The sequence below is a fragment of the Actinomyces sp. oral taxon 170 str. F0386 genome, assembly GCF_000195595.1.
Lineage (GTDB): Bacteria > Actinomycetota > Actinomycetes > Actinomycetales > Actinomycetaceae > Actinomyces.
The window spans coordinates 259,694-317,364 of record NZ_GL882573.1 but is presented as its reverse complement, the minus strand read 5'-3'; the positions used below and the strand labels follow the sequence as shown (position 1 = coordinate 317,364).

The 57,671-nt window shown below is 68.9% G+C and carries 44 protein-coding genes; 24 read left to right on the top strand and 20 right to left on the bottom strand.

Annotated elements, in window-relative coordinates:
- The first annotated feature begins 144 nt into the window (after nt 1-144).
- The 6 genes from HMPREF9056_RS12860 to HMPREF9056_RS12835 all read left to right on the top strand — a co-directional run bounded on the left by HMPREF9056_RS12860 (nt 145) and on the right by HMPREF9056_RS12835 (nt 9,848).
- A complete protein-coding gene (locus HMPREF9056_RS12860) occupies nt 145-1,956 on the top strand; it encodes a glycerol-3-phosphate dehydrogenase/oxidase (protein ID WP_009747196.1) in 1,812 nt (603 codons plus the stop codon).
- Between the two features lie 171 nt (nt 1,957-2,127).
- On the top strand, nt 2,128-2,868 hold the full coding sequence (locus HMPREF9056_RS12855) for an MIP/aquaporin family protein (protein WP_009747195.1): 741 nt from the start codon (nt 2,128-2,130) through the stop codon (nt 2,866-2,868).
- Between the two features lie 65 nt (nt 2,869-2,933).
- Entirely contained in the window at nt 2,934-4,487 is a 1,554-nt protein-coding gene (gene glpK, locus HMPREF9056_RS12850) for a glycerol kinase GlpK (protein WP_009747194.1), read from the top strand.
- Nucleotides 4,488-4,938: 451 nt separating this feature from the next.
- Nucleotides 4,939-6,981, top strand: coding sequence for a cation-translocating P-type ATPase (locus HMPREF9056_RS12845; protein ID WP_009747193.1), 2,043 nt, complete (start codon nt 4,939-4,941; stop codon nt 6,979-6,981).
- 313 nt (nt 6,982-7,294) lie between these two features.
- Nucleotides 7,295-9,004, top strand: a complete 1,710-nt coding sequence (locus HMPREF9056_RS12840; RefSeq protein ID WP_009747192.1) for an L-lactate permease — start codon at nt 7,295-7,297, stop codon at nt 9,002-9,004.
- A gap of 7 nt (nt 9,005-9,011) precedes the next feature.
- Nucleotides 9,012-9,848, top strand: coding sequence for a chromosome condensation regulator (locus tag HMPREF9056_RS12835; RefSeq protein ID WP_034514561.1), 837 nt, complete (start codon nt 9,012-9,014; stop codon nt 9,846-9,848).
- 195 nt (nt 9,849-10,043) lie between these two features.
- Here the strand turns inward: HMPREF9056_RS12835 and HMPREF9056_RS12830 are convergent, their stop codons facing one another.
- Nucleotides 10,044-10,661, bottom strand: coding sequence for a TetR/AcrR family transcriptional regulator (locus HMPREF9056_RS12830; RefSeq protein ID WP_009747189.1), 618 nt, complete (start codon nt 10,659-10,661; stop codon nt 10,044-10,046).
- A 178-nt stretch (nt 10,662-10,839) separates the two neighbouring features.
- Here HMPREF9056_RS12830 and HMPREF9056_RS12825 point away from each other — a divergent pair, with 178 nt between their 5' ends.
- The 5 genes from HMPREF9056_RS12825 to HMPREF9056_RS12805 all read left to right on the top strand — a co-directional run bounded on the left by HMPREF9056_RS12825 (nt 10,840) and on the right by HMPREF9056_RS12805 (nt 16,990).
- Nucleotides 10,840-11,520 carry a GAP family protein gene (locus HMPREF9056_RS12825; RefSeq protein ID WP_009747188.1) on the top strand — a complete coding sequence of 227 codons (681 nt, stop codon included), beginning with the start codon at nt 10,840-10,842 and terminating at the stop codon, nt 11,518-11,520.
- A 544-nt stretch (nt 11,521-12,064) separates the two neighbouring features.
- Nucleotides 12,065-12,895: a (Fe-S)-binding protein gene (locus HMPREF9056_RS12820; protein WP_034514560.1), complete on the top strand. Its 831-nt coding sequence runs from the start codon at nt 12,065-12,067 to the stop codon at nt 12,893-12,895.
- Nucleotides 12,892-14,625 (top strand): LutB/LldF family L-lactate oxidation iron-sulfur protein, encoded by a 1,734-nt coding sequence (locus tag HMPREF9056_RS12815; RefSeq protein ID WP_009747186.1) that lies wholly within the window; start codon nt 12,892-12,894, stop codon nt 14,623-14,625. The genes HMPREF9056_RS12820 and HMPREF9056_RS12815 overlap by 4 nt, the downstream gene beginning before the upstream one ends.
- A complete protein-coding gene (locus HMPREF9056_RS12810; RefSeq protein WP_009747185.1) occupies nt 14,625-15,275 on the top strand; it encodes a lactate utilization protein C in 651 nt (216 codons plus the stop codon). Before HMPREF9056_RS12815 ends, HMPREF9056_RS12810 begins: the two co-directional genes overlap by 1 nt.
- A 155-nt stretch (nt 15,276-15,430) precedes the next feature.
- A complete protein-coding gene (locus HMPREF9056_RS12805) occupies nt 15,431-16,990 on the top strand; it encodes a mannitol dehydrogenase family protein (protein WP_009747184.1) in 1,560 nt (519 codons plus the stop codon).
- A gap of 25 nt (nt 16,991-17,015) precedes the next feature.
- Here HMPREF9056_RS12805 and HMPREF9056_RS12800 read toward each other — a convergent pair whose 3' ends face one another.
- Entirely contained in the window at nt 17,016-18,488 is a 1,473-nt protein-coding gene (locus tag HMPREF9056_RS12800; RefSeq protein ID WP_009747183.1) for an OmpA family protein, read from the bottom strand.
- A gap of 553 nt (nt 18,489-19,041) precedes the next feature.
- On the opposite strand from HMPREF9056_RS12800, the gene HMPREF9056_RS12795 reads away from it, so the two are divergent.
- The 4 genes from HMPREF9056_RS12795 to HMPREF9056_RS12780 all read left to right on the top strand — a co-directional run bounded on the left by HMPREF9056_RS12795 (nt 19,042) and on the right by HMPREF9056_RS12780 (nt 24,623).
- Complete coding sequence (locus HMPREF9056_RS12795; protein WP_009747182.1) at nt 19,042-20,310, top strand: alpha-hydroxy acid oxidase; 1,269 nt, start codon at nt 19,042-19,044, stop codon at nt 20,308-20,310.
- Nucleotides 20,311-20,630: 320 nt separating this feature from the next.
- Nucleotides 20,631-22,214 (top strand): peptide MFS transporter, encoded by a 1,584-nt coding sequence (locus HMPREF9056_RS12790; RefSeq protein ID WP_087942282.1) that lies wholly within the window; start codon nt 20,631-20,633, stop codon nt 22,212-22,214.
- A 187-nt stretch (nt 22,215-22,401) separates the two neighbouring features.
- Nucleotides 22,402-23,973: a peptide MFS transporter gene (locus HMPREF9056_RS12785; protein ID WP_009747179.1), complete on the top strand. Its 1,572-nt coding sequence runs from the start codon at nt 22,402-22,404 to the stop codon at nt 23,971-23,973.
- A 143-nt stretch (nt 23,974-24,116) separates the two neighbouring features.
- Nucleotides 24,117-24,623 (top strand): ClbS/DfsB family four-helix bundle protein, encoded by a 507-nt coding sequence (locus tag HMPREF9056_RS12780; protein ID WP_009747178.1) that lies wholly within the window; start codon nt 24,117-24,119, stop codon nt 24,621-24,623.
- Between the two features lie 166 nt (nt 24,624-24,789).
- Here the strand turns inward: HMPREF9056_RS12780 and HMPREF9056_RS12775 are convergent, their stop codons facing one another.
- The 5 genes from HMPREF9056_RS12775 to HMPREF9056_RS12755 all read right to left on the bottom strand — a co-directional run bounded on the left by HMPREF9056_RS12775 (nt 24,790) and on the right by HMPREF9056_RS12755 (nt 32,110).
- Nucleotides 24,790-26,160 (bottom strand): aspartate aminotransferase family protein, encoded by a 1,371-nt coding sequence (locus HMPREF9056_RS12775; protein ID WP_009747177.1) that lies wholly within the window; start codon nt 26,158-26,160, stop codon nt 24,790-24,792.
- Nucleotides 26,161-26,336: 176 nt separating this feature from the next.
- The gene (locus HMPREF9056_RS12770; RefSeq protein ID WP_009747175.1) at nt 26,337-27,914 is read right to left on the bottom strand and encodes an APC family permease; all 1,578 of its coding nucleotides are present in this window, start codon (nt 27,912-27,914) and stop codon (nt 26,337-26,339) included.
- Nucleotides 27,911-28,771 (bottom strand): universal stress protein, encoded by an 861-nt coding sequence (locus tag HMPREF9056_RS12765; RefSeq protein ID WP_009747174.1) that lies wholly within the window; start codon nt 28,769-28,771, stop codon nt 27,911-27,913. Before HMPREF9056_RS12765 ends, HMPREF9056_RS12770 begins: the two co-directional genes overlap by 4 nt.
- Before the next feature lie 30 nt (nt 28,772-28,801).
- Nucleotides 28,802-30,229: an aminobutyraldehyde dehydrogenase gene (locus tag HMPREF9056_RS12760; protein WP_009747173.1), complete on the bottom strand. Its 1,428-nt coding sequence runs from the start codon at nt 30,227-30,229 to the stop codon at nt 28,802-28,804.
- A gap of 300 nt (nt 30,230-30,529) precedes the next feature.
- A complete protein-coding gene (locus tag HMPREF9056_RS12755; RefSeq protein WP_009747172.1) occupies nt 30,530-32,110 on the bottom strand; it encodes a PucR family transcriptional regulator in 1,581 nt (526 codons plus the stop codon).
- 192 nt (nt 32,111-32,302) lie between these two features.
- On the opposite strand from HMPREF9056_RS12755, the gene gabT reads away from it, so the two are divergent.
- From gabT to HMPREF9056_RS12740, 3 genes are all read left to right on the top strand, one after another.
- Nucleotides 32,303-33,625, top strand: coding sequence for a 4-aminobutyrate--2-oxoglutarate transaminase (gene gabT / locus HMPREF9056_RS12750; RefSeq protein ID WP_009747171.1), 1,323 nt, complete (start codon nt 32,303-32,305; stop codon nt 33,623-33,625).
- Between the two features lie 80 nt (nt 33,626-33,705).
- Entirely contained in the window at nt 33,706-34,956 is a 1,251-nt protein-coding gene (locus HMPREF9056_RS12745; protein WP_009747170.1) for a Glu/Leu/Phe/Val dehydrogenase, read from the top strand.
- Nucleotides 34,957-34,995: 39 nt separating this feature from the next.
- Nucleotides 34,996-36,528, top strand: a complete 1,533-nt coding sequence (locus tag HMPREF9056_RS12740) for an NAD-dependent succinate-semialdehyde dehydrogenase (protein WP_009747169.1) — start codon at nt 34,996-34,998, stop codon at nt 36,526-36,528.
- Between the two features lie 80 nt (nt 36,529-36,608).
- Here the strand turns inward: HMPREF9056_RS12740 and fepB are convergent, their stop codons facing one another.
- From fepB to HMPREF9056_RS12720, 4 genes are read right to left on the bottom strand one after another with little or no spacing between them, the layout of a single operon-like run.
- Nucleotides 36,609-37,688: a Fe2+-enterobactin ABC transporter substrate-binding protein gene (gene fepB / locus HMPREF9056_RS12735; protein WP_009747168.1), complete on the bottom strand. Its 1,080-nt coding sequence runs from the start codon at nt 37,686-37,688 to the stop codon at nt 36,609-36,611.
- A complete protein-coding gene (locus HMPREF9056_RS12730; protein ID WP_009747167.1) occupies nt 37,685-38,629 on the bottom strand; it encodes an ABC transporter ATP-binding protein in 945 nt (314 codons plus the stop codon). Before HMPREF9056_RS12730 ends, fepB begins: the two co-directional genes overlap by 4 nt.
- On the bottom strand, nt 38,626-39,741 hold the full coding sequence (locus HMPREF9056_RS12725) for an iron chelate uptake ABC transporter family permease subunit (protein WP_034514558.1): 1,116 nt from the start codon (nt 39,739-39,741) through the stop codon (nt 38,626-38,628). The genes HMPREF9056_RS12730 and HMPREF9056_RS12725 overlap by 4 nt, the downstream gene beginning before the upstream one ends.
- Nucleotides 39,738-40,757, bottom strand: a complete 1,020-nt coding sequence (locus HMPREF9056_RS12720) for an iron ABC transporter permease (RefSeq protein ID WP_009747165.1) — start codon at nt 40,755-40,757, stop codon at nt 39,738-39,740. The genes HMPREF9056_RS12725 and HMPREF9056_RS12720 overlap by 4 nt, the downstream gene beginning before the upstream one ends.
- Before the next feature lie 222 nt (nt 40,758-40,979).
- Between HMPREF9056_RS12720 and HMPREF9056_RS12715 the strand changes: the two genes are divergently transcribed.
- From HMPREF9056_RS12715 to HMPREF9056_RS12695, 5 genes are all read left to right on the top strand, one after another.
- The gene (locus HMPREF9056_RS12715; protein WP_034514593.1) at nt 40,980-41,504 is read left to right on the top strand and encodes a PadR family transcriptional regulator; all 525 of its coding nucleotides are present in this window, start codon (nt 40,980-40,982) and stop codon (nt 41,502-41,504) included.
- Nucleotides 41,501-42,343 carry an ABC transporter ATP-binding protein gene (locus tag HMPREF9056_RS12710; RefSeq protein WP_009234797.1) on the top strand — a complete coding sequence of 281 codons (843 nt, stop codon included), beginning with the start codon at nt 41,501-41,503 and terminating at the stop codon, nt 42,341-42,343. The genes HMPREF9056_RS12715 and HMPREF9056_RS12710 overlap by 4 nt, the downstream gene beginning before the upstream one ends.
- On the top strand, nt 42,340-44,553 hold the full coding sequence (locus HMPREF9056_RS12705) for an FtsX-like permease family protein (protein ID WP_009747163.1): 2,214 nt from the start codon (nt 42,340-42,342) through the stop codon (nt 44,551-44,553). The genes HMPREF9056_RS12710 and HMPREF9056_RS12705 overlap by 4 nt, the downstream gene beginning before the upstream one ends.
- 210 nt (nt 44,554-44,763) lie before the next feature.
- Nucleotides 44,764-45,501, top strand: a complete 738-nt coding sequence (locus HMPREF9056_RS12700; protein WP_009234799.1) for a pentapeptide repeat-containing protein — start codon at nt 44,764-44,766, stop codon at nt 45,499-45,501.
- The gene (locus tag HMPREF9056_RS12695; RefSeq protein ID WP_009234800.1) at nt 45,498-46,058 is read left to right on the top strand and encodes a DivIVA domain-containing protein; all 561 of its coding nucleotides are present in this window, start codon (nt 45,498-45,500) and stop codon (nt 46,056-46,058) included. Before HMPREF9056_RS12700 ends, HMPREF9056_RS12695 begins: the two co-directional genes overlap by 4 nt.
- Here the strand turns inward: HMPREF9056_RS12695 and HMPREF9056_RS12690 are convergent.
- The 5 genes from HMPREF9056_RS12690 to panC form a co-directional block, all read right to left on the bottom strand.
- Nucleotides 46,055-46,603, bottom strand: a complete 549-nt coding sequence (locus HMPREF9056_RS12690) for an RloB family protein (RefSeq protein WP_009747162.1) — start codon at nt 46,601-46,603, stop codon at nt 46,055-46,057. The two genes, HMPREF9056_RS12695 and HMPREF9056_RS12690, sit on opposite strands and share 4 nt — an antisense overlap.
- A gap of 61 nt (nt 46,604-46,664) precedes the next feature.
- Nucleotides 46,665-47,966: an ATP/GTP-binding protein gene (locus HMPREF9056_RS12685; protein WP_009747161.1), complete on the bottom strand. Its 1,302-nt coding sequence runs from the start codon at nt 47,964-47,966 to the stop codon at nt 46,665-46,667.
- 146 nt (nt 47,967-48,112) lie between these two features.
- Nucleotides 48,113-49,783: a lysine--tRNA ligase gene (locus HMPREF9056_RS12680; protein ID WP_009747159.1), complete on the bottom strand. Its 1,671-nt coding sequence runs from the start codon at nt 49,781-49,783 to the stop codon at nt 48,113-48,115.
- Nucleotides 49,784-49,888: 105 nt separating this feature from the next.
- Nucleotides 49,889-50,344, bottom strand: a complete 456-nt coding sequence (panD, locus tag HMPREF9056_RS12675; protein WP_009747158.1) for an aspartate 1-decarboxylase — start codon at nt 50,342-50,344, stop codon at nt 49,889-49,891.
- 98 nt (nt 50,345-50,442) lie between these two features.
- Nucleotides 50,443-51,456, bottom strand: coding sequence for a pantoate--beta-alanine ligase (gene panC / locus HMPREF9056_RS12670; RefSeq protein WP_034514557.1), 1,014 nt, complete (start codon nt 51,454-51,456; stop codon nt 50,443-50,445).
- 64 nt (nt 51,457-51,520) lie between these two features.
- Here panC and HMPREF9056_RS12665 point away from each other — a divergent pair, with 64 nt between their 5' ends.
- Nucleotides 51,521-52,474, top strand: coding sequence for a Rossmann-like and DUF2520 domain-containing protein (locus HMPREF9056_RS12665; RefSeq protein ID WP_009747156.1), 954 nt, complete (start codon nt 51,521-51,523; stop codon nt 52,472-52,474).
- Here the strand turns inward: HMPREF9056_RS12665 and HMPREF9056_RS12660 are convergent.
- The 4 genes from HMPREF9056_RS12660 to folK form a co-directional block, all read right to left on the bottom strand.
- On the bottom strand, nt 52,471-54,231 hold the full coding sequence (locus HMPREF9056_RS12660; protein ID WP_009747155.1) for a PH domain-containing protein: 1,761 nt from the start codon (nt 54,229-54,231) through the stop codon (nt 52,471-52,473). The two genes, HMPREF9056_RS12665 and HMPREF9056_RS12660, sit on opposite strands and share 4 nt — an antisense overlap.
- Entirely contained in the window at nt 54,228-54,830 is a 603-nt protein-coding gene (locus HMPREF9056_RS12655) for a PH domain-containing protein (RefSeq protein WP_009747154.1), read from the bottom strand. Before HMPREF9056_RS12655 ends, HMPREF9056_RS12660 begins: the two co-directional genes overlap by 4 nt.
- Complete coding sequence (locus HMPREF9056_RS12650) at nt 54,827-55,327, bottom strand: DUF3180 family protein (protein WP_009747153.1); 501 nt, start codon at nt 55,325-55,327, stop codon at nt 54,827-54,829. Before HMPREF9056_RS12650 ends, HMPREF9056_RS12655 begins: the two co-directional genes overlap by 4 nt.
- The coding region (gene folK / locus HMPREF9056_RS14935; protein WP_172635272.1) for a 2-amino-4-hydroxy-6-hydroxymethyldihydropteridine diphosphokinase at nt 55,327-57,671 on the bottom strand (2,345 nt) is incomplete at its 5' end. The genes HMPREF9056_RS12650 and folK, both read right to left, overlap by 1 nt.

Below are 57,671 nucleotides of genomic sequence, written 5' to 3'. Positions count from 1 at the left end.
GGTAGGGCCGTGCGAGTGAGACGGAATGCATCGGTCCCCGGCACCAGGAGCCGGGACCCGACCCGTCCGGAACCCCGGTCAACGCCGACGGGACCCGCACAGACCCATCAGCCCGACCTCACGACACGTAGGAGTCCAGGAGCCATGACCTCCACCCGCATCCCCTCCTCGAAGAAGACCTCCGCCCGCAGCTCCGGTCCCGCCGGCCCCTCCTACCCCGCCCCCACCCACGACACCGCTCTCAACGCCGCCCAGCGCAAGCGCGCCCTGGAGGAGATGTCCTCATCCGAGGGCCTGGACCTCCTCGTCGTCGGCGGCGGCGTCACCGGGGCCGGTATCGCCCTGGACGCCGCGGCCCGCGGCCTGCGCACCGGCATCGTGGAGATGGGCGACTGGGCCTCGGGCACCTCCTCGTGGTCCTCCAAGCTCGTCCACGGCGGCCTGCGCTACCTCTACCAGCTCAACTTCGCCCTCGTGCACGAGGCCCTCACCGAGCGCGGCCGCCTGCTGAGCACCACCGCGCCGCACCTGGTCAAGGCCCAGCCCTTCCTGTGGCCGCTCAAGCACCACTACGAGCGCTCCTACTCCGCCGTCGGCGTGGGCATGTACGACGCCCTGGCCCTGGCCGGCGCCCGCGGGCACAAGACCGTGCCGATCCAGCGCCACCTGGGCCGCAAGGGTACCTCCGCCCTCGCCCCGTCGTTGGACACCAGCGGGCTGGCCGGCTCCATCCGCTTCTTCGACGCCCGTGTCGACGACGCCCGTCTGGTCATCGACCTGGTGCGCACCGCCGTCGGCCTGGGGGCGCTGGCCGCCAACCGCACCAAGGTCACCGGCTTCATCACCGACGAGCGCGGCCACGTCCACGGCGCCCGCGTCACCGACCTGGCCACCGGCACCGCCCACGAGATCCGCGCCAGGCGCACCATCAATGCCGCCGGCGTGTGGACCGAGGACGTCCAGGACCTGGCCACCGACGCCGGGGGCCTGAAGGTCCTGGCCTCCAAGGGCATCCACATCGTGGTGCCCAAGGAGGCCATCGACGCCGAGACCGGGGTCTTCCTGCGCACCGAGAAGTCCGTCCTGTTCATCATCCCCTGGCCCGAGTACTGGGTCATCGGCACCACCGACACCCCGTGGGACCTGGACGTCTCCAAGCCCGTGGCCACCGCCGCCGACGTCGACTACATCCTCGAGCACGCCAACTCCGTCCTGTCCCGCCCCATCACGCGAGAGGACATCATCGGCGTCTACGCGGGTCTGCGTCCCCTGCTCCAGCCCAAGCTCAAGCCGGGTGCGGAGGCCGCCTCCACGAAGGTCTCCCGCGAGCACACGGTCACCCGGGTCGCCCCGGGTCTGACCGCCATCGCCGGCGGCAAGCTGACCACCTACCGGGTCATGGCCTCCGACGCCGTCGACCACGCCCTGGGCGAGGCTCTGGCCCACGCCCATCCCTGCGTCACACAGGAGCTTCCCCTGGTGGGCGCGGCCGGTTACCACGCCCTGGCCAAGCGGGCCGGACGGATCGCCGGAGAGCGCGGCTGGACCCTGGAGCGTGTCACCCACCTGCTGGACCGCTACGGCGACGAGACGCCGGCGCTGCTGGCCTCCATCGACGACACCGACGCGGCTGATCCCGAGGCGCGCCTGGGCGAGCCGCTGGCGGAGGCCCCCACCTACCTGCGCGCCGAGGTCGCCTGGGCCGTCACCCACGAGGGCGCCGAGAGCCTCGACGACGTCCTGCTGCGCCGGGTGCGCCTGGACCTCTCTCGCCGCGACCGGGGTCTGGCCGCGGCCGACGAGATCCTGACGATCATGGCGCCCCTGCTGGGCTGGTCCGATGAGGACGTCGCGGCCCAGAAGGATGCCTACACCCAGCGCGTGGCCCAGATCGCCGCGGCCGAGGCCGAGATGACCGACGCCGCCGCGGTGGCACACGTCACCGAGCCGATCTAGGCTCCTCCTGGCCGAGCGGACCGGCATCCGGTGCCGCTCGGCCCGACGATCCCCGCGGTGCCCGCCGACTCCGGCGGAGGCGGGAACCGTGACACCCCATCACCCCTCGAGAAACCGGACCATGCCGGTGCCGTCCGAACCCGCACACCGTCGTGCAGAAAGAGAGCCGCAATGTCTGCGACCCTGACCCAGATCTTCGCCTCGGAGGCCTTCGGGACGTTCCTTCTCATCCTCCTGGGCTGCGGCGTCGTCGCCGGCGTCGCGCTGCCCACCTCCAAGGCCAAGGACGGCGGCTGGATCGTCGTCACCATGGCATGGGGGCTGGCGGTCTTCGTGGGCGTCTACGCCGCCTACAAGACCGGCGCGCACCTCAACCCAGCCGTCACCATCGGTCTGGCGGTCGCCGGACGGGACCTGGCCGAGGGGATCCCCGCCTCAGCGACTAACATCGTGGCCTACTTCGCCGCCCAGATGTTGGGCGCCATCCTGGGCGCCACCGCCGTGTGGCTGACCTATAAGAAGCAGTTCGACCAGAAGGCCGACGCCGCCGCCAAGCTCGGCGTGTTCGCCACCGGCCCGGCGGTGCGCTCCTACGGATGGAACGTCGTGACTGAGGCCGTAGGCACCTTCGTCCTGCTGGCCTGGATCATCGCCTCGGGCAAGACCCCCTCCGGGCTCGGCCCGCTGGCCGTGGCCCTGGTCATCGTCGTCATCGGACTGAGCCTGGGCGGCCCCACCGGTTACGCCATCAACCCGGCCCGTGATCTGGGCCCGCGCATCGCCCACGCCATCCTGCCCATTCCGGGTAAGGGCGGCTCGGACTGGGCCTACTCCTGGGTCCCGATCGTCGGCCCGATCATCGGCGCCGTCGCCGCGGGGCTCATCGTCCCCCACATCGCCGGACTGTTCTGATCCCGCCAGCACCGACGCAGCACTGAGAACACAGCCCCCTCACAAAGCAGTGAAAGGAAAACTCCTTGAGCCCCAACAGCACTGAGAAGAAGTACGTCCTGGCTATCGACCAGGGCACGACCTCCTCACGCGCCATCCTGTTCAACCACGACGGAGAGATCTTCGCCGTCGACCAGAAGGAGCACGAGCAGATCTTCCCGCGCGCCGGGTGGGTCGAGCACAACGCGAACGAGATCTGGGACAACGTCCGCTCCGTCGTCGGCGGGGTACTCGCCAAGGCGCAGATCAACCGCCACGAGATCGCCTCGGTGGGCATCACCAACCAGCGCGAGAGCGCCGTCGTGTGGGACAAGAACACCGGCGAGCCCGTCTACAACGTCATCGTCTGGCAGGACACCCGTACCCAGAAGATCTGCGACCGCCTGGCCGGCGACGACGGCCCGGACAAGTACAAGGACCGCGTGGGCCTGGGGCTGGCCACCTACTTCGCCGGCCCCAAGGTGGCCTGGATCCTGGAGAACGTCAAGGGGGCCCGCGAGCGCGCCGAGGCCGGCGACCTCCTCATGGGCACCATGGACACCTGGACGCTGTGGAACCTCACCGGCGGCGTCAACGGTGGCGTGCACGCCACCGACGTCACCAACGCCTCACGCACGATGCTCATGAACATCGACACGCTGGACTGGAACCCGGAGATCTGCGCGGACATGGGGATCCCCATGTCCATGCTTCCCGAGATCCGCCCCTCCTCGGGCGTGTTCGGCTACGGCCGCAAGAACGGGCTGCTGGTGGACACCCCCATCAGCGGCATCCTCGGTGACCAGCAGGCGGCCACCTTCGGGCAGGCCTGCTTCGAGAAGGGGCAGGCCAAGAATACCTACGGAACCGGCTGCTTCATGCTCATGAACACCGGCACCACCCCGGTGCGCAGCGAGAACGGGCTGCTGACCACTGTGTGCTACCAGATCGGCGACGAGCCGGCCGTCTACGCCCTGGAGGGCTCGATCGCCGTGGCCGGGTCGCTGGTGCAGTGGCTGCGCGACAACCTGGGCATCATCACCGACTCCAAGGACATCGAGGCGCTGGCCTCCAGTGTCGAGGACAACGGCGGGGCCTACTTCGTGCCGGCCTTCTCAGGACTGTTCGCCCCTCACTGGCGCCCCGACGCCCGCGGCGCCCTGGTGGGCCTGACCCGCTATGTCAACAGGGCTCACATCGCCCGGGCCGTGGAGGAGTCGACCGCCTATCAGACCCGCGAGGTCCTCGAGGCCATGAACCGGGATGCCGCTGCTTCAGGGTCCACGGGCGCAGCCCTGACCGAGCTCAAGGTCGATGGCGGTATGACCCGCGACGAGCTGCTCATGCAGTTCCAGGCCGATCAGGTGGGCGTGCCGGTCGTGCGCCCGAGAGTCGCCGAGACCACGGCGCTGGGGGCGGCCTACGCCTCCGGCATCGCGGTGGGCTTCTGGTCGGGCACCCAGGACGTCATCGACAACTGGGCCGAGGACAAGCGCTGGGAGCCGGCCATGGAGCAGGCCGAGCGCGAGCGGCTCTTCCGCAACTGGAACAAGGCCGTCCAGCGCACCCTGGACTGGGTCGACGAGGACGTGGTCGAGTAGCAAGCGACATGACCGAGTGGCGTCCAGCGGCGCTCGGTCGGTGGCGGTGATCACGGCCGTCACTGATCCGCTGCAGCACCACACGCAGCACCCCGGCGCCGCCGGCGGGTCCCGTCTCCCCCGGGCCCGCCGGTGGCGCCGTTTACCACGTCTCGGGCAGCTGATGTTCCGCGTTTCCCGGCCGATGTGTCACGGATGGAGACCTTTACCCCGCACAACCGTCTCTCCCACCTGCACGTCTCACACATCAGCCCAGGTCAGCACGGTTCGCCGGGGAGAGGCTCTCAGACCCGGGTTGAAAAGTCTCCCGTTGTGACACAGCGACGGGTCCCAGAGGCTCGCCTAGTCCTCTCATACACTGTTGACCCCCTTAACGGGTCGGTAGATTCCTGGGTGGTGCTCTCCACCTGCCCCGTGAGGCCCCGTCCCGTCCCCTGCGAGGAGTCCCTGTATGACGGCTCAGCCGCCCACCGCCCACGCACACCCGCCTGCCTCGACGCCGTCCGCCTCGACGCCGGCGCTGCCCGTCGATGAGTCCGATGAGCTCTCCGGCTCCGTGGGCCCCACCGGTGCCGGCAGCAACGAACGGATCATCGACCGGATCGAGCGGGCCGACATCGTGCGCATCGCGGTGGTGGGGCTGGCGACCCTGGGCACGTGGGCCGCGGGCGCAGCCGGGACACCCAGCTGGGTGGTGGGCGCGGTCGGAGTGCCGGCCCTGGTGGTGGGCTGCTGGCCGCTCGTCGTTGAGGCGGCGGGCGACCTGCGCGAGCGGCGCATGAGCATGGAGCTGTCGATGCTGCTGGCCATAGTGGCCGCCGCCGTCATCGGTGAGTGGGTGACGGCCCTGGCCGTGACCGTCTTCGCCCTGTGCGCCGAGGTCCTCGAGGACCTGTCGATGGACCGGGGCCGCGACGCCCTGACCAATCTCATGTCCTTCCTGCCACAGACCGCGCAGGTGGTGAGCGGCGTGGAGACTGCCGCACCCGCCGAGGCCACTGAGGTGCCTCTGGACGAGGTGCGCCCGGGGCAGGTGATCGCCCTGAGTCCCGGGGGCCGGGTACCGGTCGACGGGATCGTGCGCACCGGCCGGGCCGACGTCGATCAGTCCCGGATCACCGGAGAGGCGCTGCCCGTCCAGGTCGGACCGGGTGACCGGGTCCCGGCGGGGTCCATCACACGTGGCGCCCTGGAGCTCGAGGTCGAGCGGGTCGGTGAGGACTCCTCCTACGGGCGGATCGTGGCGGCGGTGCGCCACGCCCAGTCCTCGCGCGCACCGGTCCAGCGTCTGGCCGACCGCCTGGCGGCGCGCATCGTCTACCTCGCACTGGCGGCGGCCCTCGTCACCTTCCTGGCGACCCGGGACGCGCGCGCCACGATCTCGGTCATCATCGTGGCCGGGGCCTGCGGGGTGGCTGCGGGCACGCCTCTGGCGGTCCTGGCCGCGATCGCCCGCGCCGCCCACTGCGGGGCCTTCGTCAAGGACGGCACCCACCTGGAGCAGCTCTCCGCGGTGGACACGGTGGTGCTGGACAAGACCGGGACACTCACTGTGGGCGCACCCCGCGTCGTGGCCGTCGGCCCTACCGAGGCCGCTGCAGGAGAGGATGAGGTCCTGGCTCTGGCGGCCGCGGCGGAGTGGAACTCCGAGCACCCGATCGGCCGGGCCATCTACTCCGAGGCCGCCGTCCGAGACCTGACGGTTCCGATGCCGCAGGACGTCGTCTACTCCCCCGGAGCCGGGGTGAGCGCCCGCGTCGACGGGCGCCGGGTCACCGTGGGACGACGCAAGAGACAGGAGCACCAACCGGGCCAGGACACCTCCGGCTCCGGCTCCGACGACGCCATCGCATCCAGTATCGCCTCGGACCCCGAGGCGCCATCGGCCACCTCGGTGGTGGAGGTGCGAGCCGACGGGCAGCTCCTGGGCACCATCGCCCTGGCAGACCGGCTGCGCCAGGGGGCGGCCACCGCCGTGCGCGACCTGAGCGAGATGGGCCTGGGGGTCCTTATGCTCACCGGCGACTCGGCGGCCTCCGCGAGCCACGTGGCCGGCCTGCTCGGCCTGACCGAGGATCAGGTGCGCAACGATCTCCTGCCCACCGACAAGGAGGAGGTCGTCCGTTCGCTGCGCCAAGCGGGAAAGTGCGTGGCCATGGTGGGTGACGGCGTCAATGACGCCCCGGCCCTGAGCGCCGCCGACGTCGGCATCGCCATGGGCACCGGCACGGACGTGGCCCGCGAGGCCGGGGACGTGGTGCTCGTGGGATCCGCCCCGGCCGACCTGGTCGAGACCGTGCGGGTGGCCCGCCGGGCCCGGGGCATCATCATGGTGAACTTCGTGGGCACGGTCGTCGTCGACGCCGCCGGCATGATCGCCGCCGGGCTGGGGCTGCTGGGGCCGGTAGCGGCAGCCCTCGTGCACGTCGTCTCCGAGTCCGCCTTCATCCTCAACTCGGCCCGCCTGGTGCCCCGCCCGGCCCGCAGGCGCTGAGCCGGCCGACGCGCGCACCGGCACCACGCCCGCGCAGCCGGACGTCCCAGGCCCCACCAGTTTTAGCGCACGCAGTGGACCGCAATAACGCGCAGGGCACCGTTGAGCGGCGTCGGCCACGGTCAGCCCCCTGCCCCACTTTCGCCGGGGACGCTGTACCAAAGCGACACCCTGCCATGTCACATGGTGCACAAGTCACCGTCTCCGTGGCATGATCGTTAGGCCTTAGTACCCAGGACGCAGCATCAAGGCTGTCAGCCCAGCCCCGTTCGCGACCTGGCCGACTTTCATCAGTACTCACAGTGGAGTAGCCATGACGCCAGCCGTCCTGACAGCCCTGCCGACGCACCCGGCACCCCTCACCCCCGCCCTGGCGGGCCTGCCCACCGCCTTCACGCCATCGACCACCGCCGTGGGCGGCAACGTCTACCTCACCGCCGCGGTGGGTCTGCTGCCGCTGGTGGTGTTCTTCGTCCTCATGGGCGTGTTCAAGGTGGCCACCCACTGGTGCGCGATCATCTCCCTGGTGGTTGCGTCGATCACCGCAGTCGCCCTGTTCCACATGCCGGTGGGTATGACGGTCATGAGCGCCACCCAGGGCATGGCCCTGGGATTCGTCCCGATCGTCTACATCATCATCGCGGCCGTGTGGCTCTACAACCTCACTGACGTCTCGGGCCGCTCGAAGGACCTGCGGGCCGTGTTCAACGTGATCGGCAAGGGCGACATGCGCGCCCAGGCCCTCATCGTGGCCTTCTCCTTCTGCGGCCTGCTCGAGGGACTGGCCGGCTTCGGCGCCCCGGTGGCGATCGCCGCCGCCATGGTGGCGACCCTGGGGCTGCCCAAGCTCAAGGCGGCCGTCGTTGTCATGGTGGGCAACGCCATCAACGTGGGTTTCGGCGCCATGGCCATCCCCACAACGACAGCCGGCAAGCTCGGCGGCGAGGAACCGGTGACAGTCGCCACCGCCATGGGGCACCTGACCTGGGTGTTCTGCGCCTTCATCCCGCTCATCCTGCTGTTCATCCTCGACGGGATGCGCGGCGTCAGGCAGCTGTGGCCGCTGGCGATCGTGGCAGGGCTGGCCACCGGCGTCGGCCACTTCTTCACCCCCTCGATCTCGTACGAGCTCACCGCTGTGCTGGCCTCCCTGCTGGGCCTGGCAGCCTCCTACATCTTCCTGCTGGTGTGGACGCCCAAGACGCCAGAGGAGTTCCGCTCCCACGTGGCCGCCGACGACGCCCCCGACCGCGAGCGCGTCGTCCTGGCCCTGCTGCCCTACATCCTGGTGGTGGTCATCATCGCCGCGACCAAGCTGTGGACCCTGGGCGTCAACCTTGACAAGGTCTTCAAGGCCACCGACCTGCCCATGAAGTGGCCCGGCGTTTACGGCCAGCTCCTGACTTCCAAGGGCGAGCCCGCCAAGAGCGCCATCTACACGCTCCAGACCCTGTCCAACCCGGGCACCTGGATCTTCCTGACCGCCATCATCGTCACCTTCATCTACGCGGCGCGCTCGGTTCCCGGCAAGTTCGAGATGAGCGTGGGCAAGGGCATCGCCACCCTGGCCAAGACCTGCTACACGCTGCGTATGGCGATCCTGACGATCGCCGCCGTCATGGCTCTGGCCTACGTCATGAACTTCTCCGGGCAGACCTCCGCGATCGGTGCAGCCCTGGCGGCCACGGGCGCCGCCTACGCCTTCCTATCCCCCGCCCTGGGCTGGGTGGGCACCGCGGTGGCAGGCTCGGCGACGAGCGCCGGAGCCCTGTTCGCCAACCTGCAGGCCACCGCTGCCCAGGGGGCTGGCCTGGACCCGAAGATCCTGCTGGCCGCCAACACGATCGGTGGTGGGCTGGGCAAGATCGTCTCCCCGCAGAACCTGGCCATTGCCTCGACCGCGGTGGACGCACCCGGAACGGACGCCGATATCCTCAAGAAGGCGGCGCCCTACTCCATCGGGCTGCTGGTGGTGCTGGGGGCTCTCGTGCTCCTGGCCTCCCAGGTGGGGCTGGGTATCTAAGGCCGGTGTGACGGCTCATACTCCCCTGGCTGCTGGGCGCAGGCACACCGTCGGATGCCTTCCGGGCGGCCGAGTGGTCGCCGTCGGAGCGGATTCCGCTGGAGAGTGCCGTGTGTCACGGTGGCGGGACGTCATCGCCGTCGCGGCGGGCAGCGTCCACGTGGCCGGCAACACCGGGCGGTCCCACACACTGGGCCTGCGCGACGACGGAACGGTCCTGGCATGCGGCTGGAACGCCCAGGGCCAGTGCGATGTCCAGGACTGGCAGGACGTCGTCGCCGTCGCGGCGGGATGGAGACTCAGCGCAGGACTGCGCGACGACGGAACACTGGTGACGACCGGCCGCAACACCGAGGGGCAGCGGCAGGTCGACCGCTGGCGCGAGGTCACGGATATCAGCTGCGGCGACTGGCACACGGTGGCCGTTCGGGCCGATGGGAGCCTCTACGCGGTCGGCAACAACACCGCGGGTCAGTGCGAGGTGCACGACTGGCGTCGGATGCGTGCGGTGTCCGCGGGCTACCTCCACACCATCGGCCTGACGCAGGACGGAACCGTTCATGCGGTCGGACGTGCCGAGTTCTGGATGGGCAGCGAGCGCTGGACCGATATCACAGCTGTGGCGGCGGGCAGCCGTCACAGTGTAGGGCTCAGGGCTGATGGCACCGTCGTCGCCACCGGCAGCTCGGAAGCCGGTCAGTGCGAGGTGAGCCGATGGCGCGACATCGTAGCCATCGCGGCGGGTACGGCCCATACCGTGGGGCTCCGCCGCGACGGCACCGTCGTCGCCACCGGCAGCAACAGCCACGGACAGCTCGAGGTCGGGGCCTGGTCCCTCACCTGAGCCCACCGCCTCCGCGAGGGCGCCCCTGACTGGCGTCGAGATCGTGACCGTACGTTTCAAACGAGGACTGCGATCTCCCGCAAACCACTGCACCCAGATCCCAGTCATCCGCGGAAGACCGCAGTCCTGGAGGACAAAGTACATCCCCGACCACGACGCTCACGGCCGACGGCGCCCTCTCGGGCTCCGCAGGTCTCACAGGCCACGCAGGACCAGGCCCAGTCCCGAGCGCAGCTGGCCGATCACCTCATCGGGCTCCGTCGGCGGGGCGTTGAGCAGGTCGAGGGCCAGCCCGTTGACGAGGGCGGTCACCAGTCGGGCTCCCTCGGCGGGCGAGAGGTCCGTGCGCATGAGACCTGCCTGCCGGGTACCGGCCAGGACACCCTCGACCCAGGTCCGCATGATGACGAGCGCCTCCCAGTAGGGATCGGCCAGCCAGGGCCGGGTGGATGCGGCGGCTCCGAAGGCGACCCAGGCGGCGGCGTCCTCGCGCTGCACGGCACCGGTTGGCAGAAGCTCGGCGAGAGCCCTCACCAGGGTCTCCGGATCCGCGGGGTCGGTCTCATGGGAGACCACACGGCCGGCCTGGCGCTGGACGGAGCGGACGAGGGCGTCGGTCAGCAGGGTTCTCCGGCTCGGTGAGCGGTACTGGACTGTGCCCGGGGCGACGCCGAGCCGGGCGGCGACGCTGCGCACGCTGACCCGGTCGAAGCCCTCCTCAGCAATGATCGCGATGGTGGCGTCAGCGGTCATGCTCGCGGCCGGAGACATCGGGGTGTCGAGGACCGATTGCCGGTTCGTCTCCTGGTCCATAACGCTCTCCTCCGTCGCTCTTCACCTCAGTACCTTCACGGAGGCTCTCCGCCGTCACTACTGCAGGCTTCCCTGGCACTTTACGGCAGTTGCCTCACCAGACTGCTCCCCGTACGATCGTATAAGAATGGTCGTACGATCGTATGACCACATCCGGTCTATGAGTAGGAGGTGCCCCATGGAACATGCCGCGACACTCGCAGGACTCGCCCTGCTGGACTCCACCAGCCTGGGCACGCTGGTCATCCCGATCGCGCTCGTCGTGCGCAGCCGCCGCGTGGATCGTGGACCGATGACCGTCTACCTGACCACCGTGTGCCTGGTGTACCTCGCCCTCGGGATCGCTCTGGTGGCCGGCTTCGACCTCATCGGCGCCACCGTGACACGCCTGGCGCGGACCGACGCGGCCCAGTGGGCGACCCTCACCATCGGTGTTGCACTGGCGGGTTTCGGTATTCTCGGCCCCGACCCGGCCAAGCCCGAGCCCGGAACCGACTCCCTGGGCAGCCGCCCCACTCCGGCCTCAACCGGCCCGATGATCGTTCTGGGACTGGGAGCCTCACTGGCCGAAGCCGCCACCATGGTCCCCTACATCGCAGCGACAGGAATCATCGCCTCCTCACCCGCGCCCTGGCCGCTGCGGATCCTCACCCTGATCCTGTACTGCCTGGTCATGATCGTGCCCGCCCTCGTCCTGCTCGTTCTGGCCGATACGCTGGGGCAGCGCTTCCTGCCCAAGCTGGTCAGGATCGCTCCGCGACTGGAGTACGAGGCCAAGGTCACCCTCCTGTGGGTCGCGGCGATCCTCGGTCTCCACCTTGCCGGACGCAGCGCAGCCGCCCTGGACCTGGTGGGCTAACCGCACCGACGCCGTCGTCGAGTCACCACTCGCGGCCGCCAGTAGGGCCACTCCACGCACCTCGGACCCCAATGCAGGATGGTTAACCACACTGCCCGACACCCCGGCCATCGTGGAGTACACCCATGGGTCGACCAGTAGGACCCAACCGTCGTGGAGTGTGTCGGCTGGCATCTTTCACACACACCGGGACTTCATCCGAGCCCCACGGCGGGCCCGAGGCGACTCATCGAACCTGGGACCGAGGTCTCGGAGCAGATAACAGCAGTGACCCGTGACGCAATCCGAGTCTAGGACTTACCGCCCACACGCTATGGAGACCCACCGCCCGAACCGTCACCGCCCCGTGCAGATCTGCACCATCTCGCCGAAAACCTGCATCGAAGATCAGGACCGGCCGCCTGGAAGCCGGACCTCGTCAGATGACTGCCATCACCGGGCCGTAGCCTGAGACACAGCCGAGGCCGCAACAGGTCCTGCCCCCGTGCAAGCCTTTCGGAGCGGCCCTCGTGAAGTCTCAGCTACGACGTCGTGGAGGCATATCTTGCGAATCGCCCTTTTCGCCACCTGTCTTGCGGACACCATGTTCCCGCAGGCAGCGCAGGCAACCGTCACCATCCTGGAGCGGCTCGGCCACCAGGTCTGCTTCCCCGAGGGACAGGTCTGCTGCGGCCAGATGCACGCCAACACCGGCTACTTCAAGCAGGCCGCCAAGATCACCCGCAACCACGTGGAGACCTTCTCCCCCGTGCTCGACGGCGAGTGGGACGCCATCGTCATCCCGTCGGGCTCATGCACCGGCGCGGCCCGCCACGAGCAGGGCCTCGTGGCCGAGCACGTGGGCGACACCGCCCTGGCCAAGCGGGTCGAGCAGATCGCCTCTCATACCTATGACCTCACCGAGCTGCTCATCGACGTCCTGGGCACCGAGGACGTGGGCGCCTACTTCCCGCACACGGTCACATACCACCCCACCTGCCACTCGCTGCGGATCGCCAAGGTCGCCGACCGCCCCTACCGTCTTCTCAAGGCCGTCGAGGCGCTCACCCTCATCGACCTGCCCGATGCCGAGGTCTGCTGCGGCTTCGGCGGCACCTTCTCCATGAAGAACTCCGAGACCTCCACCGCGATGCTCGCCGACAAGATGAGCAACGTGATGTCCACGCGCGCCGAGGTCCTGTGCGCCGGTGACTACTCCTGCCTCATGCACATCGGCGGTGGCCTGTCCCGCGTCAACTCCGGGGTGCGCATCATGCACCTGGCCGAGATCCTGGCCTCCACCAAGGACGCCCCCTTCGAGGGCAACATCTCCTTCGCTCCCAAGCACGTTCAGCACACCGAGAGCTCCCAGCACGCACAGGCGGTGGCACGATGACACAGGTATTTCTGGGCATGCCCCACACGGGCGGCTGGCGCACCGACTTCGAGCAGCCCGAGGACACGCTGCGCTGGGGGCACACCTTCCCCGAGGGCGCGCACAGGACGCTGGCCAACACCCAGATGCGCCGCAACCTGGGCCACGCCACACGCACCATCCGATCCAAGCGCGCCCAGCGCGTGGCCGAGATGCCCGACTGGCAGGACCTGCGCGACGCCGCCGAGGCCGTCAAGTTCGAGGTCGCCTCGCGCTTGCCCGAGCTGCTGGAGCAGTTCGAGGCCAACGTGACGGCGCGCGGAGGGATCGTCCACTGGGCGCGCGACGCCGCCGAGGCCAACCGGATCATCACCGGCATCATCGCCTCCAAGGGCGTCGACGACGTCGTCAAGGTCAAGTCGATGGCCACCCAGGAGACGAACCTCAACGAGTATCTGGCCGACCGGGGTATCACCGCCCACGAGACGGACCTGGCCGAGATGATCGTCCAGCTCGCCGACGACATGCCCTCGCACATCGTGGTACCAGCCATCCACCGCAACCGATCGGAGGTGCGCGGCATCTTCCTGGACCGGATGGACGACGCCCCCGAGGAGCTCTCCGACGACCCGCAGGAGCTGACGGCCGCGGCGCGCTCCCATCTGCGCAACAAGTTCCTGCACGCCTCGGTGGCCGTCTCGGGCACGAACATGGGCGTGGCCGAGACCGGCACGGTCTCGATCTTCGAGTCCGAGGGCAACGGGCGCATGTGCCTGACCCTGCCGGACACGCTCATCACCCTCATGGGGATCGAGAAGCTGGTGCCCCGCTTCCAGGACGTGGAGATCTTCTCCCAGCTCCTGCCGCGCTCGGCCACCGGCGAGCGTATGAACCCCTACACCTCCATGTGGACCGGTGTCACCGAGGGCGACGGCCCCCAGGAGTTCCACCTGGTGCTCATGGACAACGGTCGCACCAAGACCCTGGCCGACCCGGTGGGCCGCCAGGCGCTGGCCTGCATCCGCTGCGGGTCGTGCATGAACATCTGCCCCGTCTACCAGCACACCGGCGGGCACGCCTACGGCTCGGTCTACCCGGGCCCGATCGGCTCGATCATCACGCCCCAGCTCACTCAGGGCCTGGCCGACGACGACCCGGTCCATACCCTGCCCTTCGCCTCCTCCCTGTGCGGGGCCTGCGGCGAGGTGTGCCCGGTCAAGATCGACATCCCCACGATCCTCGTCCACCTGCGGGCCCGCTCGGTGGACGTCAAGCGCCGCGCGGTGCCCGACGTGTGGGACGTGGCGATGAACGTCTCGGCTCCGGTGATGTCGAAGAGCTCGCTGTGGGAGGCCGCTTCACAGACGGTCAAGGCCTCAGCGCTGCTGGGCGGCAAGGACGGCAAGATCGGGGCGCTGCCCTTCCCGGCCTCCCTGTGGACCGGGGCGCGAGACCTACCGGTGGCGCCTTCGGAGACCTTCCGCCAATGGTGGAGGCGCACCCACCCCGACGGTGAGACCCCGGTGAGCGCAGCTGCCGGCTCCAGGGCCGACCGCGGCATCGGCGACGGCTTTCCTGCCGATCCGCCACCACCTCCCGGTCAGCCGGTGGCCGGCAGCGCGAGCGCCGACGGCGAGCCCACCCCGGCCGCGCTGGACGCACGTTCGGCCATCGTCAATCCCGAGCCGATCGCCCCGGGAGCGCCCGCGCCCCAGGCCCCGGCCGGCTCGACCAGTGAGGAGGAGCTGTGATGGATGCGAAGTCCGCGATCCTGGCCCGTGCCCGCGACGCGATCTCGCGGTCCCAGACCCGGCCGGTGGGGCCGATCCCCCGCAACTACATCCGCTCCGGGGAGAACCCGCCCGGTTCCAAGCCCGTGGTCGACGAGATGATCGAGAAGCTCGAGGACTACTCGGCCGAGGTCATCGTCGCCCCCGAGGACTCGGAGATCCTGGACGCCATTGACGAGCTGCTCGGCGAGGCGCGCACCGTCGTCGTTCCCGATGGGCTGCCTCAGGCCTACAAGGAGGCGGCGGCCCGCAACGGGCGTACCGTGGTGGAGGACTCCCGCAAGGAGGCCATCGCCACCCTCGACCTCAATGAGATCGACGCCGTGGTGACCTGCTCGCGTGTGGGCGTGTCGATCTCGGGGACGATCGTCCTCGACGGCGAGCCGGACCAGGGTCGCCGGGCCATCTCGCTGGTGCCGGACAAGCACGTCGTGGTCCTGGAGCGCGAGTCGATCGTGCCAACGGTGCCGCAGGCCGTCGACGTCCTGGGCGAGCACCCCACACGTCCGATGACGTGGATCGCCGGCGGCTCAGCCACCAGCGACATCGAGCTCGTGCGCGTCAACGGCGTGCACGGCCCGCGCAACCTGCGCGTCGTCGTCGCCCACTGAGGTTCGTCAAGCGCAGCCGCCGTCCGCGTCGCCCGATCGCTCCCCGATCGGGCGACGCGGATCTTTGTCCGCTCCCGCAGGGATTCCAGCGGACGGCAAGGGACAGGCGGCCCGGGCCGGTGAGGCCGTCCGGGGCATGTGCACACCGGTTTTCCATGGAGACGGAGTTGACTGGAGGGGACTGGAGGCAGCGCGGAAAGGACATCTTCTTGACCACCTCACTGACTGAGTCGCCCCTGGCTCCCGACTATGACCGTTCCGCTACAACTACTGGGATCGTCCACATCGGCGTGGGCGGCTTTCACCGCGCCCACGAGGCCGCCTACCTTGACAGGCTCATGCGCCGGCGCGCCGGGGCCGATCCCTGGGGCGACGCCCCGGAAGGCTCCTGCCTGGACTGGGGGATCTGCGGCGTCGGACTGCTGCCCGCGGACAAGCGCATGCGTGATGCGCTCCTGGAGCAGGACCACCTCTACACCCTCATCCTCAAGTACCCCGGTGGGTTGCGGGACCCGGCGGTCGTCGGCTCCATCCACGACTTTCTCTTCGCCCCCGACGACCCCGAGGCCGTTCTGGCCCTCATGAGCATGCCCACCACCCGGATCGTCTCGTTGACGATCACCGAGGGCGGCTACAACATCGATGACGTCACCGGCGAGTTCCGCACCTCCAGTCCCGGCGCCATCCACGACGCCGAGCACCCGGGCGAGCCCACCACAGCTTTCGGCTACGTCGTTGAGGCGCTGCGACGTCGTCGGTCGGCAGGAATCGTGCCGTTCACGGTCCTGAGCTGTGACAACCTGCCCGCTAACGGGGCGTCGGCACGCACCGCGGTCGTCTCGCAGGCCGCGATGAGCGACCCGGAGCTGGCCGACTGGATCGACGGCAACGTCGCCTTCCCCAGCTGCATGGTCGACCGGATCACCCCGCAGACCACGGTGGCGGACATCGACGAGCTGCGACGCGGGCTCGACATCGAGGACGCCTGGCCGGTGGTCTGCGAGCCCTTCACCCAATGGGTGATCGAGGACGACTTCCCCGCAGGCCGGCCCCCGTGGGAGGAGGTCGGAGTCCAGATGGTCGACGACATCGTCCCCTACGAGCTCATGAAGCTGCGCCTACTCAATGCCTCCCACCAGGCACTGGCGCACTGGGGGCGCCTTCTGGGGATGAAGTACGCGCACGAGGCCGCCGCGGACCCGGACATCGCCACGTGGGTGCGCGCCTACCTCGAGCGTGAGGCCCGTGCGACGCTGCGCTCGGTGCCGGGGATCGACCTGGACTGCTATGTCGACACGCTCTTCCGGCGCTTCACCAACAAGGCGATCGGGGACACGCTCTTCCGGCTGGCGCAGGACGCCTCCAGCCGGATGCCGAAGTTCGTCTTGGGCACAGTGCGCGACAACCTGACTGCCGGCGGGCCGATCCGGCTGGGGGCGGCGATGGTGGCCGCTTGGGCGCGGGGAGCGGAAGGCCTCGACGAGAACGGCGACAAGATCGTCATCGACGATCCCCTGGCCGAGGAGCTGCAGTACCTGGCCGCGACGCAGCGGGCCGGTCACGACACGGCCTTCATCTCCCATGAGGGCGTCTTCGGCGATCTGGCGACCGATGAGCGCTTCCGACGCGCCTTCGTCGAGGAGCTGGACGCCCTGCGCCGGGACGGTGCCCGCGCACGTCTGCGGGCCCTGGCCGGCCGCACCCGAGTGGCCTAGCCCCGGCCCGTCGGCAGGCTCCGGTTCAGCTGTCCTTGACTGGGATGTCGGTGAGTCGGTAGGCGTAGGAACCTTCACCCTTCTTGATGCTCTGGTGGTCAACGGTGATGGCATCGCCACCGGGATCGGGCCAGACGACGGCGACGGTCATGGCGGTACCGGCCTGAAGCTTCTCCGCGAGGTTGAAGTCGGCCAGCGGCCAGTGCGTGTCCTTCCCGCCGGGCACGTAGTCCGCCGGGAGGACCTGCATGTCCCCTGCGACCACCGCGAGGCCGTCACACGCCCTGGAGAGGGTGTACTGGACCGAGGCCGAGTCCTCATTACGGGAGTTGGAGAAGATACCCCCGGAGTCGATGTCGTGGAACCAGTCCGACGCCGAGGCGTCGCCATCAACGGCCACGACCTTCACCTCCCCCAGGAGGTAGCCGTCAGCACGGGTGACGTGGTCCAGGCTGATCGTCAGCCGGCCACTGCCGTCAGATCTTTGGACAGTGACGCCCTCCGGCCCCTTGCCGACAGGTCCTTTGGCCTCAGGCAGGGAGGAACCACCTGACGAGGCCCGGGCCGACGGCGTCGCACTGCCAGTGCCGTTCCCCAATCCGCCGCGCTTCGTGCTGCTACCAGTGCCGCCCGTGGGGGTGAGGGTGATCTCCACGCGTCGGTTGGCGGCCCGCGCCTCGTCAGTAGTGCCGGAGACGCGGGGCTCGGACTCGCCCTTACCAGCGACGGAGGGGTTCCACTTGTCCAGGCCGGTGAGCTGCTCCAGACGGGTCTTGACCGCGTTGGCACGCTTCTCGGAGAGGGCCTGGTTGTAGGCGTCATCCTGGACGTCGTCGGTATGCCCCACGATGGTCAGCGTCCCACCATCGGGGTACTGGGAGATCTGACCCGCCACAGTCTGCAGCTGAGCCTCGGCCGCCGCCGCCAGATCCGCCGAGTCCGAGGCGAACGTGACATCAGAAGCCATGACGATGGTGACGTCCTTGTCCCCGGTGCGGGCGCCCAGCGATCCGTCGACCGTGCGGGAGTTGATCTCGATGGGTGAGGCCGCAGCCTGTTCGGTGACCTGCTTGTCGTCCTTGACTGCCGTCTCCATGGCCTTGAGGTCGATACCGGTCCTGGACGCCTCGTCGCGACTGACGACATCAACGGTGACGAAACCGGTCTGAGGGACCAGGACGGTGACGGAGTCGGCGTCGACCGCACCGAAGGCGACACAGGTGGTGAGGCTCTGACCGGGTTTGACGGCGAGCTGCTCCTTGCTCATGGTGGAGATGGAGGTCCACGCGCGCCCCTTGGCCGTATCGATCAGGCGGGTGCTGGTCACGCCGTAGCGCCAGTCTCCGGCGAAGTTGATGTACCCCATGACGGTTCCGAAGGAGAAGTCACTGCCGTTCGCGTCGTCAGCGGCACGCGAGAGCACCATGGACAGGGCGGTCGTGGTGTCGTCGATCCGCACCAGCGGCGAGACCTCAACCGTCAGGCGATGACCCGACACATGACCGTCCAAGGCCTTGAAGCCCGGCTGCGTTCCTGTTGGTGACCCGGAGGCCGCAGTTCCCTCAGCCTTCTTCGACGAGCGCGAGCAGGCGGTCACCACCGGAGCACCAACGGCCGCCAGTACCGAGGCCGACACGAGCACACGACGACGCATGGCAACGCCTCCTTCACTTCCCCGGGCGCCACCCGGACATGATCGGTCCGCGATCCGACTCTACCGAGATCCAACCAGCCCGTCGGCCGGATGGGGACATTCGGCGCCGTTGGGGTGCAAGACCCTCCGCCCGGAGCCGCACACACCCGACCGTGCAGAATCTCCCCGCCAACGAGCGGACCCCGGCGCTTCGGTGGGCCAACCCCATCCTCCCGGCCACAACGACCATTTCCCACCATCGCATGGATTGCTAAGGCTTACCTTGCTTTGGTGACCTTTGTCCCATAGCATGAGGTGGTTCGTGGACCTGAGGGCTGAGCCATGGAGGCCGGCCACCTCCCACGAGCGCTCCGCACCGAGCGGAACGTCCAGAATCCGACTCACTGATGAGGTTCCTATGGTCAAGCGCCAGCTGCCCAACCCGAGCGAGATCTTCGAGCTGCTCCACTTCAAGACGCCCGAGCTGAACCCCAAGCGCCGACGCCTCGACGCCGCACTGACCACCTGGGACCTGCGCAAGATCGCCAAGCGCCGCACCCCGGCCGCGGCCTTCGACTACACCGACGGCGCCGCCGAGGGAGAGGTCTCTCTGCGCCGCGCCCGTCAGGCCTTCCGCGACATCGAGTTCCACCCCGACATCCTCCACCCGGCCCTCGACGTCGACACCTCCTGCGAGATCCTGGGCGGTCGTTCGGCCATGCCCTTCGGTATCGCCCCCACCGGATTCACCCGCCTCATGCAGACCGAGGGTGAGGTCGCCGGGGCCGGGGCCGCGGGCGCCGCCGGCATTCCCTTCACCCTGTCCACCCTGGGCACCACCTCCATCGAGGACGTCAAGGCCGCCAACCCCCACGGACGCAACTGGTTCCAGCTCTACGTCATGCGCCAGCGCGACATCTCCTACGGGCTAGTCGAGCGCGCCGCCGCAGCCGGCTTCGACACCCTCATGTTCACCGTCGACACCCCCGTGGCCGGGGCCCGCCTGCGCGACAAGCGCAACGGCTTCTCCATCCCGCCCCAGATCACGGCCGGCACCGTCCTCGACGCGATCCCCCGCCCGTGGTGGTGGTTCGACTTCCTGACCACGCCCAAGCTGGAGTTCGCCTCCCTGAAATCCACCGGCGGCACCGTGGGCGAGCTGCTCGACAACGCCATGGACCCCACCATCAGCGACGAGGACCTCAAGGTCATCCGCTCCATGTGGCCCGGCAAGATCGTCATCAAGGGCGTACAGACCGTCGAGGACTCCAAGCGCCTCATCGACCTGGGCGTCGACGGCGTCCTGCTGTCCAACCACGGCGGGCGCCAGCTGGACCGTGCCCCCGTCCCCTTCCGCCTCCTGCCCGAGGTGGTCCGGGAGGTCGGCAAGGACGCCACGATCATGGTCGACACCGGCATCATGAACGGCGCCGACGTCGTGGCCGCCGTCGCCCTGGGCGCCAAGTTCGGGCTCGTGGGCCGCGCCTACCTCTACGGCCTCATGGCCGGCGGGCGCGAGGGCGTGGACCGCATGATCGAGATCCTCTCCGACGAGGTCATCCGCACCATGAAGCTCCTGGGCGTCTCCAGCCTGGAGGAGCTCGAGCCGCGCCACGTCACCCAGCTGACCCGCCTGACCCCGGTGCGTCCGCACATCAGGGCTGCGGCGGACGCCGTCGCCCGCTGAGCCTGGACGGAGTCCGCCGCCCTCCCCCTGCCCTCCGCCTCGCGGAGGAATCCCTGTAGGCCGCCCTCCAGGGCGGCACCCGGTGGCCCCGGGGAGGAGATCCCAGCAGTCTCCTCCCCGGGGCCACCGCTGTTCTCCCAATTGCCGGAAGCATGCCGGAAACAGACCAGGAGCTATGGTCTCGGCACCATCACATCTCTCTTCGGCGACAGGTCTGGGCCTCCTCGTGCGAGTCGGACCGCCCGGCGCCCTGGAACACCCCTGCGGTCGGCCCCGAGCGACCACCGCTCTGAGGAAGGGACATCGCCATGGCACAGTCCATGTCAGGTCCGACAGCAGCTGCTGACGACCTCGAGGACGACGTCGCCCAGTCCGGTCGCCTCATCTCCAGCCGATGGCGGCCCACCACCCTGCGCACCGCGCCGTCGAGAGAGGACCGGGGGCTCTTCGGTCACCCTCGGGGCCTGCCGTGGATGCTCAACGTGGAGATGTGGGAGCGCTTCTCCTACTACGGCATGCGCGCCATCCTGCTCTACTTCATCACCGACACGGTGGCGCGCGGGGGCCTGGGCCTGAGCGCCAACTCCGGTCAGGTCGTCATCGCGCTCTACGGGATGGCCGTCTACCTGCTGGCCATCCCCGGGGGCATCTTCGCCGACCGGGTCATCGGGCCGTGGCTGTCCACCCTCTACGGCGGGATGGTCATCATGGCCGGGCACATCTGCCTGTCCGTCCCGGTCACCGCGCTGTCCTGGCTGGGGATCGTGCTGGTGGCCGTGGGCACCGGCTTCATCAAGCCGAACCTGACGACCATCGTCGGGGGCCTCTACGACGATGACGATATCCGCCGCGACGCCGGCTTCCAGCTGTTCTACATGTCCATCAACATCGGCGCCTTCGCCTCTCCGCTGCTGACCGGCTGGCTGCGCGAGCACTACGGCTACCACGCCGGGTTCTCCTCGGCCGCCGTCGGCATGGCCTTCGCCCTGGTGGCCTTCGTCTACGGGCGTCACAAGCTCTCCGCCTTCGCCTTCACCGTCCCCAACCCCGTCCGCCCCGAGGAGCGACAGCGGCTTCTTCTGGGATCCATTGGGGTCCTGGTCGCCATCGCCGTTGTCGTCGCAGTCCTTCAGGTGCTCACCGGCAGCCTGGTCACCACCGTCGCCACGGCGGGTCTCCTCATCCCGGTCGGTGCGGCCGTGGCCTACTTCGTGGTCATGTTCCGCTCCCCCAAGGTCACTGCCGGCGAGCACACTCACCTGCGCGCCTACATCCCCCTGTGGGTCGGCGCGGTCCTGTTCTTCATGATCTCCGAGCAGGCCGCCGGCAAGATGGCCACCTTCGCCGAGTCCAATACGGACCTGCGCCTGCCCTTCTTCGGATGGTCGACCACCGCTGAGGCCTATCAGTCGGTCAACCCCGCGGCGATTGTGCTCCTGGCTCCGCTGGTCGGCATGCTGTTCACCCGGCGGGCCGGCAGGTTCCCCTCGACCATCATGAAGTTCGTCATCGCGGTGCTCATCGTCGGATTCTCGGCGCTCATGCTGGGTTACGGATTCCAGATCTGGCCGGGCGGACAGGACCTGTCCCCTTGGTGGTTCCTGGCGCTGGTCTACGTCATCCAGACCGTCGCCGAGCTCTTCCTGACCCCAGTCGGCCTGGCCACGACGACCGCCCTGGCCCCCAGGAGCTTCGCCTCCCAGGCGATGGGACTGTGGTGGCTCAGCGTCGCCGCCGGCCAGGGAGTCGCCGGGTTCATCATCGCCCAGACCGAGGACATCTCCGACGCCACCTACTACTACGGCCTGGGTGCGGCCACGCTCCTCATGGCCCTGGTGCTGTTCGCCGTCGCCCCGTGGACGCAGCGGCAGATGGCCGATGTCGAGGCGGCCACCGCCGAGTGAGCCGCGGCTGACCAGCTCTCGCCGAGTAGCCCCAGCCCGCCTCGGCGGGAATCACCTGTCTGCCTCTCCTCGCATTCCTCCCCAACCGACCGCGCAGTCGGAGTAAGGTGCACGGGTACCTGTGGCTCGTACCGGACACTGACGGTCCGGTCGCATACCTCACCCGGCCACAGGAAGGGAGAGTCTCATGTCAACGACCCCGACTCCCGTCGAGGACGATCTCAGAAGCGGCCGGATGATCACCAGCCGATGGCGGCCCACCACCCTGCGCATAACGCCGTCGAAGGACGACCGCGGACTGTTCGGTCACCCTCGGGGCCTGCCGTGGATGCTCAACGTGGAGATGTGGGAGCGCTTCTCCTACTACGGCATGCGCGCCATCCTGCTCTACTTCATCACCGACACCGCGGCGAATGGCGGCCTGGGCCTGAGCGCCAACTCCGGCCAGGTCATCCTGGCCTCCTACAGCGCGGCCGTCTACCTGCTGGCCATCCCCGGAGGGATCTTCGCCGACCGGGTCATCGGGCCGTGGCTGTCCACCCTCTACGGCGGGATGGTCATCATGGCCGGGCACATCTGCCTGTCCATCCCCGTGGTGGCCACCTCCTGGCTCGGTATCGTGCTGGTGGCCGTGGGCACCGGCTTCATCAAGCCGAACCTGTCCACGATCGTCGGGGGCCTCTACGACGACGATGATCCACGGCGCGATGCCGGCTTCCAGCTGTTCTACATGTCGGTCAACGTCGGGTCGCTGGCCTCTCCCCTGGTGACCGGCTGGCTGCGCGAGCACTACGGCTACCACGCCGGGTTCTCCTCGGCCGCCGTCGGCATGGCCTTCGCCCTGGTGGCCTTCGTCTACGGGCGTCACAAGCTCTCCGCCTTCGCCTTCACCGTTCCCAACCCCGTCCGCTCCGAGGAGCGGCAGCGGCTTCTTCTCGTGTCGGCGGTCACCGTGGCGGGCGCAGCCGCGCTGGTGACGATCCTGACTCTCCTCACCGGCAGCCTGCTCGACGCCATCTCCACCGCGATGCTCATCATCCCGGCAGGCGCCGCCCTGGGGTACTTCGCACTCATGTTCCGCTCCCCCAAGGTGACCGCCCGCGAGCGCACCCACCTGCGCGCCTACATCCCCCTGTGGATCGGCGCGGTCCTGTTCTTCATGATCTCCGAGCAGGCCGCCGGCAAGATGGCCACCTTCGCCAAGGACAACACTGACGGCCACATGCCGCTGGTCGGCTGGGTCATCAACCCGGAGACCTACCAGTCCATCAACCCGGCCACGATCGTCATCCTGGCACCGTTCATCGGCTGGCTCTTCACCCGGCGGGCCGGCAGGTTCCCCTCGACCATCATGAAGTTCGCGATCTCGGTGCTCATCATCGGAGCCTCCGCCTTCATCCTGGGCTACGGGTTCCAGATCTGGACCGGCGGCGACAAGCTGGCCCCGTGGTGGTTCCTGGCCGTGGTGTTCATCATCCAGACCGTCGCCGAGCTCTTCCTGTCCCCGGTGGGCCTGGCGACGACGTCGGCGCTGGCACCCAAGAGCTTCGCCTCCCAGACGATGAGCCTGTGGCTGCTGACGACTGCCACCGGTCAGGGGCTCGCCGGCTTCATCATCGCCCAGACGAAGAACGTCGCGAACTCGACCTACTACTACGGCCTGGGCGTGGTGACGGTCGCCGTGGCGATCGTCCTGTTCGTCGTCGCCCCCTGGACGGAGCGCAAGATGGCCGACGTCGGAGTCACCTCGCAGGACTAGGCACGGCTGGGCCGCCGTGAGATCGCGGGATGGCCATCGGGTTCGTAGGGTGGAGAGCACGAACGCGGGGTCTACTCTGCGACCCGCGAGCCTGGGGCAACCGCCGGCGGGTCGATGGGGAGCCGTTGGAAAAGGGGACCGTCATGAAGCACTACACCTCCGGCGAGGAGCTCATCGCCGAGATCCGCAAGCGCGCCGAGTTGTTCATTGCCGAGTTCGACGACGTCCCCGCCTCCGGGCTCCACACGCTCAAGGACGGTGTGGACCGCACGCCCACGCAGATGATCGCCTACCAGCTGGGGTGGATGGACCTGCTGCTGGGCTGGGAACGAGACGAACGGGCCGGACGGGAGGTGGTCACGCCCGCACCGGGCCACCGGTGGAACCGGCTCGGCGGTCTCCACAGCTCCTTCTACGAGCAGTGGCGGGACGCCTCACTGCTTCGGCTCCAGGAGGCCTTCCGGGAGAGGATCGACGACGTCGTCACCCTCGTGGCATCACTGAGCCAAGACGAGCTCTTCAAGCCCGGGCAACGGGCGTGGGCCTCTTCGACGCCGTCGGCCTGGCCGGTGGCCAAGTGGATCCATATCAACACGGTGGCGCCCTTCACCTCCTTCCGCACGAAGATTCGCTCCTGGAAGCGTCGCTGAGCGCTTCTGCGAGATGGACGTGCTGGGAGAGCAGGAGCGGCACCGGACGTTTCAGCCTCTCGGAGCCGGTCACTCCGTCGGCCCTGAGAGGCACATGCCCGCCGTCCGATCCTGTGGGGGCCGCCGGAGACTTCGGCGGCCCCCACAAGATCGGTGGGTGCTCACGTCACCCGGTGGTGATCGCGTCGGCAAGCTCCTCGAAGCAGCTGACGTAGGCGTCGATCGCTTCATCCGTGTGGGTCACCGACAGCGTCCACTCCTCCTCGCGGCCCGGAGTCATGAAGATCCCCCGGTTCATGTTGAACAACCAGGCGAGCTCGGACAGCTCCGCGTTCTGGTGCTCCTTGAAGGTCTCGTAGTCGACGACCTTCTTGGGGGAGAAGGTGACACACCCCTTACCGCCCACGCCCACCGCATAGCCCGGGAGGTCGTAGCGCTCGATGACCTCCGTGCAGCCCGCGAGAATACGCTCGTTGAGGTGGTCGAGGTGAGCATAGGCCTCCGGGGTGAGGACCTTCTCGAGGTTGGCCCGTACGGCGGCCATCGCCAGGGGGTTGCCGTTGTAGGTGCCCACCTGGAAGACAGTGTGGTCCTCCACCACGGACATGACCTCCTCGGTGCCGCCGATGGCGCCCGAAGGCAGACCGGCGCCGAGGGCCTTGGCCATCGTCACCATGTCGGGAGTCACGCCGAAGCGCTTGGTGGCGCCACCCGGCCCGATGCACAGGCCGGTCTTGACCTCATCGAAGATCAGCACGACGCCGTGTCGCCGGGTGATCTCGCGAACCTGCTCCAGGTAGCCCGGTTCCGGCAGCACGACGCCCAGGTTCATCATGGCCGGCTCCATGATGACGCAGGCGGGTTTACGACCCTCATCGGCCAGCCGAATGATGCGGCGCTCCATGGCCTCGGCGTCGTTGAAGGGCACCGGCACCGTCATCTGGACGGTGGCGTCGGGGATACCGCCTCCATAGGGCAGGGAGGCCAGGTTGTCGCGGTCGCCGATCTTGTCGTACTCGACGCCGATCGAGACCATGACGGTGTCGTGGTGTCCGTGGTAGGAGCCGAAGATCTTCATGACCGTGTCGCGGCCGGTATAGGCGCGTGCGATGCGGATGGCGTCCATCGTGGACTCCGAGCCCGAGTTCGTGTAGCGCCACTTCGGCAGACCCCATCTGCTCGAGAGGTTCTCCGCCACGGCCAGGGCGTCTTCGGTCGGGGCGGCGAAGTGGGTGCCCTTGCCGTACCGCTCCTGAACGGCCTCACCGATCACCGGGTGGGCATGTCCCTGAAGCATGGACCCGAAGCCATTGTGGAAGTCCCACATCTCGTTGCCGTCGACGTCCCAGACCTTCGGCCCCTCCCCGCGCTCGAGGTAGATGGGCCAGGGCTCGCGCAGCTGGTACGAGGAGGCGACGCCGCCGGAGAGACTGTGACTGGCGCGACGGTACATGTCGCCGGATCCCTTGGTCCGCTCATTGAGGCGCTTCGACTCGATCTCCGTCAGCTCAGCGACTCGTTCCATGTTGATGCTCATTGCTCACTCCTTCGTGGTCCGGCCTGGCGTCCACGTGTCGTCTGTTTGATAACCGGTGCATCGATCGAGTACTCGTCGATGCGACTGCCATGTGATTCCTTCCAACTCCTTCCACCGGCCTGGCGCGGAGGGGGCTGTTTCATGTGTGGTGCATGTTCGTTCCGGTTCACCGGCACTCACGAAGCAGCCCTGAACGGGGCGGCTGCACCGCCCTCAAGGTCAGTCTCTGTCTTCGTCTCCTCAGTGACAGCGTCGGATCGTGCGATCACCTCCCCGCGGAAGAAGGACGGCGCTCGGACGTACTGCACGAGCATCAGGACCACACCCAGGAGAATGAGGACGAGGGTGAGGACGAACACGAGACCGACGCCGAAGATCTGCGAGCCCGATCCATAGCTCGGGTCGAGGGAGTCCTTCAGGGTCAAGCCGAGCAGCGAGAAGAGGAAGAGGCCTCCCAAACCGGGCGACACCAGTGTGAAGAAGAAGCACCTCACCGAGCGGAACCATTGCCCTCGGAAGTACCACACCGCGGCGAAGGCGGTGAGCCCGTAGTAGAACGCGATCATGGCCCCCAGGGTCTGGACCGTGTCCCATAGAACGGTCGTGGACACGAAGCGCAGCAGTGTGTAGAACGTCGAGGCGGCGATCGCCGAGACGACTGTTGCGCGACCGGGGGTGAGGAAGCGCGGAGAGATCTCGCCGAGCTTCTCCGGCATTGCTCCGTAATATCCCATCGACAGCAAGGTGCGAGCAGGAGAGACGAAGGTGGACTGCAAAGATGCCGCCGACGAGATCAGCACCGCCGTTGACATGAGGATCGCGAACGGCCCCAGGACCGGCCTGGCCAAGGCGAAGAAGACATTGTCCTGGATCGCGGGGTTGCCCAGTCCTATCCCGTCCTTCCCCAGGCCGGCGAACATCATGGATCCGATTGTGACGAACATGTACACCGAGACAATAGTCACGACGGTGAGCACGGCAGCGCGCCCGGGAGTGGAGCTGGCATCGTCCGCCTCCTCGTTGACCGTCAGTGACACGTCCCAGCCCCAGTAGATGAACAGGGACAGGGAGACGCCCGCCACAAAGGTTCCTAGCGAGTCGACGGCGAACGGATTGAACCACTCGAGCTTCAAGGGCGTCGGATTGACGGCGGTTCCCGTGCAGTAGCGGTAAATGGCCACCGCACCGAAGCCGAGAAACACCGTCAGCTGAAACCCCACCAACCAGTACTGGAGCTTCTGGGTGGTCTGCATGTCGCGGTACGCGATCCAGGTCGCCAGCGTGATGAAGACCAGACAGGTGAGGGTATTGACCCATATGTTGTCGGCGAGATCCGCAATGGCGGATCTGCGAGTTATCTGTGCGAGCAACAAGTAGAAGAAGTCGACCGCGATGGCTGCGAGGTTGGAGAGAACGACGACAGTCGCCACAATCAGCCCCCATCCGTTCATCCACCCGATCCACGGACCGAAGGCGCGGGTCCCCCAGGTGAAGGAGGTGCCCGAGTCGGGCATCGCCGCATTGAGCTCTCGGTACCCGAAAGCGACCAGGAGCATCGGGACGAACCCGACGAGGAAGATCGCCGGTACCTGTTCACCCACCTCTGAAGCGGTCGGCCCCAGTGCGCCAGTGAGGGTGTACGGGGGCGCTATGCAGGACACGCCGATGATGATGGCGCCGAGCAGACCGACAGACCCCTCGGCCAGTCCCTTCTTCGACAGCCCACCCCCGGAGCCCGTGGTCGTCGTGCTCATGTTCCACCCCCGACGTCGGCCGCGTCAGCCGGGACGGCGACGAGCGGCACGGGCAGGACACGCAGGATCTTGTTGGCGTCCGGCCCCAGGAACAGGCGCCCGCTCTGGGCCAGTCGCGCCGATCCCAGAAAGGCCAGCTCATTCCTGCTCCACTCCATTGCCAGCACGGCGGCGCTCATGCTCTGGGCATGGACGACCTGGACACGCTGGTCATCCAGTCCCTTGAGATCAAGACGCACCTCGGCGAGCAGGGCTTCAGTCCGCTCCTCGATATCCGTGGTGTCCTGCGGGTCACCGGTGGCCACCGTGATGAGGCGCAATGGGACACCGGCCCTGTCGGCGAAGGTCCTGGCCTCAGCGAGCAGCCCCATCCACCTGCCGGACTCCCCCAGCATGACCGTGATGCGCGAGAGCCCGTCGAGAGGAGCATGCCTCATGCCGCGCGGGGACAGTGCGACCGGAACAGTCGAGGAGTTGAGCAGTGTCTGCCCCACAGAGCCGAGAGACACCCGTCCCAGGACCCCGTGACGGCCTCCGCCGGCTACGAGCAGGTCGGCCTTGAGCTCCTCGGCCGAGGCGATGATGCCCTCGGGGAAGGAGAGGCTGTACCGCAGGTACTTGCTCACCGGCACGCGGGGCCGATGCTCCTCCATGATCTCCGACATCCAGTCGTCGACCTGTGTGGCGACGACATCCTGGAAGGCGTGATCGGTAACGTCAAGCACATAGCGCCCCTCGCCGCCCTTGACGACGGTGACGAGATCGAGCGGGCACGAGAACGCTTCGGCGAGAGACACCCCCAGGTGATAGGAGTCTCGACCACCGAGCGAATTGGTGAAGGCCGTCAGAATGCGCATGGGGGTGACCTCCTGTTCGCTTCCGGGGCGTCACAGGGCACTCATGACGTGCTTGATACGCGTGTAGTCCTCCACGCCGTACACGGACAGGTCCTTGCCGTAACCGGACCGCTTGAATCCGCCGTGCGGCATCTCCGCGACGAGGGGGATGTGGGAGTTGACCCAGACGCAGCCGAAGTCCAGGTCCCTGCTGAATCGCAGGACACGCTGGTGGTCGGTCGTCCAGATGGACGAGGACAGGGCGTATTCCACTCCGTTGGCCAGGGCCAGGGCCTCATCGTCGGAGGAGAACTCCTGAACGGTCAGGACCGGCCCGAAGACCTCCTGCTGCACGAGTGCGTCATCCTGCTTGAGCCCCGAGACGACGGTGGGGGCGTAGTAGTACCCGCTCTCGCCCACGCGGTGCCCGCCGGTCAGCAGGTTGGAGTGTGCGGGCCGCTCCTCGACGATCTTTTGCACGGAGGCGAAGTGGCGGGCATTGTTCAGGGGGCCGTAGAACGCTTCCTCCTCAGGAATCGGACCGGTCCGCAAGGACTCGACGTGACGCACCAGAGCATCGGTGAACTCTTTCGCGACCGAGGCCTCGACCAGGACGCGGGTGGCGGCGGTGCAGTCCTGCCCGGAGTTGAATATCCCTGCGGCGGCGATACCCTCGGCGGCCGCCTCGATATCGGCATCGGCGAAGACGACGGCGGGGGCCTTGCCTCCGAGCTCGAGGTGAACGCGGGTCACATTACCGGCGGCCTGTTCAGCGAGATCCGAGCCTGCACGCACCGATCCCGTGAGTGCGACCAGCCCGGGCACCGGGTGAGCGCTCATGAGGCGCCCAGTCTCACCGGTGCCGAGCACCAGGTTGAAGACCCCAGGCGGGAGAATCTCACTGGCAATCTCAGCGAAGACAACGGCACTCTCGGGTGTGTTGGCACTCGGCTTGAGCACCACCGTGTTGCCTGCGGCTAGAGCGGGTCCGACCTTCCAGATGAGCATCATGAAGGGGTAGTTCCACGGGACGATCTGCCCGACGACGCCGATGGGCTCGCGGCGAATCTGCGAGTTCAGGCCCTCGGCGTACTCACCCGAGGCAACACCCGACTGGATGCGGGCGGCTCCGGCGAAGAACCGCAGCTGAGAGGCCCCTGTTACGACTTCCTCCGCTCGAATCATCTCGGCGAGCTGACCGGTGTTGCGGCGCTGAGCCTCGACGAGGCGGTCGGCATTGGCCTCCAGGGCGTCGGCGAGCCGGAGCAGGAGCATCTGCCGTTCCGCCGGCGTTGTCAGTCGCCAGCTCTCGAAGGCCTTGAGGGCGGCGTCGTAGGCGGTGTCGACATCGGCGGGTCCTGAGACCGGACACTGCGCTACGGCTTGTTCCGTTCGGGGATCCACGACTTCGACCGTGGCATCGGTGGCTGCCGGAATAAATCTTCCGTTGATAAAATTCTGGAGGAGAGGAAGGCTCATGCGAATCACTCCGCTTCTTGGCTTCGGCGGGACGTCGGTGTCGAGGTGAGAAGTGTCGAGAGTCGAACAAATTGAGACGGCTCAGGCCCCTACTGCCCAAGCTCACACAGGACCCGTGCAGGCCACATCGCCGCTGGCGCCCGATACGTCACGGGCACTGCGACCACAACTCGGGCTAAGGTCCTAGGTGACGGCATCATGGTAAACACACACAGCCAAGTATGTCGAACATCACGTTCTTCACTCCAGGGAACCACGTCAACACGTGGAAAAGTCGTCGGTTCACAAGAAGGCGGACTGTCATTTCGTCAAATAATGTGATGCAAACCACAAGTTTGCCCGCTGTTCGGCATCCTCGATATCGACGCCGAGCGCCCGCCTCAGGCGCACCAGGCGTGCGGGGACTGAGTTGCGATGCACCCCCAGACGTTCGGCGATGCGCTGTACCGCCCCGGCCTCACTGAGGTAGATCTCCAGCAGTTCGAGCATCTCGGGCTGATCGACGACACCCCCGAGGCGGGCGCGGGCGAATGCGCGGGCCCGTTCCTCATCAAGGAGGTCCGTGACCGACGGCAGCCCCGAGGCCTCCCAGCGCACCGCCTGCCCGAGCTGCCGAGCGCCGGTGCAGACGGACAGCGCCTGCTGCGCGGCCCGCGGCAGGTCGGCGATGCCGACCGAGCCGCTGACCCCGATCCGCATCCGCCCCGCCCATGGCGCGACACTGCCATCCTCGAGAAGCGCGGGAACGCGCTCGGCCTCACCAAGGATCATCAGGCGGGTCCCATCCCGTTCCGTGCACCACAAAAGCCCCTCTCCCACTGGACCCCCTCGCCTCTCGACGAGCAGTCGGGCCAGCGCCGAGGAGAGCCCGGCAACGGCAGCGCTGCCGCCCTCAAGGCAGATGACACGCCACTGATGACCGCCGCCGGTACCGGTCATCGACCGCCGCGCCGGAGATGGCAGGCGTTTGAGGACGAGATCCTGGACCTGATCGGCCAGGGCCAGCCCCTGCGCGACCTCACCCACCAGAAGATGCTCGGCAGCCGCCCCCACGAGCTGGAGGAGCCATCCGGTGAAGGCCTTGGAGGACTCGGCGATGAGATTCAGAAACGACCAGGCGAGATCGACTCCCAGGGTCTGGGCGCGCGTGAGCGTCTCCCGATGAACGGTCGCCAAGTAGCTCTCGGGCTCGCCGGTGATGCCGACCGGGCGAACGACCAGCCGCATCTCACCGATCCCGACCGCCCCGGCTCCTCGCATCCCTCCCGGACGGATCCTGTCGATGCACTCGGCGACCTCGTCGTCGATTCCTGGAGTCGCTGGACCGAAGGGGCCGACCACCGTACGCCCTGTGGCGTCCCGCAGAGACACCTCCCCGCGGAGGATCGAGGCCAGGGCGCGCATGATCGCGCCCTGGTTGTCCTTGGCCGCTGCGCGCGTCAGCTGCTGCAGGACCAGGGTCTCCTCATCGCCCGCCCTCTCGGTACCGGTCTCGGGCCCGGCCGCCTGAAGCATGGCCCCCACCTCACGGCTGATGGAGGCGAAGGAGACCTCGAGAGGGACCTCGAGGAGATTGAGCCGCCCGATCCGGCAGGCCTCGCGCAGGTCCTCCGGCACGGTGTCGAAGACGATGCCGGTTCCCAGTCCTAGTGCGGCGACTCCCGCCTCAACCAGTGATGCCACGTACTCCCGCCATGTGTCCACCTCGGCATCGGCCATGACGAGACCTGTCGTGAGAACGAGCTCGCCGCCCTCGAGGTAGGACGCCGGCTGGAGGAGCTCGGTCGCGACGACCCAGGTGACCGCGGCGCTCGGTGCGGGCAGGAGCACCGCGTGCACCCCCAGGTCCACTCGATCCATGAGATCCGACACCAACAACATGTCAGGATTCAAACACCGTTCTATGCATCATGCACAAGATTTAAGGAATTTTGTGCAGCAAGCTTAGGCGCTCAGCCCCAGGGGCGGGCATAGCCTGAAGCAGAACTCAAAGCCGAGCACGTTTCTACGACATCCCGGAGCACCCTGTTCCGCTGCAGATCTCCGCCCGTCACGACACACTGTGAGGTCCACATGGCAACGCTGCCCCAGACCATTCATCTCGCCACCCCTCTGCCCGGCCCCGAGGCCCGCGCCCTCGATGAACGCGCCGGTACCGCACTTCCGCGCGCCCTGACCGCCGCCATGCCGACATTCGCACGGCGCACGGACCGCGGTGTCCTGGAGGACGTGGACGGCAACCGTCTCATCGACTTCGGATCAGGAATCGCGGTGACAACCGTGGGAGGCGCGGCGGCGCCCGTCGTTGCCGCGATCCAGGAGCAGGCCGAGAACCTGACGCACACCTCCTTCGCCGTCACGAGGTACGCCGGATACGTCGAGGTCGCCGAACGTCTGAACGCCCTGACCCCGGGCAGCTTCCCGAAGAAGACCGCGCTGTTCAACTCCGGGGCGGAGGCCGTCGAGAACGCCATCAAGCTCGCTCGCAAGCACACCGGCCGCCAGGCCGTCATCTGCTTCGACCACGCCTTCCACGGACGCACATCCCTGACCATGGGACTGACAGCCAAGGCCTCCCCCTACAAGGGCGGCTTCGGCCCCTTCTCCCCAGAGCTCTACCGGGTCCCCGGCTCGTACCCGTACCGTGACGGGTTGGACGGCGAGGCCGCCGCCGAGCGCGCGATCAGTCAGATCGAGAAGCAGGTGGGGGCGTCCTCCGTCGCCGCCGTCATTATCGAACCCGTTCAGGGCGAGGGCGGGTTCATCGTCCCGGCACCCGGTTTTCTCACGGCGCTCCAGCGCTGGTGCCGCGACAACGGCGCGGTCTTCATCGCCGACGAGATCCAATCGGGAATCGCCCGCACCGGAGCATGGTTCGCCTGCGAGCACGAGGGAGTCGTCCCCGACCTGGTGACGACCGCCAAGGGCCTGGCCGGGGGCATGCCGCTGTCAGCAGTCACCGGTTCGGCCGAGATCATGGACTCCGCCGGACCGGGCGCCCTCGGCGGCACCTACTGCGGCAACCCCGTGGCCTGCGCCGCCGCCCTGGCGGCGCTGGACATGATCGAGGAGCACGCTCTCATTGAGCGGGCCCGCACGATCGGTGAGACCGGCATCCGCCTGATGGAGCGTTGGAAGGCCGAGGACCCGCGCATCGGCGAGGTCCGGGGTAGGGGCGCCATGATGGCTCTCGAGCTCGTCGACCCCGACTCGCGGGAGCCCGACGCGGCACTGACCGCCGCCGTCGCGCAGGCCGCACGCTCACGCGGCCTGATACTGCTCACTTGCGGCACCTACGGCAACGTCATCCGCCTGCTGCCACCGGTCACCATGTCGGACGAGCTGTTCATCGAGGGCATGGGGATCCTTGAGCAGGCGCTCCGAGCCCAGCCCTGACCCCTTCTTCCGCCCACGTCTCACGGCCGTGCCGGCCTCGGATCACGATCTTCCACCCGACCAGCCCAGGAGGTAGCTCAATGCCCTCGACCCCTCATCCCCTCACCGATGCTCGGACTCAGCTCGCCGAGGCGATCCAGTTCCTCGGCTTCGACGAGGGAACGCAACACATGCTCGAAACCGCCCGCAAGGAGGTGACGGTCTCGATTCCGCTGCGACGCGACGACGGCACGATGGAGCTGTGCATCGGGCACCGCGTCCAGCACAACATCTCTCGCGGCCCGGCGAAGGGAGGGATCCGCTACTCCCCCAACGTGGACCTCGACGAGGTGCGGGCGCTGGCCATGTGGATGACGTGGAAGTGCGCTCTTCTCGATCTGCCGTACGGCGGCGCGAAGGGCGGGGTCCAGGTCGACCCGCGGGCCCACTCGGAAAGAGAGCTCGAGCGCCTGACCCGGCGCTACACCTCGGAGCTGATCCCTCTGATCGGGCCCGGCAAGGACATCCCCGCTCCCGACATGGGGACCGATGAGCAGACCATGGCGTGGATGATGGACACCTACTCGGTGGCCACGGGGCACACCGTGCTGGGGACCGTCACGGGCAAGCCCGTCAATCTCGGCGGATCGCAGGGACGGGCCGCAGCCACCTCCCGCGGCGTCGTCTACTCCGCTCTTAACGCGATGGCGAGCATAGGCCTGAATCCTTCGCAGGCCACCGCGGTCGTCCAGGGCTTCGGCAAGGTTGGTAGGGGCACTGCCCGCTTCCTCCATGAGGCGGGCGTGAAGGTCCTGGCCGTGGCGGACGTCTACAGCACGATTCGCAACGACAAGGGCATCGACATCCCAGCGCTCGAGACCTTCATGGATGAGACCGGTGCCATCACCGGGTTCCCCGGCGCGGATCCGATCCCTCCGACCGAGCTCTTCGCAGTTCCCTGCGACGTGATCGTCCCTGCGGCGGTCGAAGGGGTCATCACCGAGCAGACCGCGCCGGCGATCGATGCCAAGCTGGTCGTCGAGGGCGCCAACGGCCCGACGACGCCGACGGCCGACGCGATCCTGGCGGATAAGGGGATCCTGGTCGTTCCGGACATTCTCGCCAACGCCGGCGGCGTCATCGTGTCCTACTTCGAGTGGGTGCAGGCCAACCAGTCCTACTGGTGGACCGAGGAGGAGGTCAATGAGCGTCTCCGCACCAGGATGGACAGGGCCTGGAACGAGGTCACTGACTTCTCCCGGGATCACGGGCTCTCACTGCGCACTGCTGCGACGACGATGGCGGTCAAGCGCGTGGCCGAGGCCCACATCTCCCGTGGCCTCTACCCGTGATGCCTGACAGGCGACAGTCGATACTCAGGGAGCACAACCATGACTGACACACGACCCAGCACGGCGGCTGACACAACCGAGTACACGACCCTCGGAGCCCACCCGGCTCTGGCCGACCACCTGCGCAGGATCCATCCCGAGGAGGGAATGCTCCTGGGCGGGCGGATGATCGCCGCGTCCGACGGGGGAACGTTCGACGTCGTCGACCCGGCCAGCAACGCCGTGTTCGCACGCTGTGCGGACGCGACTCCGGCGGACGCCGCGCGCGCCGTCGACGCCGCCTCCGAGGCGCTGCCGGCATGGAGCGCCACCCCACCCCGACAGCGCGCCGAGCTGCTGCGGACCCTGTTCAGCCTCATGGTGGAACGGGCCGATGAGCTCGCGGTGCTCATCAGCGCCGAGAACGGCAAGGCGCTGGACGACGCCAGGGCGGAGGTCCTCTACGCAGCGGAGTTCTTCCGATGGTTCGCCGAGGAGGCAGTGCGCACCGAAGGCGGTTTCGGATGCTCCCCGGCGGGTGGGACTCGAACGATCGTCACTCACCGGCCGATCGGGGTGGTCGCCATGATCACCCCCTGGAACTTCCCTGCGGCGATGGGGACCCGCAAGATCGCCCCGGCCCTCGCCGCCGGGTGCACAGTGGTGCTCCGCCCGGCATCCCTCACGCCTCTGACAGCGGTAGCACTGGGGCACCTGATCCTGCAGGCCGGCGTGCCCGCGGGCGTGGTGAACATCGTGCCCTCGAGCCGTTCCGCGGAGGTGTCGACGACGTGGCTCGAGGATCCCAGGGTCCGAGCCGTCTCCTTCACCGGCTCGACCCGGGTCGGTCGTGTGCTCATGAGGCAGGCGGCGGAGAAGGTGCTGGTGTCATCGATGGAGCTCGGGGGGAACGCGCCCTTCGTCGTGGCGGCCGACGCCGACATCGACGCCGCGGTGACGGGCGCCGTTCAGGCCAAGCTCAGAGGCGGTGGCGAGGCCTGCACCGCCGCCAACCGCTTCTACGTCCACCAGGACGTCGCCCAGGAGTTCACCGAGAAGTTCTCCGCGGTCGTCCGCGACCTGAGGGTCGGGCCGGCTCTGGCGGACGAGGCGAACCAGATCGGCCCCATGGTGACGACGCATGCCCGTGACAAGATCAACGCCCTGGTGGAGGGGGCGGTGGCCGGGGGCGCCGTCGTGTACGCCGAGTCCTCCTGGCCCAAGGGCTCTCCAGGTGCGTTCATGCCGGTGCGGGTCCTCACGAACGTCGCCCCCGACGCGGAGATCGTGCGCACCGAGATCTTCGGTCCCGTCGCCCCGATCGTCACGTGGGACGATGAGGACGAGCTGCTGACGTGGATCAATGACACGGACTACGGGCTGTCGGGTTATGTCTTCTCCCGCGACCTCGGATGGGCGCTGCGCCTGGCCGAGCGCATGGAGGTCGGGATGGTCGGTGTCAACCGCGGGCTCGTGTCCGATCCCGCCGCCCCCTTCGGCGGCGTCAAGCAGTCCGGCATCGGACGCGAGGGCGCGCGCGAGGGGATCCGCGAGTTCCAGGAGACCCAGTACTACTCGGTCGCCTGGAGCTGACGGGCTCACGCCCGGTATACGTGGTGCCCCGGGCCGAGAGCCCGGGGCACCAACGCGTTGACCCTCAGGTCATCAGTGCTTCAGGAGGCCTTGGGGTAGGCCTTCTGGACGGCGTCGAGCATCTCGAGGGCGGAGTAGTAGTCCAGCCGGAAGGACGAGGGCGGCATGTACTGCACCTTGCCTCCGGTCACCGGGGCGGCCGAGCTGAAGGTCTCGTTGCTGGTGACGGCGGTCTTGGCGGTCTCATCGGCGGCGATGACCACCCAGTTCTCACCGGTCAGCCCCGCCTGGACGTTCTCCGGCGAGAGCTGGACGATGTCCTTGCGCTCGCCCATGGACTGGTCGCCCTTGACGTCGTCGGGGACGGTGGCGATGGTGAAGCCCAGGTCCTTGAGGAGCTGGACCTGCGGGGCCTCCTCGGTGAAGGCGTTGGCGCCCTTGGTGCCATCCCCTGGGACGGTGAAGACCGAGGTCGAACCCTGCGGGACCGAGATGGCGCTCTTGGTCTTCTCCGCCTTGGTGGTGTAGTCCTTGACGACGGAGTCGGCCTTGGCCTGGCGTCCGGTGGCCTGCCCCAGGGTCTTGGTCACGTCCTGCCAGGAGTGCGAGCCGTAGTCGATGACGAGGACGGGGACCTCGAGCTGGCGCAGGCTGTCAACGACCTTGACGGCCGAGTCCTGCCCGGTCTTGGCCACGATGATGAGGTCGGGGTTGTCACCGGCAACCGTCTGGGCGAGGTTGTCCTCGGTGCCGTCGATGGCCTTGACGCCCTTGTCGGTGGCCTGCTTGGACCACTGGGTGAAGAAGCCGTTGTCGTCGGTCTTCTCGTCCTTCTTCTTGGCCGGCGTCGAGGCGGCCACCGGGGCGTCGATGGCCAGGAGAGATCCGGTCAGCGTCACCGAGGTGGACACGATGCTCTTGGGCTCGGCCTTGATCTCGACGTCGACGCCGTCGTCCCCCTTGATGGTGACCGGCCAGGTGGCCTCGGCGGAGGCTCCGGCCGATGCGGCCCCGGAGGCCCCCGCGGAACCTGCGGCGGTCGAGGCGGAGGTCGAGCTGTTGGAGGAGCCGCAGGCCGCCAGGCCGGTGCTCAGCACCATGGCGACAACGGCGACGAGGCCCTGCCTCAGGCGGCGGGGGCGCCGCGTGGATGCGTTCATCTGTCTGTGTTCCTTTCTTGTCCGTCCTGCTGGGAGCGAGCAGTCGGGCTGGTGCCTGCCGAGACTGGCTCGGCAGAGGGCTGTGGGGCAGGGCCGACCGGCGTGACCTCGCCCAGGTGGCGGGGCACCACCATGGGGGTGCCGGCCACCGGGTCGGGAGCGATGACGGCTGCCAGTCCGAAGACCTCCTCGATGAGGTCCTCGGTGATGATCCTGCGCGGGGAGCCGGTGACGCGGACCCGACCGTCGTGCATGACGATCATGTGCTCGGCGCAGCGCGCGGCCTGGTTGAGGTCGTGCAGGACGGCCACCACCGTGCGCCCGTCGGCGTTGAGACGGCGGCACAGCCGGAGGATGTCGACCTGATGGGCCAGATCGAGGAAGGTGGTGGGCTCGTCCAGGAGGATCGTCTCGGTGCCCTGGGCCAGTGCCAGGGCGATCCACACGCGCTGGCACTGGCCGCCGCTGAGCTCGTCGACGGGGCGGGCGGCCAACTCGGTGACGCCCACCATCTCCATGGCCTCCTCGACGGCCGTCCTGTCCTCCCGAGACCACTGGCGGAACATGCCCTGGTGGGGGAAGCGGCCGCGGGCCACGAGGTCGCGCACCAGCATGCCGCCGGGAACGACGGCGCTCTGGGGCAGCAGACCGACCCGGCGGGCCACGTCCTTGGTGCCCAGGCGGGCGATGTCGGCGCCGTCGAGGAGGACCGCGCCCCGGGCGGGCCGGTGCAGGCGGGCCATGGCGCGCAGCAGCGTGGACTTCCCGCAGGCGTTGGGGCCCACGATGGCGGTGAAGACGCCGGCGGGGATGTCGACGTCGAGGTCTCGGGAGACCACGTGGCGCTCGTAGGCGATGGTCGCACCCCGGGCGGCCAGGCGGGCCTCGGAGGCGTCCGGCCCGGCGCCGGCGTTCAGCTCGGTGGAGGGCAGGTCGGTCACAGGGATCTCCTTCCGCGCGCCACCACTGTCAGCGTCACCATGAGGTAGAGGCCGCCGACGGCGTTGGTCACCACGCTCACGGGCATCGACTCGAGCACCAGCTGGCTGAGCAGGTCGGCGCCCGTCAGCAGGAGGCTGCCCGTCAAACCGGAGACGAGCAGCGGGGGCTGCGGGGCACCGGTGAGGAGTCGGGCCAGGTGGGGCGCCACGAGGGCGACGAATCCGATGGGACCGGCCGCCATCGTCACTACGGCCACCAGCACGGTTCCCAGCAGGATGAGGACGGCGCTGACACGACGGGTGGGGCTGCCCAGGATGGTGGCCATCTGCTCCCCCAGGGACAGGACCCGCAGGTGCCGGGCGGTCAGCAGGGTGAGGGCCACGGTGACGCCGATGGCCAGGCAGGTCGGGGTGACCACTGGCCACCGGGCCGCCCCGAGGGTGCCGGTGACGGCCTTGAGGGCGCCCAGACCCTCGTCGTCATCAACCCGCACTAGCAGCCAGCGGTTGACGGAGACGAGCATGGAGCTGATGGCGATCCCCACGAGAATGAAGCGCAGCCCGGTGAATCCGCCGCGCAGGGAGACCAGGTAGGTCACCACCCCTACGGCGGCCCCGCCGATGAAGGAGGCCAGGGAGGTGGACAGCATGGATCCGGGCAGGAGCAGGACGCTGACCAGGATCCCGGTCTGCGCGCCCGTGCTGAAGCCGATGAGGTCGGGCGAGCCCAGGGGGTTGCGGGTGATGGTCTGGAAGACGGCGCCGGCCACACCCAGGGCCAGGCCCGCCACGAGTCCCAGCAGGATCCGGGGTAGCTTCCATTTGACGATGACGACCTGGACGATCCTGCGCCCCTGTCCCTGGAGCGCGTCGAGGACCTCCTGGGTGGAGACGGCGAACTTTCCCAGGCGCAGGGCGGCGACAGCCACCGCGAGGCTGAGCGCTATCAGGACGAGGCCGACGAGGACGTGGCGGGGGGTGATGAGCACTGACCAGCGGCCGACGACGATCCACAGGCGTCCGGCGTCGGTCCCCACGTGAAGGCTGCGGCGCGGGCCGGTGACCACGGGGCGCACCGGGGCAGCGGTACGGCTCAGTCTGATTCCTCTCATGAGGCCCGGTCCTTCAGCCGTAGGACCATGAGCAGGAGGACGGGCGAGCCGACGAAGGCCGTCAGCAGGCCGACCTGCATCTCGCCAGGGCGGGCCAGGACGCGGCCCAGGACGTCGGCGGCCAGGACGACGACGGGACCGCCCAGTGCGCACAGGGCCACGATCCAGCCCCGGTGGGGTCCCATGAGCCAGGAGGCCGTCAGGGGTGCCATGAGCCCGACGAACCCGATGGGGCCGGCCACCGTGGTGGCTGTGGCGCACAGGAGCGTGATGACCAGCAGACTCAGCCCCCGCACGAGGCCGACCCTGGTGCCCAGGGAGGAGGCGACGTCATCGCCCAGGGCGATGTTGTCCAGGGAACCGGCCAGGAGGAGGGCTGCACCAGCCCCCAGGACCACGAGAGTCGTCATGGCCGCCAGGGGGATGTCGGCGCGGGTCAGGGAGCCGACCTCCCAGTCGATGAAGGTGCGGAACAGGTTCGGCATCGTCAGCACAACGCCGCGAATGAGCGCCCCGGCGAAGGCCGAGAAGGCCACGCCGATGAGCACCAGGCGCACCGGCGAGGATGTCGAGCCGCCGATCATCCCGATGACCTGGACGAGCGCGGTGGCAGTCAGGGCGCCGCCGGCCGCCAGGAGCAGCTGGCCGGGGACCGGGAGGACGCCGAGCGCGGCAGTCCCCAGGACGATACCGAGCGAGGCGCCGGCGTTGACGCCGAGCAGCCCGGGCTCGGCCAGGGGGTTGCGGGTGACGGCCTGCATGATCGCGCCGGCCACAGCCAGGGCGGTTCCGACGAGCACGCCGATGATGGTGCGCTGCACGCGTAGGACGTTGATGTTGTAGGAGACGTTGGAGGCGTCGGGGTGGAGCAGGTAGTGGGCGACCTGGTCGGCGGGGATCCTGGAGGAGCCGACGAACAGGGAGGCCAGCACGCACGTGGCGAGCAGCACGGCTGCGGCCAGGAGGATGGCCGGGCGGCGCAGGCGAGCCCCGTCTCCGATGACCCCGTTCGGCATCAGACCTCCCCCACTGCTCACAACAAAGGTAGGGCTAACCTAAGGGCACGGCCGACGGCTGTCAAACATGGCCCGACCTGTCAGTTTGACAGCCGAAGCGCCCCCCCGCCATCCATCAGCACCCCACCACGAGCACTCCTCCCACAGCCCCAGACAGCAGGAGCAGACCTCCTCCTCACGGAGTATATCGTGCATGTATACACTCGACGTATAGTCATGGGTATGGAATCCAGACTCACTCTCCTCGGCCTGCTCAGTGCCGGACCGGGTCACGGCTACGACCTCAAGCGCTCCTGGGACCACTGGTTCGCCGCATCCAAACCACTGGCCTACGGGCAGGTCTACGCCACGCTCGCCCGCCTGGTGCGCGACGGGCTCATCACCCAGGTCGAGGCCGAGCCCGGCGCCGGCCCCGAGCGCAAGCGCTACAAGGTCACCGATGCCGGCCGCGAGACCGTCGAGCAGTGGCTGCTGACCCCTGTCACTCCTGCCGGCGACGTCCAGGCCGACATCTTCGCCAAGACCATCATCGCCCTCATGCTCGACGACGACGCCGACCGTCTCCTCGACCTCCAGCGCGCCGAGCACATGGCGCGCATGCGCGAGCTGACCCGTCTCAAGCAGGACGGCGACCTGCGCACGGTGCTGCTGGCCGACCACGCCCTGTTCCACATCGAGGCCGACCTGCGCTGGATGGAGACCACCGCGGCCCGCCTGGGCGAGCTGCGGACGGAGGTGCGCTCATGAACGCCACCACTGTCGCGGCCACCGACGTCACCCCCGCGCCCGGTCAGGGCGGGGCGCACCTGCCGGACGAGGTCCTCATGCGCGCCCGCGGCCTGGAGATGAGCTTCGGGCAGACCCTGGCGCTGCGCGGCGTCGACCTGGACCTCCTGGCCGGTGAGGTCCTGGCCGTCACCGGCCCGTCGGGCTCGGGCAAGTCAACGCTCCTGCACGTCATGGCCGGGGTCCTCGTACCCGATGCCGGAAGCGTTGGCTACCACGGAGGCAAGTCTCCTGGAGGCGGCGCGACGGACGTCGCTGAAGACATCGCTGTGAACATCGCTGCGCTCGACGAGGCCGCCCGCAGCCGCCTGCGTCTGAACGAGTTCGGCTTCATCTTCCAGTTCGGCCAGCTCCTGCCGGACCTCTCCGCCCTGGACAACGTCACCATCCCCCTGCTCCTGGCCGGCGCCCCGCGCAGGAAGGCCCTGGCCCGGGCCCGCGAGACCCTGGTCGAGCTGGGCCTGAGCGAGCACCTGGACAAGCGCCCCACCCAGCTCTCGGGCGGGCAGGCGCAGCGGGCCGCAGTCGCACGGGCGCTGGTGACCAGTCCGCGCATCCTCTTCGCCGACGAGCCCACCGGCTCCCTGGACTCCCTGGCCGCCGAGCGGACCATGGAGGTACTGCTGGCCTCGGTACGTTCCCGCGGCGCCAGCCTGGTCATCATCACCCACGACGCGCGCATCGCCGCCTACGCCGACCGGGAGGTCACCGTACGCGACGGCCGCATCGGCTCCGGCACCACGCAGGCCGGTTCCGGCCCGAGCGAGCCCAGGCACGCCGCCACCGGGGGCCGGTCATGAGCCGCATCGCCCTGACCAGGCTGCTCGTCGCCAACGACCGCTCCGCCCGGCGCCGCCTGGCCGGGATCGTCGCCGGCGTCATGGTGGGGGTGGCGCTGTTCCTCATGCTGCTGGCCGCCGCCCAGGCCTTCCCCGAACGCAGCCTGCGCTCCAGCTGGGCGTCCACGGCCCTCCTTCCCGGCGTTTCCCAGCAGTCGAGCCACACGGACCTCCAGCCCGACCACGTTCTGAAGGACAGCGAGCTGGCCGTCGCCAGCAACCTCGACACGGTGGGCCCGGAGACGATCACGGTCCTGCAGGTGGCCCTGCCGGAGTCGGGCACCACCTCGGTGAGGATCCCGGGCTCCGACGTCGTGCCGAAGCAGGGCGAGTACCTCGCCTCACCGGCCCTGGCCAAGCGCATCGCCTCCCTTCCAGCCGACCAGCTCGGCGACCGCTACGGCAAGCAGGTGGGCGTCCTGGCCCCCGACGCCGTCGAGGGCCCGGACTCGCTCGTGGCCGTCGTCGGGACGGAGCTGGGGACCGTGGCCTCCTCTCAGTCCTACATACCACCCCAGGTGGTCACCTCCTTCCAGGGCGTCCCCTACGAGAACGAGGCCTATCGGATCGCCATGCTCATCGGCGCCATCGCGGTGCTCGTGCCCGCGCTGCTGCTCGTCGGGATCGTCACCGACCTGGGGGCGGCGCAGCGATCCGAGCGCTTCGCCACGCTGCGTCTCATCGGGGCCACGCCCCAGCAGGTGGCCCGCACAGCCGCCTTGGAGATCGGGGCCACCACCTTCGTCGGCGCCCTGGCGGGGGTGGGACTCTACCTGGCCATGATCCCCGTGGCCACGCAGATCACGCTGGGATCGAGTCGCTTCTACCACTCCGACCTGCTGCGCTCGCCGATCAATGGGATCCTCGCCGTCGCCACGACCACGGTAGGGGCCGCGGCCGTGGCCTGGTGGCGCACGCGGCGGGCTGACATCGGTCCTCTGGGCGGGTCCCGGGAGCGTACCGAGCGCCGGCCCCGCCTCATCTCGCTGGCACCCGTCATCCTCGGGTTGGCCGGGCTGGTCAGCGCTCCGACGATGGCCCAGCATGAGTCCACACTCGTCGCCTACCTGCTGCCCGCGTCCTTCCTGTGCACGATGCTGGGAATGCTGTGGGCCGGCCCGGTCCTGACATGGTGGGTGGCGCGAGGTGGTCGGGCACTGGCCCGATCGGCGGCGCAGGTCATCGGCTTCAACCGCATCACCCGGCATCCCCGGGCGGTCTTCAAGGCGGTGGCCGGCGTCGTCATCGCCGTCTACGCCATGACGGTCTTCGCGGTCGCCATCACGGTCGCCGGGGGCACCCGCGACATCACGCAGGGAGGCGGACACCTCAACCCCACGACGCTCGAGGCGACGCCGACAGTTGGCGACGACGAGATCCTCGACAGCGCCGTCGACCGGCTCTCCGCCGTCCCCGGGGTGACGACGGTCGCGGTAGGACGGATGAGTGGAGACCCCAGGAAGGAGGGGCAGGTCATCCTCGAGGCCGACAAGGCCGAGGCCCTCGGGGCGCCGCACGTGGAGTCGCCCGACGGGTCGGTGAGCATCAGTACCCGGTGGCTGTACAAGAACGAGGCGGCCTCGCCGTCACCGATCAGCGCCGAGGAACAGGCTGCCGCTCGCGAGCAGGGACCTCCCATTCTCCTCGTGGGCACCGATCCGGCCGATCCCGGGGCCGTGGAACGGGCACGAACCACGCTTCTCACCTCCGACCTGGGTCTGAGCACCTCGCCCACTTCGCCCAGCTCGATCCGGAGCATCCAGGGCAGTGCCATGGAGAACCAGTTCGCCAAGCTCGGCTACATCGGCATCATCATCGCCGCGAGCATCTCCACGGTGTCGCTCGGGGTCTCGACGGCAGCGGCGCTGCTGGGCCGCCGGAGGGTCCTCAGCCTGCTGCGCCTGGTCGGCATGCCGCCGGCGACGCTGCGCGCCATGGTCTCCTACGAGACGGTGCTGCCCGCGGCCACGGCCCTGATCATGAGCATCGGACTGGGCTGGCTGACCGCATGGTCGCTGGTCGGAGGGGTATCGAGTCGCCGTATCGGCTGGCCGAGCCCCGGCTACTGGTTGGTACTGGGTACCTGCCTGGTGCTGGTGGCGGTGGCGACACTGGTCAGTGCCCGCTACGGCCGCCGCATGCTGGCCGGCACCACCGTCCGATTCGAGTAGCAACGGCCCGTAGTGTCCAAATCTGTGACAAAGGCCTTGACCGGGCTCAGTTGCGGAAAAGAAAACCGCATGATTCCGCGGTTCCTTTTGGCGGAGTGATGGCCTCTGAACTCCTTTGTCACAGATTTGGACACAAGTCCCTCCTTCACAGCCGGGCACCGGGGAGAACAACCCCCAGTGCCCGGAGCCGATCTGCGATAGAACAGGACCATGACCGCAGGACGGACCGACACGGCCGCAGGCTCCTCCCCCGCTGCCTCCCTGAGGCCGCCGGTCCTCACAGCACCGGATCTCAGCCGCCTGCGCGACGGCGAGGCGGACGAGCTGGCCGCCGGCGAGATGGTCGAGGACCTGGAACTGGCCGAGGCGGACCTCAGCGGCGCCGACCTGTCGGCGGTCAGCCTGCTGAACTGCCGGTTCTCGGCGATCTTCGCCGACGACACCGACCTGACCGCGGCACGGCTGGTCGACTGTCGCCTGGAACGTCTGAACTCCACCTACCTTCACAGCCCGCGCTCGACGTGGCGCACGGTGGAACTCACCGGTTCGCGGATCGGCGCCTGGGAGTTCTATGACGCCGACGTCGAGTCCGTCCTCATTGAGGACTGTCGCCTCGGCTTCGCCAACCTCGCCGGGACCGCTATGCGCGACATCCTCATCCGGGGCACCAGGATCGACGAACTGGACCTGAGCGGCATCGAGGCCCAGCGGGTCCGTTTCGAGGACTGCCGGGTGGACACGCTGCGGCTGCGCGGCGGGAGCCTGAGCGACGTCGACCTGCGCGGGCTGGAGATGAGAGTGGTCAGCGGAGTGGGTTCCCTGGGCGGGGCCACCATCAGCGGCGAGCAGCTCACCGAGCTCGCGCGGCTCTTAGCAGAACACCTGGGGCTGCGGGTCGAGGACCAGGACCACGGACAGAAACCGATAACAAGGAGCAGGCGAGCATGACGCTACTGACATCCGATGACGTCCTCAACGTGAAGTTCGATAGCACGAGGCTCCGGGAGGGATACGTTCAGGACGAGGTCGACGAGTTCCTCGACGAAGTGACCACCACGTTGCGGGGACTTGAGGAGCGCCTTGGTGCGGGACCGGGAGCGACTTCCGGCTCTCACCAGGAGTCGGGGATACTTCTGACCTCCCAGGACGTCAAGAGTATTCGGTTCACGACATCCAGGTTCCGGGAAGGGTACGAGCAGCCGGATGTCGACGCCTTCCTAGACACGATCGTGGAGACCATGGAAACCATGGAGGCACGACTGAACAGTAGCGCCTATGGAGCGGGTACGAGCGCGTACGGACCGGCACCCGGAGCGTATGGGGATGCCGGCTACGCCACCGGGGCGGGAATCGCTCCGGGAACCGCCGGGGCGACGGGCGACCCGCAGTACGCCGAGGCGATCGCCCAGCGCGACCAGTACATCGCCCAGCTCCAGCAGGAGAACGCCTACCTGCGCGCCGAGCTCGAGTCCGCCCAGCGCCGCCTGGGGACTACCGGGTTTTAGAACTCGTCAGCGCCGAGAAGTCCGAGACCGCGGAGCAGATGGGGCATTGTTGTCGACGGGCAAGCACCCTGGGTACCGAGCTCGGGGAGGCTGTCCGTCGGCAGGTGGCACCTGGCTACAGCTTGCACGGCCTCATTCCAAGGAAAGTCATCAGGGAGCGTCTTGGCATTCTTCTTGCTGAGTCCTGTTAGTTCCAGATAGTGCGCCTGCGTGTCCGCCTGGTTCCGGTAGTTCTTCACATGAGCGTCGTGGGCGTTGAGCCAGACCTCGAAGCAGGGCACGGAGACGATGCCGTGGACAATGGTCTGCCTGCTGCTCAATTCCCGGCATTCCCTAAGGAAGTCATGACGTTCCCGGCCATCGTGGTCGACGACGATCCACACCTCCCTGTAGTCGCTAAGATCTGACCGAGGTCCGCTGAGCTCCTTGACGACGGTGAGCGGGTCACCGTTGATGACCTTCACTTTGGCTAAGACTCTGTCGCGGTCCACACGTCGGCACAGCTGCTGCAGGTAGGCGCTCTCGGTGACCCGCCCATTAGTCACGAGGAGAACGGTGCGCAGTTCGGCTCGTTGGCTGCGCCGTTTCCTTCTCGGTGGCGTCACCTCACCTCGCCTCCGCCGGTGTTGAGAGGTACCGGCGGAGGCTGGAGGTGTCCACCCGAGGAATAGCGCCGAAGGCACCGGCGAGGTAGCGGCGCTGCTTGTTCGTGCCCTTGCGATTAGTGGGGAAGTCTGCGAGTGAGAAGAGCTCGCTGGAACCGGAGGACGACTTCTCACTCATCCACACCTCGCCCGCCTCCAAGAGCTGGACGGGGGAATTGTCCAGGAGCGCCGTGTCATGGGTCGTGAAGACGATCTGGGCGCCTCGGGTGTTGAGGTCCGGGTCCTTGAACATGTCCACCAGCGTGGCGGTCAGCGTCGGGTGGAGACTCGCGTCAAGCTCGTCGATGCACAGGACCTGTCCCAGTCGCAGGGCATCGATGGCGGGACCGACCGTCGCCAGCCAGGTGAGAGTGCCCTGACTCTGCTGGCTGCTCGCCAATGAATACTCCTCGCCGCCGGCACCACGGTGGTGAAGGACGAGGTGACGCTGAAGCTCCTTGAGCACCTCGGCGGGGACCTCAGCATCCTCGTCCTCGCTCCACGGAAACCGTCGCAGGAGGTCAAGCACCTCTTGAGGAACCTCCTGCTCCTCAAGCTCAAGACCGACAACACCAAGGTCGGCGGCCTGAGCGATGGCGTTCGCGATACCAGTCCACTGCTCGGGGTCCTCTGCGAGACGACTCATCACCCATCGCAGACGTGAGGTGCGCTCGTCATCACTGTGGTGGATGAAACGCATAGTTCTCAGGCTCCGCGCGATCGGAGCAAGAGAGGCGTGCTTGTACTTAAGAGCCACGGCGAGGAAGAGGTCCTTGGGCGTCGTGATCCGACGGACCTCGTTCGTGGCGCCCTTGAGGGTGGTGCCAGCCTCGATCGTAGGCTCGTCATCCTCGGGGGTCTGGGTACGCACGAAGACCTTGCGCCAGCGGTGTCCCGCAGCCCAGAGCTCCTCACGTGAGACGCCCCAGCGGTACGCCTCCACACTGTAGCTGTAGCGCTCGTTCTCGTGGGTGAAGCCGACGGTGAAGCGGGACGGCTGTGCCGCGTGGTCGCGATCGAGACTGAAGGGCTGGTGCAGGATGTCTCGCTGACCACCGACGGCATGATGCAAGCAGTCAAGCGCATCCAGGAGCGTCGACTTGCCCGAGGCATTGGCACCGAAGATCGCCGCCACGCAGTATGTCTGCTCCTGCCATGTCGAGCCTGCGCGCGGCGTCAGGGTCTTGAGCGAGCTCCGAGTGAGATCGAGGGTCATCTCCTCTGCGTAGCAGCGGTAGTTCGCCACAGTGAAGTCGAGCAACATGCAATAATTTTACTGCAAGCACCTCGTTTTGGGAAGTTTTTTCCCAAAACGAGGTGCTCACAACTATCTTGCTTCGAACGGCCAACTGGTCATCATCCGCTCGCAGGCAGCAATGACCAGCCCGCCGCGGGCACTGGCCGCTCGGGTCAGCCCCGCTTGACCAGGGGGAAGGTGATGGTCTCGCGGATGCCCTGGCCGGTGAGGACCATGAGGAGGCGGTCGATGCCCATGCCCATGCCGCCCGACGGCGGGAAGCCCTGCTCCATGGCCACGAGGAAGTCCTCATCCAGCACCATGGCCTCGGGGTCGCCCTTGGCTGCCGCCAGGGCCTGGGCCTCAAAACGCTCGCGCTGGACCACGGGGTCGGCGAGCTCGGAGTATGCGGTGGCGGTCTCGAAGCCGCGCACGTACAGGTCCCACTTCTCGGTCAGGCCCGGCTTGCTGCGGTGGTAGCGGGTCAGCGGCGAGGTGTCCTCCGGGAAGTCGTAGACGAAGGTGGGCGCCCACAGCTTGTTGCCGACGAGCTCCTCGAAGATGTCCTCGACGACCTTGCCGGCCACGGCGTAGTCGTCGACCTCCAGGCCGATCCTCTCGGCGTGGGCGACGAGCTGCTCGCGGGGAGTCTCCACCGTGATCTCCTCGCCGAGGGCCTCGGATACGGAGGTGTAGAGGTCGATGGTGTCCCACTGCCCGGACAGGTCGTATTCGGTGCCGTCGGAGAGCGTGACCACCTCGCCGCCCTCGGGCAGATCGAAGGCGTCGCGCGCCGCCTGCTGGACGAGGTTGCGGGTCAGCTCGGCCATGCCGTCGTAGTCGGAGTAGGCCTCGTAGGCCTCCAGGGCCGTGAACTCCGGGGAGTGGGAGGAGTCGGCGCCCTCGTTGCGGAAGTTGCGGTTGATCTCGAAGACGCGGTCGACGCCGCCGACCACGGCGCGCTTGAGGTAGATCTCCGTGGCGATGCGCAGGTAGAGATCCATGTCGAAGGCGTTCATGTGGGTGATGAACGGGCGCGCGGCCGCCCCGCCGTGGACGACCTGCAGCATGGGGGTCTCCAGCTCCAGGTAGTCGCGGCGGAAGAAGTTCTCGCGGATCGAGCGCACGACAGCGGCGCGGGTGCGCACCATGTCGCGGGCGGCGGGGCGGGTGAGCAGGTCGAGCTCACGACGGCGCACGCGCTGCTCCTCGGAGAGCGTCACCGCCTCACCGGCCTCGTTGGTCCAGGTCTTGGGCAGGGGACGCAGGGCCTTGGAGGCGATCCGCCAGGCGGGAACCTCGACGTCGTCGTCCCCGGCGGAGGCGGCCTCGGCTCCCTCGCGCAGGACGGGCTCGGCCATGACGGACAGCTCCCCGCGGCGCGAGGAGATGACACGGCCGTGGACGAAGAGGTGGTCGCCCAGGTCGACGTCGGCCTTGAAGGCCGCGAGCGCGGTATGGCCCTCGGCGGGCAGGGCCTTGGCCGAGAGCATGGCCTGCAGGGTGGCGCCGGCACCGTCCTGGAGGGTGACGAAGCACAGGCGGCCGGTGTTGCGCAGGAAGACGACGCGCCCGGCCACGCCGACGACGTCGTCGGTCTCGTCACCGGCCTCGAGATGGGAGTAGGCCTCGCGCACGGCGGCGATGGTGGTGGTGACGGGCACGGAGACCGGGTAGGGGTCCCAGCCCTCACCGCGTAGGCGCTCACGCTTGCCGGCGCGGACCTCGAACTGCTCGCCCGGGCCCGGATCGGCCTTGGGCTGCTTGGACCGGTCCGCCGACCTGTCCGAGGATGCGGCGTCGGTGGCGGTCGGGTCTGGGCTGGGGATGCTCTCATCTGTCACATGAAGGAGTCTAACGGCGCACGCCCGCCCCGGGCGCTCCCCAGAGCCCGACGACTCCCGCACCACATCCGATCCTGGTCACACCGGCCGGTGACCGGTGCGGGGTCAGGCGCGGGCGTCGGCCAGGGGGATGCCGGAGGGGCGCAGGCCCTGGAGGCGGGCGACGTCGGAGTCGACCGGCACCTGGCCGGGGTCGGTGCCCCGCTCCACGATCCGGTTGGCGGCGTCGACGAAGACGACGTGGGGGACGTAGACGCGGGCCTCGTCGTCGGGAATCTGGGAGTAGGCGATGAGGATGACGACGTCGCCGGGGCTGACCAGGTGGGCGGCGGCACCGTTGACGCAGATCTCTCCGGCGCCGCGCTCGCCGGGGATGACGTACGTGGACAGGCGATTGCCGTTGGTGCAGTTGCAGATGTCCACACGCTCGCCGGGCAGCAGGTCGGCGGCCTCGAGCAGGTCGACGTCCACCGTGATCGAGCCGACGTAGTCGAGGTCGGCCTGGGTCACGGTGGCGCGGTGGATCTTGGACGTCATCATCGTCCGGGTGCGGGCGCTCATCGCGGATCAGCGTAGACGGCGGCGGGCTCGGCGCACTGTACGGTGCGGCACACGGTGAGCGACCCAACATGCTCGCGGGCAAGGCGCCCGCGCGGCGCCTACGGGCGCAGGTCGATGAGGGTGTTGTCGATGAGGCGGGTGGTGCCCACACGCGCGGCCACGGCCAGCAGGCCCACGGCGGGCAGTCCCTCCCCCACGCCCTCGCGCGCCGCCGCGCGGCGCGGCAGACCGAGTCCGGCGTCGGTCAGGTCCTCGAAGCCGTCCGGGTCGACGAGGGCCACGTAGTCGATCTCGACGCCGTCGGCCGCCTCCAGACAGGCCAGAGCGGCCAGGCGGATCGCGGCCGGGTCGGGGCTGGTTCCGGCTGCCTGCGCGGCGGCGTCCCGACCGGCCTGGAGAGCACGGGAGAGGGCCAGGGCCTGGCCGCGCTGCTCAGGGCTGAGGTAGGCGTTGCGCGAGCTCATGGCCAGGCCGTCGCTCTCGCGGCGGATGCCGACCGGCACGATCTCCAGCGGGACGGCGAGGTCACGCACCATGGCCTCGATGATCGCCAGCTGCTGGGCGTCCTTACGGCCGAACAGCGCCCAGCGCGGCGAGGTCAGGTGCATGAGGGTGAGCACCACCTGGCACACGCCGGCGAAGTGGGTGGGGCGGGTGCGGCCCTCCAGGACGGTGGCGACGGGGCCGGGGTCAATGCGCACCGCCGGCTGCCCGGCCGGGTAGATGACCTCTGGGGTGGGGGCGAAGACGACGAGCCGTCCCGCGCTCAGGGCGCCATCGGCACCGGTGAGGGTCCTGGTGAGGCCGGCCAGGTCGCCCTCCAGGTCGCGCGGGTAGGAGTCGAGGTCCTCGGTGGGGGCGAACTGGAGAGGGTTGACGAAGATGGTCACCACGACGGTGCCGACCGGCCCGACGCGGCGGGCGGCCTCGCGCACGAGGTCGAAGTGACCCTCATGGAGGGCGCCCATGGTCATGACGACCGCGCGGGGCCCCGGGGCATCGGCCAGGACGGCGGCGAGCTCGGCGCGGCTGCGGGTCAGGACGGCTGCGTCGTCGGTTGAGCGGGGCGCAGGAACGGGCGTCGGTGCAGGTTCGGTGCTCACGCGCCCCACGCTAGTCGCCCCGCTGGGGCACTCCCAATCCACAGTGCCTGACAGGCATGAGAGCATCGGGGGCATGAGCGAGGTCGGCGGCACGGGTCCCGGTATGAGTCCGAGTGAAGGCAGCGGTAACGGTGCGGGCAGGCCCGGCCGGCTGGGCGTGGGCATCATCTCCGCGGGGCGCGTCGGAGCGGTTCTTGGCTGCGCGCTGCGGGCGGTGGAGCACCAGGTGGTCGGCGTCCACGCGGTCTCGGAGGACTCGCGCGAGCGCGCGGAGATGCTGCTGCCGGGTGTGCCGGTGCTGGAAGTCGAGGAGATCGTCGATCGCGCCGAGCTCGTGCTGCTGGCCGTGCCGGATGATGCGCTCTCGCCACTCGTCCGGGGTCTGGCGGACCTGGGCCGCTGGCAGCCGGGCCAGCTGGTGACCCACACCTCGGGCCGCTACGGCGCCGCTGTTCTGGCGCCCGCCCAGCGCTGTGGGGCGATCCCGCTGGCAATCCACCCGGCGATGACCTTCTCCGGGTTCTCCACGGATGTGGCCCGGCTCGTCGGCTGCCCGATGGCCGTGACCGCTCCGGCGGCGGTGCTGCCGATCGCGCAGGCGCTCGTCGTCGAGCTCGGAGGGGAGCCCTTCGTCCTGGAGGAGTCGGCGCGCCCGGCCTACCACGCGGCCCTCGCCCACGGCTCCAACCACCTGCTGACCGTGGTGACGCAAGCCGTCCGGGTGCTGGCGGCCGCTGGAGTCGAGGACGGTGCGGCCACGCTCGGTCCCCTGCTCACGGCGGCCCTCGACCGGGCCCTGCACGAGGGTGAGGCGGGACTGACCGGCCCGGTCTCCCGGGGCGACGCCGGAACGGTGGCCGCCCATCTGGAGGCACTTTCCACCCTGCACGACGGCGAGGGACGGTGCCTCGACGACGTCGTGGCCTCCTATCGGCAGCTGGCCGCCGCCACCACCGAGCGCTGCGAGGCCACCGGCCGACTGACCGCCGAGCATGCCCGGCGCCTGCGCGACACCCTGGGCAGCTAGCGCGCTGAGGGCCCGGCGGCCTGTGTCGCGATGACAGCGCGCGCGAACCAGCGGTCGAGCTGCTCGGCGCTGGAGCGGCGCAGCGCCCGCTGACTGATCTGCGCCGCGAGCGCCTTGGCGTCGGCGGCCTCGAGGTTGGGGATCGAGGTGGGGACCTCGCGGGCGACCATGTCGAACCGGAGGGAGGCCAGGCTCAGCCTGCGATCCAGCGGCCCCCGCTGGACATTGAGGGACTGAATGCGTTCGTAGGGGATGACGGACACCTGCCGCCGCCAGCGCCCGTGGCGGATGATGACGCAGGTATCGGTCAGAACAATGGCTGCGCGCCGCCATGTCAGCGGGTGGAAGACGCGCCCGCGGCGGCTGACGCGGACGAATCCGCGCTCGGCCGAGCCGGCCGGCGCCTGCGGGTCGCCGACGCCATCATCGTCCTGTCCGGTGAGGGCCTGGACGAGCAACGTGTCCGGGTCGGGTACCCCCAGGTCGGGGACCACGAGCCACAGCGCGCGCAGGGCGGTGTCGCGAGTCCCCACGGGCAGCAGCAGGTTGCCGGCCTCCCGAGTCTGGCCGTCCTGGGGACGGTCCTCGCGGCCGGCCACGGTGACATCCACCTTCCACCAGTCCTTGCCGCGCCACAGGATCGGCTGAGTGAGGCCGACGCCGTGGACTCGTCCGGGCGGCAGTGTTCGGGAGGTCTCGGCGGTGAGGCCGTATCGCATGCGGATGCCACTGGGGGTGGCGGAGGCCTGGAAGTTCCAGGCGCTGTTGAAATGGGTCCATACTATGGTCGCCAAGGCGAGGACGATCGTGCCATAGGATGAGACTATCGCCAGCGCTTCACCGCCGGTCATGTTGTCCACGACAATGAGGAGAACCAACATAACGGGCACGCAGATGACCGTCAGCACAAGCGTGTAGATCATGGGGCTGCGCAGCAGGGAGCCGATGAGGACGCCCGCATCGACGTCGTAGAGCGGGTGCTCCTGGAAATTGGAGGCCCGAAGGCTCGAGGAGCGCCGGAGGGAACCAGCCGTGGTTCCGGCCGGGGTGGGGTGTGCGGACTCGCCGGCGGCAGCGGACGCCTCACCCAAGCCCGCGGCGCCGCCTGCTGGTCGGCTCCGCCCCACCGCGTCCCCGGCTGTGTCGGAAGCGGGCACCTCGGCCTGTCCAGCGGCCAGGTCGAGGATGCGGTCGCGCAGGACCCGGAGCTCTCGGGTTCTCAGGAACCCGATGATGACGCGCGAGTCCCGGCCACCGGCGACCTCGACGGTCAGCTGCCCCATGCCGAGGATGCGCCCGAGCAGGGGGTGGACGACGTCGACGGACTGGATACGCGGCAGGCGGGCGGTACGAAGCTTGCGGCTGAGGATGCCCGAGCGCAGGTAGACGCCGTCGGCGTCCACCGCGTAGGCGCGCCACCACCAGCTGAGCAGACCGAGCACCGCCCACAGGAGGAGCAGCGCGATGAGTCCGAGGATGTAGTAACCGAACTGGTCACCCAGGGAGAAACCGTGCTCGCGGATGAAGCGGTAGGCGCGCACGAAGTCGTCGAGGTTCTGAACCGTGAAGAAGGCGAGGATGCCGGTGACGATCTTCCAGCCCTCCAGCAGCGGCGTGACGACGTTGACCCGGTGCCAGGTGACGTTCTCGGGCAGGGGCAGGTCCCGGGAGGTGGCGAGCGCCCCGCCTTCCCCCACGGTCTCCTTCCTGGCCTTGCGGGCGGCCTCCAGCCTGCTCTCCCAGTTGGAGGGGCTCACAGTCCGGCCATCCTCTCCTCACCGCGCTGGGACAGGACCTGGCGCAGGTTCTCCGCCTCGGCCACCGGTAGCCCGTTGATCGTGGCGTCGGTACTGGCCGAGGCCGTGTGGAGCCTGACCTCGGCGATGCCCATCCACCGGGCGAGCGGCCCCTGGGATGTGTCCACGAACTGCATGCGCCCGTAAGGGGTGACGGTGATGGAGCGGAACATGACTCCATGGCGCCACAGGAGGTGATTGTCCGCCAGGGCGTACCCCATGGCCCGCACCTGGCGCGGGATGAGCCAGGCCTGCCAGAGGAACAGGGCGGCGAAGACCGCTGCCGGCACAAAGTACCCGGCGGAGACGATCACGCCCGGGATGACGAAGCCGGTGACGAGGACGGCACTGACGATGCCGGCCCCCAGGAGGCGGGCGGTGATGAGGCGCGGCGAGACCGAGTGGAAGACGACACCGTCGGGGGCGAAGGGGTCGCCTCCGGCCGGTGGGCGCGGGGCCGGCTCGGCGCCTCTGCCGGGGGGCGGGGCGGGCGCCGCGGCGTGAGCGACTGAGATGGCCGGGTCGGGTGCTGAGCGGGGCACGGGATCGGGACTGGTCATGCGGGTGCTCCTGGTCCTTCAGGGGCGCGCCCGGAGGAACCGGACGAGCCGTCGTCGTCGCCGTCACCGGAGATGGAGCACCACTGCTCGACGACGAAGCCGACGACGCACCACACGAGGCAGGCGATGAGGCAGCCGACCGAGGTCCAGGCCAGGTGGGTCATGGCCGGTGAGCGCGGTGTCACCAGCGCCAGGATGATCCCGCCGGCGTAGACGCCCCCCAGGACGGCGCCCACGATCGCGGAGGCCTGGGCCGCGGCGGCCGTGGTGGCGGCACCGGTGGGTGTGATCCAGGTGCGCTCGTGCGCCCGCAGCCGCCGCACCGCCAGACCGCACACCAGGACGATGCCGGCGATGACCAGCGCGGTCACCGCCCCCCAGGGGGTGAGGACCGGGACCCATCCGAGGTGACGCAGGAGGAGGTCGCCGGCCACCCATGAGGCCACCGCGGCGGCGATGAACCAGGTGACAGCGCTGGTCCAGCGGGTGCGCCGCATCAGACGTCCTGGCGGGGCCCTGTCCCCTGGTGGCCACCACCGATGACGTCGTTCCACTGGAGCGGAGACCTCCAGGCCTCACCGGTGTCATCCTGCTGCTGCGGGGCCGCTGGGCCGGCCTGCTCCTGCTGACCGGCGGCGTAGTTCGCGTAGCTGCCGACGTCCTGCTGGTCACTGGGGAAGGCGCCGGGGGTGGCAACGCGGCCGGGGGCGTAGGAGCCCTGCGCGCCTGAGCCGGGCGCCTCGGGGGCGGAGGCCGCCTGGTAGGGCGAGTCGATCTGCGGGGCGTGGCCGGACCAGGCGCTCGAGGCGTGGGAGGACTCGAAGGGAGCCTGCTCGGCAGGCGCCTGCTCGACCTGCTGCTGGGCACCGAAGGGCTGCGCCGAGGAGACGGGCCCGGCGGTGGCGGGCGAGCTGCCGGAGACGCCGGCGTAGTCGACGGCCAGGCCGGCGTCGGCCACGGAGGACTCGTCGCGGGTGGCGTCGTGGACGAGCCCCGGCTCCGCGTCGCCGGCGGCCTGTTCCATCGGGGGCTCCACGTAGGGGCCGGTGGGCTTGTCCGGCAGGGAGTCGGACTCGAGCCAGTCGAAGGCCAGCCACCGCAGGCCGCCGCGGTCGGGGGCGTTCTCGGCGAGCTCGGACACGGAGCGCCCGGCCAGCTCGGCGAAGGGATCGGCCTGGCTCCACGGCACGAGCACGAAGGCGCGCTCGACGGCACGCGGGTGCGGCAGCGACAGCGCCGGGTCGGCGGAGGTGACGCCCTCGACCTCGATGAGGTCGACGTCGAGGGTGCGTACGCCCCACGGCTCGGTGCGCACGCGTCCGGCGGCGGCCTCCAGGGAGTGGCAGACCTCGAGCAGCTCACGCGGCGAGAGGGTGGTCATGGCCATGACCACCGTGTTGAGGTAGTCGGGCTGCGGCTCGGCGCCCTCAGCGACGACGGCGACGGTGCGGGCCAGCGGCGCCACCTGCGTGACCTCGATGCCTTCGGCGGTCTTGAGGCTCTGGACAGCCGTGCGCAGGGACTCCACGACGCCGCCGACGTTGGCTCCCAGGCTGAAGACGACGCCGACGGCGCGGGCGGGCCGCTCAGCGAGCGGGTCGGTCGGGGCGGCGGGCACCTCCGGAGCAGCGGGGGCCGCTGCCGCCGGAGCGGTCCCAGGGGCCGGGATACCCGGGAAGCCGGGCTGCGTCGGCGCCGAGGTCTCCGGCGCGGCGTACGAGGCGTCACCGAGCTGGGAGAAGCCCTCGGAGTAGGACGGTGCCGCACTCCCCTGCGCCTCCTGGCCCATGGCTCCGGGGTACTCGCCGGGCGCGGTGAAGGGGGTGGGCTCAGGCTCCGACAGGGGCTGGGAGGCCGAGGCGGCCGAGACACTGGCGAAGCCGTCTGCGGCAGCGGCCCCGGAATCGGAACCGAAGCCGTTCAGAGCGGCCGAGGCGGAGGAGGCGGACGAGGAGCCGTCGGAATCTGCGCCCAGCGTGCCGACCGACTCGCTGTAGGAGGCCCCGCTGTAGCCGGTCTCGTTGTAGGAGGCGCCGTCGTAGGAGCCGGGCTCTCCGAGGGGCCTGGACCCGCCCAGGAGGTCCGCGGGGGTGTCGACGACGGGGGCTGCCTGCTGCTCGACCTCCTCGGAGGAGGCCACGTGGCGCCCCTCGCGGGGCAGCTGGACGGCGAGCTCGTCCGCGGCGGAGTCCGGCTGGGTCGGGACGCCGGCGGAGTCCGGCTGGGTCGGGACGCCGGCGGAGGCGTCGGCGGCGACCTCCTCGGTGTGGCTGGAGGCGACGGGCTCCGGCTCGGAGGCAGCGGGAGCCACGCCGAGGGCATCGGCCGCCAGGCTCACGAACCCGTCGGCGCCGGCGGTCCGGCCGGCGGAGGCGGCAGTGGGTGCACTGGTCGAGGGGGTGTCGAGCAGGCCGGCCGCGGAGGAGGCATCGGCTGCTGCACTGTGGGAACCACCGGAGGACTCCAAGGGCTCGGAGGTTCCTGCGACCTCAGGGACCTCGGGCGCCCAGGAGGAGGAAGCCGACGAGGCGGAGGAGCCGGTGGACCAGTCGGGTGCCCAGGGCCGGGTCGGTGCGCCGGCTCCGCTGGAGGCACTGGGCTCAGCCGGGATCGGCGTGGGGACGGAGGGCGCGGCGGCGGCGAAGGAGGAGCGGGCCGGCGCCTCGAGCGGTGAGGCGGGCGAGGGCGTCGGGGTGATGGGTGGTTCAGAGGTCGGCACCGTCGGCGCCGCCGCAGCGGCCGCAGCATCCGCGGCGAATGAGGCGCCCGTGACGTCGGGGACCTCCGAGAGGAGGGGGGCCGCGGGAGTGGCGGCGGGCGGTTCGTAGGCGGGCACCGCGG

What these genes read in the sequence shown, in the direction of transcription:
- HMPREF9056_RS12860 (WP_009747196.1), top strand. Translation starts at nt 145, where the DNA reads ATGACCTCCACCCGCATCCCCTCCTCGAAGAAGACCTCCGCCCGCAGC.
- HMPREF9056_RS12855 (WP_009747195.1), top strand. Translation starts at nt 2,128, where the DNA reads ATGTCTGCGACCCTGACCCAGATCTTCGCCTCGGAGGCCTTCGGGACG.
- HMPREF9056_RS12845 (WP_009747193.1), top strand. Translation starts at nt 4,939, where the DNA reads ATGACGGCTCAGCCGCCCACCGCCCACGCACACCCGCCTGCCTCGACG.
- HMPREF9056_RS12840 (WP_009747192.1), top strand. Translation starts at nt 7,295, where the DNA reads ATGACGCCAGCCGTCCTGACAGCCCTGCCGACGCACCCGGCACCCCTC.
- HMPREF9056_RS12830 (WP_009747189.1), bottom strand. Translation starts at nt 10,661, where the DNA reads ATGGACCAGGAGACGAACCGGCAATCGGTCCTCGACACCCCGATGTCT.
- HMPREF9056_RS12825 (WP_009747188.1), top strand. Translation starts at nt 10,840, where the DNA reads ATGGAACATGCCGCGACACTCGCAGGACTCGCCCTGCTGGACTCCACC.
- HMPREF9056_RS12815 (WP_009747186.1), top strand. Translation starts at nt 12,892, where the DNA reads ATGACACAGGTATTTCTGGGCATGCCCCACACGGGCGGCTGGCGCACC.
- HMPREF9056_RS12810 (WP_009747185.1), top strand. Translation starts at nt 14,625, where the DNA reads ATGGATGCGAAGTCCGCGATCCTGGCCCGTGCCCGCGACGCGATCTCG.
- HMPREF9056_RS12805 (WP_009747184.1), top strand. Translation starts at nt 15,431, where the DNA reads ATGGAGACGGAGTTGACTGGAGGGGACTGGAGGCAGCGCGGAAAGGAC.
- HMPREF9056_RS12795 (WP_009747182.1), top strand. Translation starts at nt 19,042, where the DNA reads ATGGTCAAGCGCCAGCTGCCCAACCCGAGCGAGATCTTCGAGCTGCTC.
- HMPREF9056_RS12790 (WP_087942282.1), top strand. Translation starts at nt 20,631, where the DNA reads ATGTCAGGTCCGACAGCAGCTGCTGACGACCTCGAGGACGACGTCGCC.
- HMPREF9056_RS12785 (WP_009747179.1), top strand. Translation starts at nt 22,402, where the DNA reads ATGTCAACGACCCCGACTCCCGTCGAGGACGATCTCAGAAGCGGCCGG.
- HMPREF9056_RS12780 (WP_009747178.1), top strand. Translation starts at nt 24,117, where the DNA reads ATGAAGCACTACACCTCCGGCGAGGAGCTCATCGCCGAGATCCGCAAG.
- HMPREF9056_RS12775 (WP_009747177.1), bottom strand. Translation starts at nt 26,160, where the DNA reads ATGAGCATCAACATGGAACGAGTCGCTGAGCTGACGGAGATCGAGTCG.
- HMPREF9056_RS12770 (WP_009747175.1), bottom strand. Translation starts at nt 27,914, where the DNA reads ATGAGCACGACGACCACGGGCTCCGGGGGTGGGCTGTCGAAGAAGGGA.
- HMPREF9056_RS12765 (WP_009747174.1), bottom strand. Translation starts at nt 28,771, where the DNA reads ATGCGCATTCTGACGGCCTTCACCAATTCGCTCGGTGGTCGAGACTCC.
- HMPREF9056_RS12760 (WP_009747173.1), bottom strand. Translation starts at nt 30,229, where the DNA reads ATGAGCCTTCCTCTCCTCCAGAATTTTATCAACGGAAGATTTATTCCG.
- HMPREF9056_RS12755 (WP_009747172.1), bottom strand. Translation starts at nt 32,110, where the DNA reads ATGTTGTTGGTGTCGGATCTCATGGATCGAGTGGACCTGGGGGTGCAC.
- gabT (WP_009747171.1), top strand. Translation starts at nt 32,303, where the DNA reads ATGGCAACGCTGCCCCAGACCATTCATCTCGCCACCCCTCTGCCCGGC.
- HMPREF9056_RS12745 (WP_009747170.1), top strand. Translation starts at nt 33,706, where the DNA reads ATGCCCTCGACCCCTCATCCCCTCACCGATGCTCGGACTCAGCTCGCC.
- HMPREF9056_RS12740 (WP_009747169.1), top strand. Translation starts at nt 34,996, where the DNA reads ATGACTGACACACGACCCAGCACGGCGGCTGACACAACCGAGTACACG.
- fepB (WP_009747168.1), bottom strand. Translation starts at nt 37,688, where the DNA reads ATGAACGCATCCACGCGGCGCCCCCGCCGCCTGAGGCAGGGCCTCGTC.
- HMPREF9056_RS12725 (WP_034514558.1), bottom strand. Translation starts at nt 39,741, where the DNA reads ATGAGAGGAATCAGACTGAGCCGTACCGCTGCCCCGGTGCGCCCCGTG.
- HMPREF9056_RS12720 (WP_009747165.1), bottom strand. Translation starts at nt 40,757, where the DNA reads ATGCCGAACGGGGTCATCGGAGACGGGGCTCGCCTGCGCCGCCCGGCC.
- HMPREF9056_RS12715 (WP_034514593.1), top strand. Translation starts at nt 40,980, where the DNA reads ATGGAATCCAGACTCACTCTCCTCGGCCTGCTCAGTGCCGGACCGGGT.
- HMPREF9056_RS12710 (WP_009234797.1), top strand. Translation starts at nt 41,501, where the DNA reads ATGAACGCCACCACTGTCGCGGCCACCGACGTCACCCCCGCGCCCGGT.
- HMPREF9056_RS12705 (WP_009747163.1), top strand. Translation starts at nt 42,340, where the DNA reads ATGAGCCGCATCGCCCTGACCAGGCTGCTCGTCGCCAACGACCGCTCC.
- HMPREF9056_RS12700 (WP_009234799.1), top strand. Translation starts at nt 44,764, where the DNA reads ATGACCGCAGGACGGACCGACACGGCCGCAGGCTCCTCCCCCGCTGCC.
- HMPREF9056_RS12695 (WP_009234800.1), top strand. Translation starts at nt 45,498, where the DNA reads ATGACGCTACTGACATCCGATGACGTCCTCAACGTGAAGTTCGATAGC.
- HMPREF9056_RS12685 (WP_009747161.1), bottom strand. Translation starts at nt 47,966, where the DNA reads ATGTTGCTCGACTTCACTGTGGCGAACTACCGCTGCTACGCAGAGGAG.
- panD (WP_009747158.1), bottom strand. Translation starts at nt 50,344, where the DNA reads ATGAGCGCCCGCACCCGGACGATGATGACGTCCAAGATCCACCGCGCC.
- HMPREF9056_RS12665 (WP_009747156.1), top strand. Translation starts at nt 51,521, where the DNA reads ATGAGCGAGGTCGGCGGCACGGGTCCCGGTATGAGTCCGAGTGAAGGC.
- HMPREF9056_RS12655 (WP_009747154.1), bottom strand. Translation starts at nt 54,830, where the DNA reads ATGACCAGTCCCGATCCCGTGCCCCGCTCAGCACCCGACCCGGCCATC.
- HMPREF9056_RS12650 (WP_009747153.1), bottom strand. Translation starts at nt 55,327, where the DNA reads ATGCGGCGCACCCGCTGGACCAGCGCTGTCACCTGGTTCATCGCCGCC.